Origin of the sequence: Mycobacterium sp. 852002-53434_SCH5985345 (assembly GCF_001667155.1) — a bacterium.
GTDB lineage: Bacteria > Actinomycetota > Actinomycetes > Mycobacteriales > Mycobacteriaceae > Mycobacterium.
In genome coordinates, this window is sequence record NZ_LZIE01000002.1 from 1 (window position 1) to 56,744 (window position 56,744).

General features: G+C 64.9%; 57 protein-coding genes (1 of these 57 running past the window's edge). 20 read left to right on the forward strand and 37 right to left on the reverse strand.

The window, feature by feature from the left end:
- The 4 genes from A5756_RS00010 to sigI all read right to left on the reverse strand — a co-directional run.
- Positions 1-726, reverse strand: a 726-nt coding sequence (locus A5756_RS00010) for an alpha/beta fold hydrolase (protein WP_066944814.1), incomplete at its 3' end; no start/stop codon positions are given.
- A gap of 58 nt (positions 727-784) precedes the next feature.
- On the reverse strand, positions 785-1,657 hold the full coding sequence (locus tag A5756_RS00015; RefSeq protein WP_066944820.1) for an alpha/beta fold hydrolase: 873 nt from the start codon (positions 1,655-1,657) through the stop codon (positions 785-787).
- Between the two features lie 13 nt (positions 1,658-1,670).
- Complete coding sequence (locus A5756_RS00020) at positions 1,671-2,063, reverse strand: nitroreductase family deazaflavin-dependent oxidoreductase (protein ID WP_197505344.1); 393 nt, start codon at positions 2,061-2,063, stop codon at positions 1,671-1,673.
- A 118-nt stretch (positions 2,064-2,181) separates the two neighbouring features.
- Entirely contained in the window at positions 2,182-3,072 is an 891-nt protein-coding gene (gene sigI / locus A5756_RS00025; protein ID WP_066944829.1) for an RNA polymerase sigma factor SigI, read from the reverse strand.
- A gap of 118 nt (positions 3,073-3,190) precedes the next feature.
- Here sigI and A5756_RS00030 point away from each other — a divergent pair, with 118 nt between their 5' ends.
- Positions 3,191-3,733: a carboxymuconolactone decarboxylase family protein gene (locus A5756_RS00030; protein ID WP_066944832.1), complete on the forward strand. Its 543-nt coding sequence runs from the start codon at positions 3,191-3,193 to the stop codon at positions 3,731-3,733.
- Positions 3,730-4,143: a VOC family protein gene (locus A5756_RS00035; RefSeq protein WP_066944835.1), complete on the forward strand. Its 414-nt coding sequence runs from the start codon at positions 3,730-3,732 to the stop codon at positions 4,141-4,143. Before A5756_RS00030 ends, A5756_RS00035 begins: the two co-directional genes overlap by 4 nt.
- A 347-nt stretch (positions 4,144-4,490) precedes the next feature.
- On the opposite strand, the gene A5756_RS00040 is transcribed toward A5756_RS00035, so the two are convergent.
- The 14 genes from A5756_RS00040 to A5756_RS00095 all read right to left on the reverse strand — a co-directional run bounded on the left by A5756_RS00040 (position 4,491) and on the right by A5756_RS00095 (position 17,099).
- Positions 4,491-5,246, reverse strand: a complete 756-nt coding sequence (locus A5756_RS00040; protein WP_066944838.1) for an SDR family oxidoreductase — start codon at positions 5,244-5,246, stop codon at positions 4,491-4,493.
- A 287-nt stretch (positions 5,247-5,533) separates the two neighbouring features.
- A complete protein-coding gene (locus A5756_RS00045) occupies positions 5,534-7,000 on the reverse strand; it encodes an MFS transporter (RefSeq protein WP_231989122.1) in 1,467 nt (488 codons plus the stop codon).
- A gap of 70 nt (positions 7,001-7,070) precedes the next feature.
- Positions 7,071-7,220, reverse strand: a complete 150-nt coding sequence (locus tag A5756_RS25130) for a hypothetical protein (protein WP_231989123.1) — start codon at positions 7,218-7,220, stop codon at positions 7,071-7,073.
- Positions 7,221-7,266: 46 nt separating this feature from the next.
- Positions 7,267-7,656, reverse strand: a complete 390-nt coding sequence (locus tag A5756_RS00050; protein WP_066944843.1) for a Rid family hydrolase — start codon at positions 7,654-7,656, stop codon at positions 7,267-7,269.
- A 51-nt stretch (positions 7,657-7,707) separates the two neighbouring features.
- Positions 7,708-8,637 (reverse strand): NADP-dependent oxidoreductase, encoded by a 930-nt coding sequence (locus A5756_RS00055; protein ID WP_231989135.1) that lies wholly within the window; start codon positions 8,635-8,637, stop codon positions 7,708-7,710.
- A gap of 59 nt (positions 8,638-8,696) precedes the next feature.
- Positions 8,697-10,202 carry an NAD(P)/FAD-dependent oxidoreductase gene (locus tag A5756_RS00060; RefSeq protein WP_066944850.1) on the reverse strand — a complete coding sequence of 502 codons (1,506 nt, stop codon included), beginning with the start codon at positions 10,200-10,202 and terminating at the stop codon, positions 8,697-8,699.
- Entirely contained in the window at positions 10,199-10,711 is a 513-nt protein-coding gene (locus tag A5756_RS26325; protein ID WP_231989124.1) for a hypothetical protein, read from the reverse strand. The genes A5756_RS00060 and A5756_RS26325 overlap by 4 nt, the downstream gene beginning before the upstream one ends.
- An 84-nt stretch (positions 10,712-10,795) precedes the next feature.
- Positions 10,796-11,242, reverse strand: a complete 447-nt coding sequence (locus tag A5756_RS25140) for a cupin domain-containing protein (RefSeq protein ID WP_082948371.1) — start codon at positions 11,240-11,242, stop codon at positions 10,796-10,798.
- Positions 11,243-11,501: 259 nt separating this feature from the next.
- On the reverse strand, positions 11,502-12,422 hold the full coding sequence (locus A5756_RS00065; protein ID WP_066944855.1) for an NADP-dependent oxidoreductase: 921 nt from the start codon (positions 12,420-12,422) through the stop codon (positions 11,502-11,504).
- Complete coding sequence (locus tag A5756_RS00070) at positions 12,422-12,667, reverse strand: hypothetical protein (RefSeq protein ID WP_082948372.1); 246 nt, start codon at positions 12,665-12,667, stop codon at positions 12,422-12,424. Before A5756_RS00070 ends, A5756_RS00065 begins: the two co-directional genes overlap by 1 nt.
- Positions 12,668-13,316: 649 nt before the next feature.
- A complete protein-coding gene (locus A5756_RS00080) occupies positions 13,317-13,673 on the reverse strand; it encodes a phosphoenolpyruvate carboxylase (protein ID WP_231989125.1) in 357 nt (118 codons plus the stop codon).
- 556 nt (positions 13,674-14,229) lie between these two features.
- Positions 14,230-14,541 carry a protein UsfY gene (gene usfY, locus A5756_RS00085; RefSeq protein ID WP_156659082.1) on the reverse strand — a complete coding sequence of 104 codons (312 nt, stop codon included), beginning with the start codon at positions 14,539-14,541 and terminating at the stop codon, positions 14,230-14,232.
- Between the two features lie 42 nt (positions 14,542-14,583).
- Positions 14,584-14,964, reverse strand: a complete 381-nt coding sequence (locus tag A5756_RS00090) for a hypothetical protein (RefSeq protein ID WP_066944867.1) — start codon at positions 14,962-14,964, stop codon at positions 14,584-14,586.
- Between the two features lie 437 nt (positions 14,965-15,401).
- Entirely contained in the window at positions 15,402-17,099 is a 1,698-nt protein-coding gene (locus A5756_RS00095) for a sigma-54-dependent Fis family transcriptional regulator (RefSeq protein WP_304441114.1), read from the reverse strand.
- 369 nt (positions 17,100-17,468) lie between these two features.
- On the opposite strand from A5756_RS00095, the gene A5756_RS25145 reads away from it, so the two are divergent.
- From A5756_RS25145 to A5756_RS00135, 9 genes are all read left to right on the forward strand, one after another.
- Positions 17,469-17,684, forward strand: coding sequence for a hypothetical protein (locus A5756_RS25145; RefSeq protein ID WP_082948373.1), 216 nt, complete (start codon positions 17,469-17,471; stop codon positions 17,682-17,684).
- Positions 17,685-18,159: 475 nt separating this feature from the next.
- The gene (locus A5756_RS00100; RefSeq protein ID WP_066944875.1) at positions 18,160-20,952 is read left to right on the forward strand and encodes a LuxR family transcriptional regulator; all 2,793 of its coding nucleotides are present in this window, start codon (positions 18,160-18,162) and stop codon (positions 20,950-20,952) included.
- A 93-nt stretch (positions 20,953-21,045) separates the two neighbouring features.
- On the forward strand, positions 21,046-23,859 hold the full coding sequence (locus tag A5756_RS00105; protein WP_066944879.1) for a LuxR family transcriptional regulator: 2,814 nt from the start codon (positions 21,046-21,048) through the stop codon (positions 23,857-23,859).
- A 454-nt stretch (positions 23,860-24,313) separates the two neighbouring features.
- Positions 24,314-25,417: an alpha/beta fold hydrolase gene (locus A5756_RS00110; protein ID WP_082959032.1), complete on the forward strand. Its 1,104-nt coding sequence runs from the start codon at positions 24,314-24,316 to the stop codon at positions 25,415-25,417.
- Between the two features lie 1,032 nt (positions 25,418-26,449).
- Positions 26,450-28,726: a LuxR C-terminal-related transcriptional regulator gene (locus A5756_RS00115; RefSeq protein WP_066944887.1), complete on the forward strand. Its 2,277-nt coding sequence runs from the start codon at positions 26,450-26,452 to the stop codon at positions 28,724-28,726.
- Positions 28,727-28,986: 260 nt separating this feature from the next.
- Entirely contained in the window at positions 28,987-30,225 is a 1,239-nt protein-coding gene (locus A5756_RS00120; RefSeq protein ID WP_066944893.1) for a thiolase family protein, read from the forward strand.
- Between the two features lie 810 nt (positions 30,226-31,035).
- On the forward strand, positions 31,036-31,590 hold the full coding sequence (locus A5756_RS00125) for a DUF417 family protein (protein WP_082948376.1): 555 nt from the start codon (positions 31,036-31,038) through the stop codon (positions 31,588-31,590).
- A 56-nt stretch (positions 31,591-31,646) separates the two neighbouring features.
- Positions 31,647-33,044, forward strand: coding sequence for a dihydrolipoyl dehydrogenase (gene lpdA, locus A5756_RS00130; RefSeq protein WP_156659091.1), 1,398 nt, complete (start codon positions 31,647-31,649; stop codon positions 33,042-33,044).
- The gene (locus A5756_RS00135; protein ID WP_231989127.1) at positions 33,041-34,018 is read left to right on the forward strand and encodes an NAD(P)/FAD-dependent oxidoreductase; all 978 of its coding nucleotides are present in this window, start codon (positions 33,041-33,043) and stop codon (positions 34,016-34,018) included. Before lpdA ends, A5756_RS00135 begins: the two co-directional genes overlap by 4 nt.
- A gap of 15 nt (positions 34,019-34,033) precedes the next feature.
- Here A5756_RS00135 and A5756_RS25150 read toward each other — a convergent pair whose 3' ends face one another.
- Complete coding sequence (locus A5756_RS25150) at positions 34,034-34,498, reverse strand: ATP-binding protein (RefSeq protein WP_231989128.1); 465 nt, start codon at positions 34,496-34,498, stop codon at positions 34,034-34,036.
- Positions 34,499-34,661: 163 nt separating this feature from the next.
- Between A5756_RS25150 and A5756_RS00145 the strand changes: the two genes are divergently transcribed.
- Positions 34,662-35,264: a maleylpyruvate isomerase family mycothiol-dependent enzyme gene (locus tag A5756_RS00145; RefSeq protein WP_231989129.1), complete on the forward strand. Its 603-nt coding sequence runs from the start codon at positions 34,662-34,664 to the stop codon at positions 35,262-35,264.
- A gap of 54 nt (positions 35,265-35,318) precedes the next feature.
- Here the strand turns inward: A5756_RS00145 and A5756_RS00150 are convergent, their stop codons facing one another.
- From A5756_RS00150 to A5756_RS00200, 11 genes are all read right to left on the reverse strand, one after another.
- On the reverse strand, positions 35,319-35,861 hold the full coding sequence (locus A5756_RS00150; RefSeq protein ID WP_066944913.1) for a DUF421 domain-containing protein: 543 nt from the start codon (positions 35,859-35,861) through the stop codon (positions 35,319-35,321).
- A gap of 86 nt (positions 35,862-35,947) precedes the next feature.
- Positions 35,948-36,376 (reverse strand): Rid family hydrolase, encoded by a 429-nt coding sequence (locus tag A5756_RS00155; protein ID WP_082959033.1) that lies wholly within the window; start codon positions 36,374-36,376, stop codon positions 35,948-35,950.
- 243 nt (positions 36,377-36,619) lie between these two features.
- A complete protein-coding gene (locus A5756_RS00160) occupies positions 36,620-37,270 on the reverse strand; it encodes an RraA family protein (protein ID WP_066944919.1) in 651 nt (216 codons plus the stop codon).
- Positions 37,270-37,539 carry a DUF6510 family protein gene (locus tag A5756_RS00165; protein WP_066944920.1) on the reverse strand — a complete coding sequence of 90 codons (270 nt, stop codon included), beginning with the start codon at positions 37,537-37,539 and terminating at the stop codon, positions 37,270-37,272. Before A5756_RS00165 ends, A5756_RS00160 begins: the two co-directional genes overlap by 1 nt.
- Positions 37,536-38,306 carry a ferredoxin reductase gene (locus A5756_RS00170; RefSeq protein WP_066944923.1) on the reverse strand — a complete coding sequence of 257 codons (771 nt, stop codon included), beginning with the start codon at positions 38,304-38,306 and terminating at the stop codon, positions 37,536-37,538. The genes A5756_RS00165 and A5756_RS00170 overlap by 4 nt, the downstream gene beginning before the upstream one ends.
- The gene (locus A5756_RS00175) at positions 38,306-38,905 is read right to left on the reverse strand and encodes a sulfite oxidase-like oxidoreductase (RefSeq protein ID WP_066944926.1); all 600 of its coding nucleotides are present in this window, start codon (positions 38,903-38,905) and stop codon (positions 38,306-38,308) included. The genes A5756_RS00170 and A5756_RS00175 overlap by 1 nt, the downstream gene beginning before the upstream one ends.
- Before the next feature lie 196 nt (positions 38,906-39,101).
- Positions 39,102-40,469 (reverse strand): NAD(P)/FAD-dependent oxidoreductase, encoded by a 1,368-nt coding sequence (locus tag A5756_RS00180; RefSeq protein WP_066944931.1) that lies wholly within the window; start codon positions 40,467-40,469, stop codon positions 39,102-39,104.
- Between the two features lie 377 nt (positions 40,470-40,846).
- A complete protein-coding gene (locus tag A5756_RS00185) occupies positions 40,847-41,281 on the reverse strand; it encodes a DM13 domain-containing protein (RefSeq protein WP_197505714.1) in 435 nt (144 codons plus the stop codon).
- Positions 41,282-41,375: 94 nt separating this feature from the next.
- Positions 41,376-42,791, reverse strand: a complete 1,416-nt coding sequence (locus tag A5756_RS00190; RefSeq protein WP_066944938.1) for an NAD(P)H-quinone dehydrogenase — start codon at positions 42,789-42,791, stop codon at positions 41,376-41,378.
- A gap of 33 nt (positions 42,792-42,824) precedes the next feature.
- Positions 42,825-43,280, reverse strand: a complete 456-nt coding sequence (locus A5756_RS00195) for a DUF5709 domain-containing protein (RefSeq protein ID WP_066944941.1) — start codon at positions 43,278-43,280, stop codon at positions 42,825-42,827.
- A gap of 108 nt (positions 43,281-43,388) precedes the next feature.
- Complete coding sequence (locus A5756_RS00200) at positions 43,389-43,778, reverse strand: four-helix bundle copper-binding protein (RefSeq protein WP_197505346.1); 390 nt, start codon at positions 43,776-43,778, stop codon at positions 43,389-43,391.
- Between the two features lie 642 nt (positions 43,779-44,420).
- Between A5756_RS00200 and A5756_RS00205 the strand changes: the two genes are divergently transcribed.
- Positions 44,421-45,074: a sigma-70 family RNA polymerase sigma factor gene (locus A5756_RS00205; RefSeq protein ID WP_232005295.1), complete on the forward strand. Its 654-nt coding sequence runs from the start codon at positions 44,421-44,423 to the stop codon at positions 45,072-45,074.
- 126 nt (positions 45,075-45,200) lie between these two features.
- On the forward strand, positions 45,201-45,437 hold the full coding sequence (locus tag A5756_RS25725; RefSeq protein ID WP_156659087.1) for a hypothetical protein: 237 nt from the start codon (positions 45,201-45,203) through the stop codon (positions 45,435-45,437).
- Between the two features lie 123 nt (positions 45,438-45,560).
- Here the strand turns inward: A5756_RS25725 and tal are convergent, their stop codons facing one another.
- From tal to A5756_RS00225, 4 genes are all read right to left on the reverse strand, one after another.
- Positions 45,561-46,649: a transaldolase gene (tal, locus tag A5756_RS00210; RefSeq protein ID WP_066944949.1), complete on the reverse strand. Its 1,089-nt coding sequence runs from the start codon at positions 46,647-46,649 to the stop codon at positions 45,561-45,563.
- Between the two features lie 156 nt (positions 46,650-46,805).
- Complete coding sequence (msrA, locus tag A5756_RS00215) at positions 46,806-47,366, reverse strand: peptide-methionine (S)-S-oxide reductase MsrA (RefSeq protein WP_066944952.1); 561 nt, start codon at positions 47,364-47,366, stop codon at positions 46,806-46,808.
- Positions 47,363-47,845, reverse strand: coding sequence for a peptide-methionine (R)-S-oxide reductase MsrB (gene msrB, locus A5756_RS00220; protein ID WP_066944956.1), 483 nt, complete (start codon positions 47,843-47,845; stop codon positions 47,363-47,365). Before msrB ends, msrA begins: the two co-directional genes overlap by 4 nt.
- A gap of 70 nt (positions 47,846-47,915) precedes the next feature.
- Positions 47,916-48,686, reverse strand: coding sequence for an SDR family NAD(P)-dependent oxidoreductase (locus tag A5756_RS00225; protein ID WP_066944959.1), 771 nt, complete (start codon positions 48,684-48,686; stop codon positions 47,916-47,918).
- Between the two features lie 494 nt (positions 48,687-49,180).
- On the opposite strand from A5756_RS00225, the gene A5756_RS00230 reads away from it, so the two are divergent.
- Positions 49,181-49,492, forward strand: a complete 312-nt coding sequence (locus A5756_RS00230; protein WP_066944963.1) for a putative quinol monooxygenase — start codon at positions 49,181-49,183, stop codon at positions 49,490-49,492.
- A gap of 248 nt (positions 49,493-49,740) precedes the next feature.
- On the opposite strand, the gene A5756_RS00235 is transcribed toward A5756_RS00230, so the two are convergent.
- From A5756_RS00235 to A5756_RS00245, 3 genes are all read right to left on the reverse strand, one after another.
- A complete protein-coding gene (locus A5756_RS00235) occupies positions 49,741-50,352 on the reverse strand; it encodes a GNAT family N-acetyltransferase (RefSeq protein ID WP_066944967.1) in 612 nt (203 codons plus the stop codon).
- 123 nt (positions 50,353-50,475) lie between these two features.
- The gene (locus A5756_RS00240) at positions 50,476-52,782 is read right to left on the reverse strand and encodes a CaiB/BaiF CoA-transferase family protein (RefSeq protein WP_066944971.1); all 2,307 of its coding nucleotides are present in this window, start codon (positions 52,780-52,782) and stop codon (positions 50,476-50,478) included.
- Complete coding sequence (locus A5756_RS00245; RefSeq protein WP_066945008.1) at positions 52,779-54,248, reverse strand: aldehyde dehydrogenase family protein; 1,470 nt, start codon at positions 54,246-54,248, stop codon at positions 52,779-52,781. The genes A5756_RS00240 and A5756_RS00245 overlap by 4 nt, the downstream gene beginning before the upstream one ends.
- A 171-nt stretch (positions 54,249-54,419) precedes the next feature.
- Here A5756_RS00245 and A5756_RS25155 point away from each other — a divergent pair, with 171 nt between their 5' ends.
- The 5 genes from A5756_RS25155 to A5756_RS00265 all read left to right on the forward strand — a co-directional run.
- Positions 54,420-54,650 (forward strand): hypothetical protein, encoded by a 231-nt coding sequence (locus A5756_RS25155; RefSeq protein ID WP_197505349.1) that lies wholly within the window; start codon positions 54,420-54,422, stop codon positions 54,648-54,650.
- Positions 54,651-54,664: 14 nt separating this feature from the next.
- A complete protein-coding gene (locus tag A5756_RS00250) occupies positions 54,665-55,210 on the forward strand; it encodes a MaoC family dehydratase N-terminal domain-containing protein (protein ID WP_066944975.1) in 546 nt (181 codons plus the stop codon).
- A complete protein-coding gene (locus A5756_RS00255; protein ID WP_066944980.1) occupies positions 55,210-55,608 on the forward strand; it encodes a Zn-ribbon domain-containing OB-fold protein in 399 nt (132 codons plus the stop codon). Before A5756_RS00250 ends, A5756_RS00255 begins: the two co-directional genes overlap by 1 nt.
- An 89-nt stretch (positions 55,609-55,697) precedes the next feature.
- Positions 55,698-56,165, forward strand: coding sequence for a MaoC family dehydratase (locus tag A5756_RS00260; protein ID WP_066944985.1), 468 nt, complete (start codon positions 55,698-55,700; stop codon positions 56,163-56,165).
- On the forward strand, positions 56,162-56,744 hold the start of the coding sequence (locus A5756_RS00265) for a lipid-transfer protein (RefSeq protein ID WP_066944989.1). 587 nt of this gene lie beyond the right edge of the window; only the first 583 of its 1,170 coding nucleotides appear in the window; it begins with the start codon at positions 56,162-56,164; its stop codon lies off the right edge, out of view. Before A5756_RS00260 ends, A5756_RS00265 begins: the two co-directional genes overlap by 4 nt.

Consider the following 56,744-nt stretch of genomic DNA (forward strand, 5'->3'; position numbering starts at 1 on the left):
GACCTTGACCTCGTCGAGCCGGAATCCCCAGTCCTGGGTGAACAGGATGACGTCGTTGAACGGGGCCGCCAGCTGCTTGCGGCTGCCGTTGAGCAGGTCGTCGAGGAACATCGCGCCGAACTCGGGCCGGGTCAGCAGGCGCCGGTCGCCTTCGGGCGATATCGCCGCGTACAGGTACAGCGCGGGATTGGCGACCGGACGGATTGCCCGGACCACCAGGCTCGCGCCGATCCGCAGCGGGTCACCGCCCAGCCGCAGCAGCGGCGCCACCCGCTTGCCCAGGTTCATCAGGCCGCTGGTGATCCCCTCGTCGCCGAGGAAGGGCGCGACGCCACCGAGCACGCCGGCCGCCACCACCCTTTCGTGCAGCACCGCGGCCGACGCGAGGGCGTACGGGCCGCCCCCGGACAGGCCGATGACGGCCATGTCGTTGATGCCGAGCGTGTTCGCGATCGTCCGCAGGTCGTCGGCGAACGCCCGGATGTTCTCGTAGCGATGGGGCGTCGACGAACCGATGCCGGGCCGGTCCAGGCCGATCAGGCGGATGTTGTGCTGTTCGGCGTAGACCCGGGCCTCGACCGGGATTTGCCGGCGAGCGCCGGGGGTGCCGTGCAGCCAGAACATCGCGCGCCCCTGCGGGTCGCCGAATTCGGCGAAACCGATCTGGCGGTCCTCGCCGACGGCGACGTTTCCCTCGAGCTTGGGGCGGGCGATCTCGATGACCATGCCAGCAGCCTCGCATGTGACGAGCCGTTTACCAAAGGCTCACGGGGGCGAGGGCAGGCTAAGACTGCGGTCGCTCAACAAATGACGTCAGGGCCGCGGCCACCACGTCGGGGTCGTCGCACATCGGAAAATGGTTGCCCCGGCGAACCTTCAACTGGCGTGCTGCGGGGAACAACGCCTTCCAACGCGGTTGAAACCTCAGCGGATCGTTGAATTGGCCGAAGACCGTCAGCACCGGCCGGTCGGCAAGGGCACCCCGCAAAGCGGTCTCGACTTCTGCGTAGAGCGCCGGCGCGCCGCGCGCGTCTCGGAAGTAGGCGTGCCAGGCGCGGCGCGCCGATGCGTCGATGCCTTTCCGGAAGACCGCGCGATCCGCGCGGCCCCAGTGTCGGCCAACCCCGAAGCTGGTCGACGTCAAGCGAGGGAGCGCGCCCGTGGCGGCGTCCAGTTCGCGGACGGGGGCACTCCCCATCGCGGCGAGCATGCCTCGGAAGGCCGGGCCCGTCGGCGTCCACGCGAAGCAGTTGACGGCGGCCAGCGCCGTGACTCGGTCGGCGCAGCGCGCCGCGGCCAGGATTCCGGCCGGCCCGCCCAGGTCGTGGGCAACCAGCGTGACGTCACGCAATTGCAGCGCGTCGATGACGGCGGCGACCGCTTCGCCCGCTTGGGCAAGCGTCGGGGATGGCAGCCGGTCGCTGAGCCCGCAACCGGGTGCATCAACAGCGACGCAGCGAAAGTCGTTTTGCAGGCGCAGCAATACATCACGCCAAACGAAGCTCCAGCTTCCGACGTGAACGAACAACAGGGTCGGGCCGCCGCCGATGTCGGTGACAGCAATGCGACCTCGGTCATGACTCAGCGCGTACGTCTCCCATGGCCACGCCGACGACGGCAGCCAGCTTGGGCGATCAAGTATGGCAAGCGTTTTCATGAGGAAGCCTCCTTCATAGGGTGGTTTGAATGCGCAGCAGCAAGAACTGCCTGACGCCCAGCAGCTTGAATCCGAATCGTTCGAAGGCGTTGAAGGCCTGGCGCACCGGCTGCTTTGCTTCCACCGTGTCGACGAACCGGGGTCGCACTGCGTGATAGCGCCTGCCGCGTAGCTGCACAACGCAGTGCCCGGCGGCCCGTACATTGCGCGCCCAATCCGATCGATTGCCGAACGACAACGGAACCACGATCGTGTCGCCCGCCACGGCGGCGCTCGTCGGAGTGACGTAAAGCCTGCGGGACCGACGCCCGACGTGCTGGACCCGGGCCATCATCGGCAGGAAGCGTCGTCCGGCAACCGTGCCGACGAGCGGGTTGAGCGCTTTGGTCAATGGCCTGATGACCAACCGAACGGTCCTCGAAGGACCTACGGCAACGAATTGTCCGTTGCGTGTTTCCGAATCTGGTTGTCGTGCTGGCGTACTCATGCATAAGAGGACGAGAAGACCGGCGATTTTGTGACGCCTACCGGGCCGCACCGAGTTCGGCGCGTAACGGACCTAGTGCCGAATCCCGAACGAGAACATGGATTTTCACTACCCTGCCGTCCTCGATCGTCAGCGCCAGCAGACCGGCAAGGCGACGGTTGACGAACGCCAGGATCGCGGGTTGACCGCACACCGGTTGCGCCACCAGGACGGTGTCGGGCCGGCCCCAGTAACGCAGAATGTTTAGGCCGACTTGGTGGGCGCCGATGACGACAACACCACCGCGCGCATCGATTTCGCCGGAAACATCGCGATGCAACAGAGTCATCAGCGCGTCGAAGTCACCCGTCGAACATGCTTCGATGAACGCCCTGGTGATCAGGCGGTGCTGGGCCGGTTCCACCAGGCCGGAGCCCGCCGAGCTTCCCGGTTGATACCCGTTGATCTTGCGCCGGGCCCGATGCGCCAATTGCCGGCATGCGGGCGCGTGGCTTCCGACCGTGGCGGCGATGGTGTCAAAGGGCACTTGAAAGACGTCGTGCAATACAAACACCACTCGCTCTGCGGGACTGAGGCGTTCGAGCATGATGAGCAGGGCCAGCCGAACCTCCTCGTCGAGCGTCACTCGATCGGCGGGATCGATGGCTGACAAGTCGCGGTCGCGTTGTTGTTCGGCGATGTCTTGCGGGCGTTCGCGACGCGCCGACGCCGCCTTCATGTGATCAAGGCAGAGCCGGCTGGTCACCACGATCAGCCAGCCCCGCTCGTCGTTGATGTCGCCGACCGGCACCTTCAGCAGCCGAAAGAATGCCTCCTGCACCATATCTTCGGCCGCCCCGACGTCGCCCAGCATCCGGAAAGCGAGGTCGACCAGATATGCGCGATTCGCCTTCCACGCAGCACTGATCCGGTCGTCTTGAGCATCCATGAAGTTAAGGACGGGATGGGCCGGCCGAATGTGACATCGCGGCCCCGGCAGTCACATTTCAGGGCGCTGCACCGTCCTTCCAGTCACCCATCCAAACCGATCAGACGAGGTTAGAAAGATGAGCCGGATACCCACACACACCGTTGGCGACGCCCCGCAAGCCTGCCGCGGCCTGCTGGAACACGTGATCCAATTTTCGCCGACCGGGCGCCCGATGAATCTGCATGCTCAGATGGCGCATTCACCGGCGGTGTTCGTCGCATACACATCGCTTCGCGCAGCAACCGCTGAGCACGGCACGCTCGGCCCGCAGTTGTCTGCCGCCCTGATGCTCGCGGCGGGCGGCGCCGTCGCCAACGACTATGTCGCCGGAATCACCAGTCGGCTGGCACAGCTGGCGGGATGGACGGACGAACAGGTCGCGGCATTGCGCGTCGGAAGCGCCACTGGCGACGACAAGATCGACGCAATCGCCGGACTGGTCAGGGAAGCGGCTGCCAACCGTGGGAAGGTCGCCGACACCACGTGGAGCCAGGCACTCGATGCCGGCTGGAATGACGAACAGCTGGCGGAGGCCTTCGCGTATCTGGGTCTGGCCGTGTTCACCGCCTATTTCCTGAACTATGCGGAAACCGATCTCGACGTTCCGGTTGCGGTATGACGACTGCGCCGCGGCTCGAACTGGCGCAGGTGCGCTTCGTCTCGGCAGCGATCGAACCGATCGCCGCGTTCTATGCGGCTCTGTTGGGCGTCTCGGTGCCGTTCAATGGTCATTACCTCGAAATGCCGGCGGGTCCGGCGTCGGTCGGATTCTCCCGAGTCGGATTCACCGAGGACCGTGCGCCGCGTGCGGCAGGCAAGATGGCCCTGGCGGCACAGGAAGGCGAGATGATTCTCGACTTCACAGCCGCCGATGTTGACGGCGAATATACGCGCATCAACACCCTGGGCGCGGCCTGGTTGATGGCGCCCACGACGCAACCCTGGGGCAGAAGGTCGATGCTATTGCGCGACCCCTACGGCCACCTCATCAATGTTTCGTCCTCCACCACAGAAGATTTCAGGCGTTGAGCAGCCGCTCGCCGATGACCCGCTCTGCCCGCAGGGTCGCCAACTCGTCCGCGGACTGGGTAACCAGGGGTGCCCGGTGGATGGTTGACGAGAACGGTCAGCACATGGGCATCGTCAGGAATCGACGGTGGCCGTACTTCCTGCACCACGGTTATTGTTGATTTCGATTCGGAGTCAGTCGTATTCTGCAACATTTGTTATCCCCCTTGTGGTTGCGAAAACGGAAGCACAGCCGGGCCTCCGTCGACGTTAAACGCAGGCTAACGCTCCGAGACAATGCAAACTGCCTGCTACGCGGGCAAGCGCGGGGCGGTCGATTGGGATCACTTGAGTTCCACTCAATTTCGCTAAACGCGGCTGGAGTACGCGTCGATCCAGTCGGAGTATCGAGTCGTGAAGATGGTGGCGTCCTCGTCGGGTGCGAGGGTGTGATCGTCGATCACCGCACCGAAGTATGGCGCCAGGGCGTCAGTCACGACCTGACGTTGATCACCAATGGCGGCAAGGCCCGTGCGGACGAAGTCGTCCATTCCCATTGCTTCGGGTCCAGCGATCTCCGTTACTCCGTTGATGGGATGCCCGACCGCCGCGCGGGCCACGGCGGTGGCGACATCGTCGGCCGCGATAGGACGGAACAACGCGTGGGGCAACCTGACAATGTCTCCGTCTGTCGCGGAATCGGCCAAGCCAACCGCGAATTCGTAGAACGGAGTTGCCCGCACGATCGAATAGGGCCGGCCCGAGTCCTTGATCAGGTCTTCCTGAGCTGCTTTCGCGGTGTTGTAACCGCTATCTGGCATGGTCTGCGCGCCCACTACGGACAACGCGACATGGTGCTTGACTCCTGCTTCCCGTTCAGCAGAAAGAAGATTCGTGGTCGTGGTTGTGAAGAAATGCATCACAGGTCCGTCGTCGAACAGTGGTGAATCGGCCACGTCGACCAGGACATCCGCGCCGGCGACGGCGTTGGCGAGGCCTTCACCGGTGAGTGAATCGACACCTGATCGGCGTGAGGCGGGGATCACGTCGTGCCCCTGCACGCTGAGTTTGGACACTACTTTCGAGCCGATCAGCCCGCGCCCGCCCATGACTACGATCTTCATGATGAACCTTTCAGAGTTGCGTTTGATTGGTCACTTCGGTTTCGTGCCTTCCGCCGCCGTTCGAACCGCCGAAAGTCGGTAGTCTCACCGATGGGCTCTTCGTATCGACGCCGCATACGGCCCGTGATCAGGCGCCCCGCAAAGGAAGTGACGATCCCGCCCGGGTCTGGTCGTACTGAGCATGAAGCGAGGCGGGGTGAGTTGTCATCACCCCAACCACCTATTCACCCGGGGTGAGTAGTACGCCGCCGTGAACCGAAGCGTGATTGGGTCGGTCGGGTGAACGATCACTGCGGAGGTGATGGTTCAGTCGCGGCCGAGGGGCTGCTGGCCAGGGCGGGTTGCACACCGGGCCGGTCGCGGCATAGCGCCGCGATGTCGCAGGGCACAGGTTCACACGCAGGGAGATTGGTTATCAACAGCGCGGCGCATAATGCGCCAAGGCCGAAGAGTGCCGCGCTCAGCTCTAACACGTGGGCGAATCCGATGGCGCTCGCCGTATCAGTGCTGATCAGGCCCAGGGACCCGATCGATACCAGCGCGGCCAAACGCGAGACGCCGTTGTTGATCGCCGACGCCACCCCGCTGTTCTCGGTCGGCACCGACGCCAGTGTCACCGACGTCAGCGGTGTGATCGTCACGACCAGCCCGATGGCCAGCACGGTCATCCCGGGAACCAGGTCGGTGATCGCTTGGAAACCACTAGGTTTCGGGCGGATCAGCAGCAACCCGATTCCCGCCAAAGCGGGGCCGACAATCAGGAACGCACGTGGTCCCAGCCGCGCGGCAATGCGGCCGACATGGCGGGCAAATAGGAACGACAGCGCCGGGATCGGCAGGGTGGCCAGTCCGACCGCGGTGGCTGAGTATCCGCCAACTTCTTGGGTGTAGAGGGCGATGGCCAGCGATCCCAGCGTCAACCCGCCGTAGACGAACGCGGTGACGAGGTTGGCGGCAGCGAAGTTGCGAAAGGTGAACAGCGGCAACGGAAGCATCGGAGACCTGCTGCGGTGCTGCCAACTCACGAAGCCGGCCAGTGCGGCGATCCCGATCACCGCTGGTGTGAAGACCGTCGGGACGGTCCAGCCGTCGCGTTGCGATTCGATTAACGCGTATACGGTCGCGGCCAGCCCTACCGCCGATAAGCCCACCCCGGCCGTATCGACACGGGCGCCTTCGACGCGCCCCGACATCGGACAGAGCCAGAACGTGAGTGCATACGCGACCGCCATGGGGATCGATGACAACACGAAAATCCAACGCCAGCCCAAGAAATCGACGCACATCCCGCCCAGCAGGGGGCCCAACGCGAAGGCGGTTCCCGTCCACCCGGTCCAGACGCCGATCGCCGCGGACTGGCGTGCCTTGTCGAACACCGTGTTGATCAGTGCCAGCGAACCCGGCACGAGGAAAGCCGCACCCAGCCCCTGGACGAGGCGCGCGGTGACCAGCGTCGCCGGTGAGGTGGCAGCCGCCGCCAGAACCGAGCCCGCCCCAAACGTCAACAGCCCGAACCTCATTACCGGAACGCGTCCGAACAAGTCCGAAATGGACCCGCCGGGAAGAATCGCGGCCGCCGTTGCCAGCAGGTAGCCATCGATGATCCATTGCTGCAACGCCAGGCCGCCGCCGAGGTCGTGCTCGATGGCCGGCAAAGCCAGGTTGATGACGGTGGAGTCGAGGAACGCGACCATTGACACCATCACCGCAACCACCATCGCACGGTTGGTCGGTGCCGCGTCGCGCAACGTCACTGCCGCCACCGTTCGGCGAGTGGCGATGACCGAGCGTCAGAACCGTTGTGTGCATTATTCATTGGCTTGCTCACCACCGGTCGAAATGCCCCACGTCGTCGAGCGGAATCCGTCGAGCACGGCGGAAGGTCGTCCCGGTGTAGTAGGCGGCGGGAATGGTCGTCGCGTGATTGACGTTCTCGCGCAGGCCGAGGATGGCCCGCATCTCGTCGTCGGCCATTACGGTCACCCCGGTCCACGTGGTTCCCAAGCCCCGAGGTACTCGCTCATGCCGGCAGGATGGCCGTGACTTCGACTTCCACGCGGATGTTTGGCCACACCAGCCCGTCGATGATGCTGAACATTGCGGCGGGTTCGTGGCGGATGATCTCTTTGCTCACCGCCAGGTAGGCGGACGCGTTGTCACGGCTGGTGACCCATTGGCGCATGTAGACAATGTCGGTGAGCTTGGCGCCGGCCTTGGCGAGCGCCTTTTCGACATTGGCCCAGCACTGCCGGGCTTCGTCGGCGAAGTCCTCAGGCAGGGTGCCGTCTTCGCGCACGCCGGGCGTTCCGGAGACGAAAATCTCTGTGCCGCCGCCGGATACGGCGACAGCGTCGGCGTATTGGCCGATGTGATCGGCCACTCCGGTGCGGATCCGGGTAATGGTGGTCATCTCGAGACTCCTTGGTAGTGTGAGGTTTTTCGGTGTGTGATGGCATCTTCGTCAGGTGTCTGTCTTGATGACCACTCCGCTGGGCTCGTGGCCTGCGACGACTTGTGCGAGGGTGTAGGCGGCCTGATCCAGGCTGCAGGAACGCGGGGTTGGCATGCTCAGCCGCTGAGAGGCGAGTAGCGCGGTCAGGCGGTCGAGTTGAGCGCCGTCGGAACGGACGTAGACCGCGGTCACGGTGATGCCGCGGGTGGATGCGGGCGGGTCGGGAGTGATGGTGGCCAGCCGGCCGCCGTCGGCAAGCGCGGTCATCGCCGCAGCGGCACCGCTGGGGGCTGCGTTAGCGACGGTGTTGATGGGGTTCTTCGCCAATCCCCTTGCCTGTTGTGGCCACATCCGATCGCGGTAGTCGATTACTTCGCGCGCGCCATACCCCCGGACTCGGTCGGCGCTCCGCGGGCTGGCGGTGGCGAGCACGTCGACGCCGCGTAGGGCGGCCAGCTGGACAATGAGCCCGCCGGTGATTCCGCCCGCGCCGTGAACGAGCAACGTTCCTCCAGCGTGAAGGGCCAACGCCTCGCCGGCCACCTGCTCGGCGGTCAACGCCGGCACCGGAAAGATCGCTGCGGTCTCCCACGAAATCCCTTGCGGTTTACGGGCTAGCGATCCCACGGCTGCGATCAAAAAGGGCGCCCACGCGCCTTGGTCGCGCAGCGGCACCGGGTGACACAGCACGTCATCACCCACACTGAATCCGTTCGGGTGGGCACCCACGGCCCTGATGACCCCGGCGGCCTCGACGCCGAGCGCCAGTGGAGGGCTGATGCCGACGTCCCAGCCGCCGGTGCGAATGATGTCGTCCCAGTTACCAACTCCGGCACTGCGAACCTCGATGAGGACCTCGTCGGCCGCCAATGGCCGCGGTTCGTTTACTTCGATCGTCTCCACTTCGCCGCCGAAAGCTCGGACCCCCGCTGCGAGCATGGTCACGGTGAGACGACCAGCCAGGCGTAAGTCATTGTGGTCCTCTCAAGGGTCGTTCTCTAACCGGTCTGATAAACAAGGTGATTCGCTTGACCGCTGTCGTCCTGTGTTCTCTGCCTCCCGTTTTCCGGTAACGGGGTGAGTTCGGACTCTTGGTCGAGTAGCAGATCCCAGACCTGATTGACCGTCGGATGTGGCGCGACGGCATGGCGCAGGAGACTGACTGGAATCTTCGCGACAATAGCCAGGGTGGCTGCTTGCACTAGTTCGGAGAACTCCGGGCCGACAAATGTCGCCCCGAGCAGTGTGTTCGTCTCGGCGTCGATGACCAACTTCGCCCATCCCTGGAAACCATCCCGGAAAAGGGCCAGAAATGACAGTGTGCCGGGGTAACGGGCCGTTCGCGTCCGCACCACGAATCCTTCTGCTAGAGCTTGACTTTCCGACCGCCCTGCTCTGACGACTTGAGGCTCGGTGAAGATAACCTGTGCAAGGCTGCCCGCATCACGGGCGGCCAATTCGTTCTCCCTGAGTTCTCGCCCCGCGGCCCGCGCCGCGATGATGTCGGCCACGAGATGGCCGTGGTAGGTGGAGATATGCGACAACCGAGCACGCCCGGTGGTATCGCCCAAGGCGTACAGCCAGTCGCCTATGACGCCGACCGCCTGAAGATGGTCGTTAACAGAAACGAACCCGCCGCTTGGCAGGCCAAGGGTTTCCAGTCCGATGTCGTCGGTGTTGGTGCGCCGTCCGGCGGCCAGGACGACCTCGTCTACCTCGATGGTCTGGCCGTCGAAAGTTGCGGTGACGGGCCCGCCCGCCACGGGGCGGGCTACCGCCGACAACTCCGTGTCAAAGTGGATCGTGAGGCCTTTGCTTCGCAGTGACTGCGCGACCAGGTCGCGGGCTTCGGGTTCGCAGCCGGGAAGCAGAGCGTTCCCGCGTACCAGAAGTGTTACCGCCGAGCCCAAACCGGTGAGGATTGTCGCGAACTCCACACCGACGGGGCCGCCACCCACCACCAGCGCGCGAGGTGGCACTGCCGTCATGGTCGTCAAGTCCCGATTGGTCCACGGGCGTGCTTGCGCCAACCCAGGTATCTCCGGCACGTTAGGACGTGTGCCGGTGGCCACCACGACCGCGTGGCGTGCCTCCAAAACGGCTTGGGTGTTATCGGCACACGTCACCCGCACTGTTCGCTCGCCGCTCAACCGGCCGAGCCCATGAAACACTGCTACACCCGCTTGCCGCAGTGATGCTGTTCGGTCTTGGTCCGAGAGGTGCTCGATGATCGCGTCGCGTTTGGCGAAGACGGCCGCAATGTCCAATCCTTCGTCCGAAATGGTTTCTCGCACGCCAGGAACGGCCTTCGCTAGATTGAACACCTCGATCGGACGAAGCAGTGTTTTGCTCGGGTTGCAGCCCCAGTAATGGCACTCCCCAGCTACCAGACGATCCTCGATGAGCGCTACCGAGAGACCTGCCGACGCGAGCTTTCGTACGGCGGCCACGCCGCCGACCCCGCCGCCCACGACGACCACGTCGAAGTCTTTGCCGGCCTTCATCTACCGTCACTCCCGATGGCCGCTACGGGCGGCTGTATTGGCTTGCGACGGTTGCGAGTGTCCGGACTGGACGAGGTGCCAGGTGTGTGTGGTGTGGGCGGCGGCGTTGTGCCAAGTATCGCGTAGGCCGCGGCTGCGCTTGCTGCGGAGAAGACACTATAGCTAAGCGGTGACTCTATCCCGAGGGATACAGCCATCGCGGTTCCAAATATTATGAGCACCAAGCAAGTCGCCACGCCGACGAGTTTTGGCCGCCAGCCGGCCAGGAGCAAGACCGCCAGGGTCGCTTCGGTCACGGTGGCGGCCCAGACAATGACGGTCAATAGCCATCCGGAAGCAAACGGAACAAGCCTGTGGACATAGCCGGCGAAAGCTCCCATGCTCCCCCAGCTACCCTGCCCAAACGGCTTCCACCAACCGAATCGGTCGGCAACAGCGGACAGAAAGGCCGCCGCGAGCGACAACCGTAGGGCTATCTGGACAACCTGGCTCGAATCATGCGTGCGCATGGACTGCTCCCGCTGTGTCGTATTGCGGCGATGGATGATTGTCGTCAAATTCGTTCATGTCGAGCAATCCAAACTTCTGGATCGCTAACGCGTCGGCTCAGTTCTCGCGTTGTCGGCCGTGGTGAGCGGGGCGTCGCCCGTATCGAGTAGGAAGACGGCGAGAAGTTCAGCAGGTTCGGTGGCGCTGGCATTTTCACTGATCGTGTGGTGTGCGCCGGGGGCTTCACTCCAAGTCTCACCGGCGTGATAGATGCGTGCAGGCTCACCTTCGACTTGGCTGCGGATCGCTCCGGAGATCACGTAGGCCATGATGAACGCCGATTTCGCGTGGTGGTGAGCTCCGCTTCTTGCTCCGGGCGGATAGCTCACGGTCACCGCTTCAAATGATTTGCCCGGAACGTTGGTCGGTTGATTGAAAACTGTTCGGACAACCGGGTTTTGATCAGAGTTCTCTGGCGCCGGTTCGGCATGGGCCGCGGGCGCGAGCAACACCGCAATAGTGAGAGCGGCGAGTGGTATTTTTAAGACCATTTTTGACTTGCCTTCGCTTCGGATGTCTTGACGACTAGCTGAGGTGATTGCACGATCTGGGCTGACCCGCGCACGCCCGGAGACGGATCGCACCCCGTAACCGGCACCGGTAGCTGGCAGCGACGGCGCGCGGTCGCTTGTTTCTGTTGTACCCCAAAGGGTTCGGTGGACCGACGTGGGGGTAAGACGCCTCCCAGTAACACGCGAGCAAACGAGTGTATGCACGCGTGCACGCACTCCAATCACGAAAGGTTCCATTTCAATCTTCTGCGACGCGCAGGATCGTCTTGCCAGGGACGCGCTTGCCGTTAGCGAATGCGGTGACAGCTTCGGCCAATGGCAGCACGGCACCCACCACCGGTTTGAGGCGTCCATCGCGTACTCGCACGGCGAGCTCGGCCAGCTGGGCGCGATCGGCTTCGACAAGGAAGAAAACTGCCCGCCCGTCGCGCGGCTGGGTCTTTGGCGGCTCGGCGATGGTGACGAGCGTTCCGCCGGCCCGCACCAAAGCAGCCGATCGGTCGAGGACCTCTCCGCCTATCACGTCAAACACCACGTCGACTTCGCCGGCGTCCTCTAGCTTTTCGGTCTCCAGATCGACGAAGGTGTGGACGCCGACCTCCCGCGCCCGGTCTCGGTCTGCGGTCCGGCCGGTACCGATGACGCGCGCACCGACCTCGCGAGCCAGCTGCACCGCTATCGACCCAACCCCACCCGCGGCACCGTGGATCAGAACCGTTTGTCCGGGTACGAGGCGGCCGTGGTCGAACAGGCCCTGCCAGGCGGCTAATCCAGAGATCGGCAGCGCCGCCGCCACAACATGGTCGATGTCCATCGGCAGCGGTGCCAGATTGCGGGCTTCCACAGCGGTGTACTCCGCAAGCGAGCCGTTGCGGGCCCAATCGGCGAGCCCGAACACCCGCTGACCGATGCTTAAAAGTGTTGTGCCGTAGCCCAACTCAACCACGACGCCCGAAAGCTCGTGGCCGGGCACACTCGGCATCCGGTCATGGCCTGCGCGGTCGATCCAGGTGTGCGGCCAGTCAAGCTCCCCGCGTGTGAAACCCGCGGCGTGTACCCGCACGACGACATCGTTGTCGGCGGCCTGGGGATAAGGCAGGTCGGTCAGCGACAGGCCAGCGACACCGGCGTCCCGATCTGAAACAGTGATGGCTTGCATTACACGTCCTTCCTGATGTTGGGTGTTGTCGCCGGGTCAGCCGTGGGTTGCGGTTGTACGCTGACGAGCTCAAGGCCCAGATCACGGACCCGGTCCAGGAGCCCGTAAAGCTGTGACTGGTCGCGGATTTCACCGGTGAATTCGGTTCCGGCCGGACCGGCCTGCAGGCTCATCCCTTCTAGCGCGGACCCGAGCCGCTCGCTCAGGCTGCCCCGAATGCAGATCCGGTACATCGTCGGCTGCACTTGATCCTCCGCTCGCCAGCTGATGATTCAGCGTTCACCGACGCGGGGTGAGTCGTCATCACCCGGCGAGCTAATTCACCCGGGTGAATGCATAGGCATCACTGGGCGGATCGGCGAGCATCAGGCCGGCGACAGGAGGACTCTGGGTTCACATCTCAAGCGCTGCTGCCCTTACCCAAGACGGCGAGGTTCAGCGTTCCACCGCAGCCAGCGCGGTGTCAGCGCCAGTCGCCGCCATCTCGCGGCCGCGGTGTCACAGTCATGGTGCACTGGCGCCGAGCCAGGCCCCGGGCTCATTGTGCCAGCTCTGGTTTGACGGCCGACGCGCATGCCCGGCATAAGCGCGCACTCTGGCGGTCGGCGAATCTTGGTGATGCACTCAGTCTTTGACATGCACCTCCGCACACCGGGCACTCTTGGCCGGCGGCAGCCGCCTGATGGTCACGGCGCTCCCAGACGGCCGCTCGTCCCCGCCCCAACGCCTTGCGGCGTCGCCTACCCCCGCAGGCGATCATCCCGGCCGCAACCAAGGATCCCGCACAAACGGCGGCGGCGACGCCGAAATCGACCAGCTGACCATTGATCAACACGAGGACCGCATAATCACCGGCCGCCACAGCCACAAACAGGGAGGCAATGCGTAATCGCGTCATGGCGCCAGCCCGTCGAGCCCGATCGAGCGGACGGCAAAGATGCTGCGCAGGTATCCAGTGGGACGCCCGCATGTGGCGCACATCGGATGTGTGCCGCATCGGGACGCCACCTCGCGTTTATCGCCGACGTAGGTCGCCATCGCCCACTGCACGGTAGCCAGACAGGGTTGACAGAGCGTCTCGATGAGGTCGCCGTCTGGGGTTAGCCCCATCTGGTCACATCCGTCGACGGCGTGTATCTCGGCGACCGCGACCGCCGGCGCACCGCACGCAATGCCGGTCGACACGCCCTGGGCACTACAGATGGGCTGCAGCGCGTGTAGTTGATCTTCGATCGTCGGCACGGTCTCCATGACGGCATCTCCTTTCCGATGGGCCCAACGCCGGGCAGACGCGGCGGCGTCCCGGATTCGATGCGGCAGCCATGGTGTTCGCGCGGCGCCGGATGCGCATTCAGCAGCCGGTCGTTGAAATTGGCGACGCCTCATCTGATTTCTCCAATTTGTGGCGATGGTTTCTGCGGTGGCTAACGCAGCAAGGTGTCCACCACCACCGCGACCCGTTGCTCACTTATGCGGCTCCGAACGCAGACCGGGTACAAGGTTCGGTTCCACGTATCCTCGGCTGCGATCTGTTAAGCCAGCATTCAGTGAGGTGGGATGAGTGGACATCACCCCGCAAACTGATTCACCCGGGCGATTTGGCGAGTATCGCTAGCGGTAAGGCAGTAATCGGTTTGCGATTGCGGCAATGGCGATCACGGAAGAAGCGCCTGGAAACGGGGCGGGGGCGATTCACTCACAAGCAGAAATACGAAATATGTTGGAGTGCAACATCATAATAGGTGCGCAGGCGTTACGGCTTGCACGTCCGTGAACGTCATTGTCGACGGGGCGCTCCGCTGTGTGATCAGCGAGTGCGCGGGTGCGTCCGACTGCCTGGGTGTGCGGCGTCCCACTGCGCATCGATGCGGGTCACACGGTGGTTCTCGATGATGAGCCAGAGCGCTCCGGCGACCGCGCCGAGGACGGCGATGAGCACCGTGGTGGAAAGCCATTCGTAATGTCGATAGGCAGCGGCTGCCGCCGTGCTGATCAGGCCGAACATCGCCACGACCAGCAGGATCAGCCCTGGCCAGAAGAAGTTATCCTTCATCGCAATACCCGCGTGCGGTTGCGTGGTCCGGGCGTGATCCGTCGGATCGTCATGGGTGTCTCCCATCACGGCTCCCTCCGTCGTCGGATGAGATATCAAAATATTTGGTCAAGCGGAGCCGGCCCCGTCGCGGATGAGCAACTCGGGCAGCGTAATCGCCCCAATCGTTGTCACCAGCCACACCACAACCGTCGTGGCCAGCCAGGATGGCACGCCGTCAATAGTTAGCCCGTGCGTCAAGACCGACGCGAGGATCAACGCGACGATCGTCAATGCCAAACCGGTGCCCCCAAGAAACAGCGACGCGTACGGATGGGGCAACTTCAAGATCCACAATGACAGGACCGCCTGCGCTGCCGCGAACACCACTACGGCGACGACGAACCCCGATGCCGACAACGAAACCGCAGGAACGATCCAGGCCGCAATCAGTAGTCCGATCGCCCACGATGCCAGCAGCACAACTGCCCACAAGACGACTTGTCTCATGGCAATGTCGCCAACGCGTCCGCGAGTTCGATCTCGGGCAACGCATCCAGTGCATCGAGTCGTCGAGTTGGTTCAGATACGGGAGCGCGTCGTTGACGAACCGCGCAGGTCAGCTCTGGGTCGCGCGAAGCCAACCGCGAGCCGATGGCTGCCGGGTGGTCAACCGTTGTTGCCATGGGCACATCCTGGGCCTAGTCGGGGTCAGTTGTCATCGTCCGAGTCGCCGATTCACCCGGGTGATTCTCCGAATTCCCGGCAACCGGGGTTCACCACCGAGCGCGGGGTGAATCAAAGCTGAGCGCGTCATTTTAAGACGCCGCGGTGCGCTGCAGTCCTCTGCTTTGGCTATCCGGAGGCAGCGACAGCAAATGACGGGGGCCGCGGCGCTACGCGGGATGACTGTGGGCCAATGCTTTTGGGCCGACAAGCGTCGGGGATTACGCGATGCCGTAGTCGTTTATCTTGCGGTAGATGGTCGCCCGCGACATTCCCAGGGCGCGCGCCGCCTCTTGCTTGTTGCCACGGTTGTCTTGGAGGCTACGGACGATCGCGTCGCGCTCGAGGGCTTCCATTTGGGTCAGCTTCCGCCGCGTGATGGAGCGGCACTCCGGTGGCAACTTGTCGGCGCTGATGGTTCCCGATCGTTGGCGGGCAACGGTTTCGGTCAGAACGCGCCGCAGCTGCGAGACGTTGCCCGGCCACGGCAGCCTGCTGAGTTGGCGCATGGCATCGGGTGCAAGCTTCACATCAGCACCCCGGGTGATCTCACGCAGCAACAGAGGCACCAATTCCTCGAGGTCGTCAATCCTGTGTCGCAGCGCCGGCACTGTGACGGTATGGGTGAACAGCGGCAGCAGCTGCTTGATCGGTGCTGAAGGAGGCCCGGAACTCCTGGTCGCCGCGATCCATCCCCGGCCTGCGCGCGTGGCCAGCATCGAGGTGATCGATTCGAGTGTGTCCTTGTCGATGTCATCCACGTCGCCGATCACCACCGCGAAGTCCTCATCGCCGGACGCAGCCGCCAGCTCGGCAACGAGACGCGTCGCGTTGGGGAAGGTCTCGGCGCGCATCACCCGGACAGTTCGGCCCGGTTTCACGTCCCGCCCCACCGCCTGGGCCAACCGTGCCCGGCCGGATCCTTTCTCTCCTTCGAGCATTACCCAGTCTCGGTCGCGGCAGCACTGCCGCACCTGCTGGCAGCAGCGCAACCACGCGCTGTTGCGACCTGCCAGACCAGGGATTTGGGTGTACGACGAGTGGCCGACTGGCGCCGAGCGCGAGCTCGTCTCGGCGGAAAGATCAACGTGGAAAACGACATTGGTCCGGCCGCTGCGTATCGTCGAGCGGTCGGCGGCAGTGATTTTGGCGATGCGCCCGCTTGGCAGAACAGCCAGCGCCGTGCCCGACAGCTTGGAGCTGAGCAGATCCGAGGCGTGTTCGAGCAGCGCGGTCTGCTCGTTGCCGTCCAGTGCCCGACGCAGATAGGGGTTGATCAACACCACATCGCCACCAATCGCGAGCACACCGCTCGAAGACCGCCGTGCCTGCTGCAGATACGCCTCCAACAGCGCAGTCTCACCCTGATGGGCCACCGCCCGCATGCGATCCTCAATTTGACGACCGGCGCTGGTAGCCAGCGCGAGCAACAGTGGGTCGGATTCGTCGGCCAGACAACTCAGATTGACGGTGCCGATTACCCTGCGCGTTATCGGATCCCGGATCGGCGAACCCGCGCACGCGAAACCGGTGAACATAGCGACGAAATGCTCGCCGCCGCAAATGAACGCGGGCCGCCCGGTCTCGAGCGCGGTGCCAATCCCGTTGGTGCCCGCCACCTCTTCAGCCAAGCTATAGCCCGGTATGAGGCTCACCCTGTCCAACGCGTTGAGGATGGACACTTCTGCGGCGGTCCGTTCAACCACCACCGCGTCGGTTGATGTCAGGATGACGCTGACAGCTTGCGCAGCCAGGTCATCGGTGACGCACCGCAGCACCGGCGCGGCCGCACGCGCCAACCGCGAACCCATATTTGGTTCACGCACATACGGCAGCTCGACCCGGTCCGGGTGAACGTGCAGGGCCTCGGACCGACGCCAGGAATCCAGCACGCTTGGGGGCAAGGTCTCCGCCTCCAAGGACCCCTCGCACAAGAACCGTTCCCTCACCCGGCGAACATCGGTTTGGACGCCGGCCCGCAAGATCATCGACGCATGGACCTCGCTCCCGACAGAGCGGTGCAGCCGCCCCCCAATACTGGCGTCTCAGATTGAGACGGCCAACCCTGCTCAGATTGAGACGTTCAGTGTACGCCCGCGGCGGTGTCATGGGTCATGTCAGCTAACACATCGGACGGATCGGAAGAGTGATGGTGAGGCCGCGGCGGATGCAGCGCCGAAACGCAACGGCGGCTTGGCCGCCGGGCGATCCAAGGCCGGCCATCCCCGCTCGAGTCACCCGATGCAGCGCGACAACCACAGCGGTGATGCAGCGAAAGGCGTGGAGAAATGACCATCTATCAGCTGACCGATCGCCTACACGACGGCCGCACCGTACGCGTCCAAGCAGATCAAATCGCGGCGACAGTGGCGTCATGGCTGGCCGAGCTGGGCGCCTGCAGTCCATTAGTAGAGCTGCTCAGCCGAGCGGTGCGCGATGGTGACTGGCCTGCAACGCACGAGATAGCGGACTATCTGTCGGTCGAAGTCCAGGTGGCAGCATGACGTCGCGGGGGGAGTCGGAACCGCTTTTTGAGGCAGGCTCGATCCCCTCACCGACGAGGCCGCTGTTTCAGACCGCCTTCGACAACTTTGATCGCCGGTCACCCACCGCGGTGGACATCCAGAATCCCGATCGCCGCCATTCGCTCGCGATCGAGGGTCGCCGGAGCCAGTCTGGCGACTTCGCGTTGCGGTGGTGGGCCAGCGAGGCTAACGCCCCCGCACCGTGTAGGGGCGGGCTCCGATGACGGTCAGGCCACCAACTTCTGCCCCTTGTGTTCCCGTGGATCGTCAGCGCCCACCCGAGCGCGTGAATGTGCCAGGTGCGTCGCAACAAATGGTCGAAGCCGTTTCACAGGAGGTGGGGCGCGGTAACACGCCTACACTGGCTACCAGCGCTAATGGTCGCGACAACTGTGGACGATACAACGGGGAGGCCTTCCGCCCACCTGCTTCACGTCGGGGGGCGGCTGTTCGCGTGAGCACCGCCAGGACGTCGGGGAACGTGCGCATACCGCCGATTCGTGGGCGAACGGGCGAGCTGAAGGTGATCGACGCGCTGGTCGCGGCGCTGGCTCAGGGGCGCGGGGGCGTCCTGGTCATCGAGGGGCCGCCGGGCATCGGGAAGAGCCGCTTGTTGACCGAGGTCTTGGCGCGCGCCGAGGAAGCCGGTGTTCGGACACTATTCGGCGAGGCGTTCGAGTACCAGCAGACGGTGCCGTTTTTCTCGCTCTTCATGGCAACCCTGCGCGCGGATCCCCCTGTCGGCGATGCGGAAGCGTTGCGCCGCCTAGGCGGCTCGGCCGATCTGCGTTACTGGGTGGTACACGATCTGGCCGACGCGATTCATGCGGCAGCTGCGGAAATCCCGCTGGCGATTGTGCTGGAGGACATCCACTGGGCCGATACCGGCACGGCGTTGGCGCTGCGGTCGCTCGCCACAATGCGCCCGGATGTGCCTGTTTTGTGGGTGCTGACCGCCCGCGCCGGGGCTGGCGGGCCTGCGGTGCAGGAGACCTTGTCGGTGCTGGACCGCGCGAACGCCACGTTCGTGCGATTGGCCGCCATGGCGCCGGACGCCGTCGCCGACATGGTCTGCGACGCCGTGCGGGCGAGGGCAGATGCATCGCTATTGGATCTGGCCGCCAAGGCGCACGGCAATCCGTTTTTGGTCACCGAGCTGATCGGGGGTCTGGGCGAGGAAGGCCGGCTCAATCTCTCCGGGGGCCGTGCGATGGTCACCGGAGACGGGTTGCCGCGGCGCCTGGGCGCAACGATGCATCAGCGGCTCGACCTGCTCTCCGAGGGTGCTTCCGAGGTGGTGCGGGTGGCCGCGGTGCTGCCCGACCGGTTTTCGGCGGGCTTGCTGGCCGCGATGCTGGAACGGTCGCCCGCGTCGTTGCTCTCGGCGCTCGAGGAGGCGGTGCGCGCGGATCTGCTCGTGGAAGATGGTGAGCGGCTGAGGTTTCGGCATGACTTGCTGCGTGAGGCCACCCGGCAGTCGTTACCCCAGTCGCTGCGGCGAGCGATGGAGCGCCAGTCGGCCTCGGTCATGCTGGGCATGGGCGCGGCCCCGGCCGAGGTCGCCACCCAGCTGGCCCGAAGCGCGGAGCCCGGGGACAGGGAGGCGGTCGGTGCCCTGCGGCAGGCCGCTCAGTCGGTGGGCCGCGGCGATGCGAGTGCGGCCGCGGACTTGTGCAAGCGTGCGTTGGATTTGTTGCCCGACGATGACGCTGAGCACGGCTCACTGGTAGCTGAAACGGTGGAGTTGCTCAACCGGGCCAGCCGCTACGGCGAGGCCGAAGAATTGGCGGTCACCGCGCTCTCGGAGGCGGCGTCGCCGGAGGAGGAGGCGGAGATTCGCCTCCGGTTCCCGACGATCAATATGCACAGTGCCCAGCGGCGGGTCGAGGAGAATCGCCGAGCGCTGCAGTTGGGCGGCGTCAGCGAGGTCACCCGGGCGCGGCATCTGGCCTTGCTGGCCTACAACCTGCTCTACGACCAGCGTGGGCAAGAGCGCGCGGCGGCCGACGAGGCCGCTGCGGCTGCGGCAGCGACCGGCGATATCGAGTCCAAGATCGTGGCCGATGTCGCCCTCGCTTGTCTCGACTGTGCGGACGGCTATGCGGGCCGCGCCCTTCGCCGCCTCGAGGAGGCCGGCGCGCTCGCCCGCGCGAGTGATCCGACACCGGCCCATGACTTGCTTGCGGCGCACCACGCGAACCTGCTGGCGGTGGTCGGCCGGTTGGACGACGCCGCAGCCCAGATCGCCAACGGAATGGAGCAAGCCCGCCGGGAACGCAACGCGATGGCCCTTGATATCTGGGCCGACATCGACGCCTGGGTTCATCTCGCCGCGGGCCGGTTGTCCGCAGCTCGCGCCGAGGTTGAATCCCTGCCACGCCCGCGGCGGACAGGCGCGACCGACCTGGACGTGATCCGCATGGCGCTTCTGGCCAAAGTGGCGGCGCACACCGATGACCGAAACTTGCTGCAGCAGACGGCCAATGACGCTCGTAACGCGTACCCCACCGGCGCATCTACCGTACGTCGGGCAGCGGCACACGTGCTCGCGCTGGCAGCGTGGCAGCGCGACAACGTCCATGACGCGATGCGCTGGCTCGGCGACATCACCCTACTCGGGACACCACTCACGCCTGAGGTCTTGGATCTGGTTGCCTTGGGTGCGCGGGTGGCCTCGGCCGGCGGCGATGCCGGTTTACGCGCACGTGTCCTGCAGGCCACCGAGGCACTGGAGCGTGAGCGGTCACCGGTGCCGCTGTTCTCGGGGGTGGCCGGATATGCCCGCGGAATCCTCGAACGCGACGTCGACGCATTGGTGGCGGCCGCGGAGTTGCTTCACTCGTCGGCGCGGCCGCTCCTTTACGCAAGCGCGGCCGAGGATGCCGGCGGCGAGCTGAGCCATGAACAACGCAACGCTGAGGCGCTCGACCATCTCAACGCGGCATTCGACACCTACGTCGAGCACGAAGCGATTTCCGATGCCCGCCGGGTCGGCCGCGCGCTGCGCCGACAAGGCGTGGAACGGCGCATCGTCACCCACCAGCGCGCAGCAACCGGCTGGGACAGCCTCACCGACTCCGAACTCAAGGTCATCAACCTCATCGCACAAGGCGCGACCAACCGCGACGTCGCCACTGCACTGCACCTCTCGCCCCACACCGTCAAGACCCACGTCCACAACGCATTCGCCAAACTCGGCATCACATCCCGCGCCCAATTGACGCAGCTCATGCGGCCTTCGGATTGACCGACAGCAAATCTGGTCGATGCAGTGCACGGCCTACAATGACGTGCACTGCAATGCACAGTGCGGTGGACAATCCGCTAGACAGGACACCCGATGGGGTCTTCGACCGGCCTATTCGACGTCGGCGGCCAGCGCCTGGTCACTCCGCCGATTCGCGGGCGGGCAGACGAGCTGAAGGTGATCGGCGCGCTGCTCGCTGCGGTCGCCCAGGGGCACGGGGGCGTACTGGTCATCGAGGGGCCACCGGGAATCGGGAAGAGCCGCTTGCTGACCGAGGTTTTGGCACGCGCCGAGAAAGCCGGTGTTCGGGCACTATTCGGCGAGGCCTTCGAGTATCAGCAAACGGTGCCGTTCTTCTCGCTGTTCATGGCGACGCTGCGCGCCGATCCCCCGGTTGGAGACGCCGAGGCACTGCGCGAACTGGGCGGCTCGGCGGATCTGGGCTATTGGGTGGTCAACGATCTGCACAATGCGATCAATGCCGCGGCGGCGGAAACTCCGCTGGTGATCGTGTTGGAGGACCTTCACTGGGCCGATACGGGCACGCTGTTGGCACTGCGGTCGCTGGCCGCCGCAGGCCCGGATGCAGCGGTTTTGTGGGTCTTGACTGCCCGCACCGGGGCCGGTGGGCCGGCGGTGCAGGAAACCTTGTCGGTGCTGCACCGCGCGAACGCCACATTCGTACGATTGGGGGCCATGGCGCCGGATGCGGTCGCCGACATGGTTCAAGACGCGGTGCGGGCGACGGCGGATGAGTCTCTATTGACGCTGGCCGCCAAAGCGCACGGCAATCCATTCCTTGTCAGCGAGCTTGTGCAGGGTTTGGGCGAGGAGAACCGCCTGAACGTCAGCGGCGGACGGGCGATGGCCACCGGAGATGCGCTGCCGCGCCGGCTGGGCGTCGGTATGCAGCAGCGACTGGACCTGCTCTCCGAGGGTGCTTCGGAGGTGGTGCGGGTGGCCGCAGTGCTGCCCGACCGGTTCTCGGCGGGCTTGCTGGCCGCGATGCTGGACCGTCGGCCGGTCGCGTTGTTGTCGGCGCTCGAGGAGGCGGTGCGCGCGGACCTGTTCGTCGAAGACGGTGAGCAGTTGAGGTTTCGGCACGACCTGCTGCGTGAGGCCACCCGCCAGTGCTTGCCGCAGTCGCTGCGGCGGGCGATGGAACGCCAGTCGGCGTCGGTCATGCTGAGTATCGGCGCAGCCCCGGCCGAGGTGGCCACCCAGCTGGCGCGTAGCGCCGAGCCGGGGGACCGGGAGGCGATCGACGCGCTACGGCAAGCCGCCCAATCGGTTGGCCGCGGCGATGCGAGTGGGGCCGCGGACTTAAGCAGGCGCGCGTTGGAGCTGTTGCCAGCCGACGACGCTGAGCATGGATCGCTGGTCGCCGAAACGGTGGAGTGGCTCAATAGGGCCGGCCGCCACGGTGAGGCCGAAGAAATAGCAGTCGTGGCGCTCTCAGGGGTGGTCTCGCCCGAAGTCGAGGCCGAGATCCGCCTCCGGCTCCCGGCGCACACCAAGCACACCACCCAATGGCGGGCGGAGGAGAATCGCCGAGCGCTCGAGTTGAGCGACATCAGCGAGGTCACCCGCGCGCGGCACCTGGCGTGGCTGGCATACAACCTTGTGTTGCAGGACAAAAGGGGGCAACAGCGCACGGCAGCCGACGAGGCTGCCGCCGCCGCGGCAGCCACCGATGATCTCGAGGCCACGATCATGGCCGAGGTCACCCTCGCTTTGCTCGACATTGGTGAGGGGCACAGGGTCCGCGCCCTAGGCCGTCTCGAACAGCTTTGTTCGCTGGGCTACACGAATGATGCGGCCTTGGCGCATCACTATGCCGCAATGTACTTCGCAATCCTGCTGGCAGTGGTCGGCCGGTTGGACGACGCGACGACCCGGATCGCCGACGGCGCAGTGCAGGCCCGCCGGGAAGGCAACGCGATGGTCCTCAATATGTGGACTGTCATTGGTGGGATTGTTCACCTCGCTGCGGGCCGGTTGTCGGCCGCACGCGACGCGGCTGAGCCCCTGCCGTCCCCACAGCCGACAGGCGTGAGTGAGCCGGACCTGCTGCGCATCGTGATTATGGCTTCGGTGGCGGTGCGCACGGATGACCGAAACATGTTGCAGCAGATGACTAATGACGCACATGATGCCTACTCGAGCGGCTCACCTGCCATCCGTCGAGGAGCAGCGTATGTGCTCGCGCTGGCGGCTTGGCAGCGCGACGACGTTCATGAAGCGGTGCGCTGGCTCGGCGGCGACATCGCCCTACTCGGAACGCCACTGCAGGTCTATGCCTTGGATCGGCTGATCTTGAGTGCGCGGGTGGCCTCGGCCGCCGGTGATGCCGGCTTGCGCGCACGGGTCCTGCAGGCCACCGAGATGCTGGAGTGCGAGCGGCCCGCCGTGCCCGTGTTCTCTGGGGTCGCCGGATATGCCCGCGGGATACTCGAGCGTGATGCCGACGCATTGGTGGCTGCCGCGCAGTTGCTTCACTCGTCTTCGCGGCCGCTTCTGTACGCGGGCGCTGCCGAGGACGCCGGCGCCGAGCTGAGTCGCGCACAGCGCAATGCCGAAGCGCTCGACCAGCTGAACGCAGCATTCGACGCCTACATCGAGTGCGAAGCCATCGCCGATGCTCGCCGGGTCGGCCGCGCGCTGCGCCCACTAGGTGTGGAGCGCCGCATCGTCAGCCAACAGCGGGCTAAAACGGGCTGGGACAGCCTCACCGACTCCGAACTCAAGGTCATCAATCTCATCGCACAGGGCGCGACCAACCGCTCCGTCGCACAGCAACTCCATCTGTCCCCCCACACGGTGAAGACCCACGTGCACAACGCATTTGCCAAACTGGGCATTGCCTCCCGCGCCCAATTGGCGCGGCTGATGCGCGGCGCTGATTGACCAACACGTCAAATACGGGCGCCGCCTGGTACTAGACCCATCCGGCCCTAAACATCAATCCTCGGGCGATGGTTTTGCGCGGCCCGCACGACGACCGTGGTAGCCGACAACTGATCACGTTTTCACCCAAACCGACGGCCTGCTGGGCCACGCCCCGTGCGGGTGAGCACACAAGGGAATGAGCGAACAATGTTGAACGCGGTGCTTGGAATGCTGGCGATGGTGCCAGTGGCTTTCGGTCTTGCTGGGTACGCGATGGTGTCCCGATGACCGCCGGTCACGCCAGCTCGCCGAACCAGCAAGCAGGACCGTACATCTCGATGCGCACCCGTGCCGGGCTAGCTGAGCGGCAATGACGATGCCTGGCTGGATTCCTCGCCCGCGAAAAACTGCCATGCCCGGTAACGAAGCGATGACGCCCCAGACGCCGCCAACGCGATGCGGCCGTAGGCGAATGCGGACACGCCGATCGCTGGCCCGCGACCGCACAGTTACCACGAGCGATGGCGTCTCGCTGTCGGTTCGTGACTGGGGATCTGACACCGCCGGCCATACAGTCGTACTTCTCCACGGCTTTTGCTTGAACAAACAGTCTTGGAACATCCAGATGAGCCAGCTGATCGGTCGCTGGGGCAACAGCATCCGAATCATCAGCTACGACCACCGTGGTCACGGCGACTCCGGGAATGCGTCAATGCACACCTACCGGATCGACCGACTCGCCGACGACCTCGCCGAGTTGCTTGTCGCACTTGGTGTTACGGGCCCGGCCACCCTGGTCGGGCACTCGATGGGAGGCATGGCGGCCTTGGCCTATCTTCGCCGGCCGGCCAGCAAGCGTCCCGTTGAGCCGGAGAACCTTGTTCTCGTCGCGACCGCTGCGGGAAACCTCTGCTCGCATGGGCTGGGCCGGCTGCTGAGCACCCCCGCGACAAGCATGCTCTACCACCTCGTACACCGCATGCCCCGCGGGGGTACCGATGAGGTAGTCCAATTCCTCGCCCGGCCAGTCTGCGCGGCACTGACCCGATATGGCGGATACGGTGAAGCCGCGCCAAAATCGTTGGTCGCGATGTCCGCTGCCGCCATCAACGCCACCCCGTCAACTACCAAAGTCGGCTTCCTGCGCGGTCTGAAAGAGTACGACTGCACTCAAACCCTGAGCTCTGTCACGGCCAAAACAACCATCATCAGTGGAGGAGCGGACAGACTCACGCCGATGTGGCACGCCCGCGAGCTGGCCGACGCTATCCCCGGGGCGACGCTCATCCACCGGCCCACCGCAGGGCATACGCTTTTGCATGAAGTCCCACAAGTGGTCACCGGAGCCATCAGCTCCGCCATCGCCGCCGGCAGTCCGGCGCTCGCGGCCGGGAGCCAGGTAAGTCGGTTGGCACAGTCCGACGCCGTTACCCGGGGCATCGACCATGGTCGTTCTGGAGCGTGTGACCCCGCCGCGACCGCGGCGTCGGAAAGCCCGCCAGGCGACTTCCGCATCGACCATAGCGATTCGGCAGCCATGGCCTCGCCCGTTGACATTGAGGAGCGAGCGTCATGACCCGGCTAGGCACGGCCTCCGCCCTACTCGGAGTCTTCGCAGGCGATTACACGTCGGCAGCATGACCGTTCGGCGGGCTGGGGCTGCGTGAGCGCGTTCCAGCCCGCCGAATTCCATGTGCAAGGACTCAGTGCGAAGACCGCTTCTTTCGCCGCTCAGACGAGAGTTCCTGGCCGGCAATGACTCTGATCGCGTCACCCGCTTGCGATCTTTCTGAGAACTGCACTCCCCCTACACGCTGGCGACCCACGTGCACAATGCGTCGCCGAGCTCGACATCCGATCCGCGCGCCCAATTGGCGCAACTCATGCGCCGCTCGGATTGACCAGTCGGTCAATTATCAAGGTCACTAGCTATACACCGACCCGGTCCTAAAGATCACCCGCTGGGTGATGGTGACGGGCTGTCCGCGCTGCGAACGTAGTCATTGAGCTCTGGATCGCCGCGACCGCCGCCGCTCGACCAGGAACCGGCGCCGGAGAGCAATGACACAGAGGAATTGAGTAACGACGATGAGCGCGGTGTTGGGAATGTTGATGATTGATCCCAGTGGTGGTCGGCGTCGGGGGGTACGTGTTGGAGAACCGACGACCGTGAGCATGCGACGACGCCGAAGGGCAGACCCTCCGGCGCTACCACGGCGTCTCACTTTGAGACGTCCGATCACCTCATGTTGAGACGCTCACCATCCGCGCACCGCGGTGTCATCAGTTGCAGGAGTCATCCCATCGATGGGAAAAGAGGGGAAATACGGTGAGCGGGCACAGCGTGAGCGCGGCGCACAAGAAAATCCTCGAGCCGTTGGCGGCACTTGGGCCCGCCAGCCGGAACGGGCACCGCGGGCGTGCGGCGGAGGTAATCGAAGACAACAGGTCTGATTCAATAGGTTCACCGCGATTGCCGGGCAGAACGAGCCCGCCCGACCCTGCAGAGAACAATTGGGATGCCGAGACGCCAGCGCCCACCCAAGACGCGTCAACGCCTAGGCTTCCCGCCCGGCCGCTGGGGCCAACGAATTCGCGGAGTTCGGACATGACCGGCTCAGCCGGACGCAACGACAAACGCGCCGGAGAAGCCGCCGCGCGAGCAGTTCTGCTCGCGACGAAACTGAACGTCCCGGCCATCGGGGCCCAGCTCGTTCACCGGCCCGCCCTGCTCGACATACTGTCGGCGGGTCGCCGGCGCAAGCTGACCCTATTGAGTGCGCCGGCGGGCTGGGGCAAGACGACCGTGCTGGCGCAGTGGGCCCTGGCCGCGAGCGAGGACCAGCAGTTTGGCTGGCTGTCGCTTGATCCCTCCGATAACGACCCGGTGTGGTTTTGGATGTACGTGATCGCCGCGCTGCAGAAGATCAGTCCCGGGGTGGGGATTCGTGCGGTCGAACTCCTCGCGATGGGCGCCGACCCGGTGCAGGTCGTACTGCCTACCCTGCTCAATGATCTGGACACGATCGCCAGCCCGATGGTGCTCATCCTGGATGACTACCACCTGGTCATAAATCGAGCAGTTCATGAGCAGCTGGGATTTTTCATCAGCCGGTTGCCGGCGAACCTTCACATGGTCTTAGCAACGCGATCGGATCCTTTACTGCCGTTAGCGCGGCTGAGGGCCAGCGGCGACCTTGCCGAAGTGCGAACCGACGATTTACGTTTCGGGGCCGGTGAGGCGGAGCATCTGCTGAAGGATGTGCTCGGGTTGCACCTGGCTCAGGCGGATATTGAACTTTTGCATCGGCGCACCGAGGGGTGGGCGGCCGGGCTCTACCTCGCCGCCCTCTCGCTGGCCGGGCGTGCTGACACCGCCGCGTTCATCAAAACGTTCGCGGGGGACAACCGTCATATCGTCGACTACTTGATGGCCGAGGTGCTCGATGGTCAGCCGCCGCACCTGCGCAGCTTTTTGCTACGTACCTCGGTCTTGGGACGGCTCAGCGGTGCGCTCTGCGACGCCACGCTGCAAACCTCCGGCTCGGCCTCGGTCTTGGAGAAGACCGAACGCGAAAACCTGTTTGTGGCGCCGCTGGACACATCGCGTCACTGGTACCGATATCACCAGCTGTTCGGAGAGTTGCTGCGCACCGAGCTGCGTCGCACCGAGCCGGAGCTCGTCGCTGATCTGCACCGACGAGCCGCGACCTGGTTCGAGGCCGAGGGCCTCATCGACGAGGCGGTGCGCCACCTGGTCGCCGGCGGTGACATCGCCCGCAGTGCTGATCTGATCGCCGCGGACTGGGCCGACGAATTCAACGGGGGCGGCGTGTCGACCGTCTCCGGTTTGCTTGATCTGCTTCCCGAGGAGACCGTTCTACAGGATCCGCGGCTCAGCGTAGCCCGCGCCTGGATCGCCCTAAGCGTCGGTGAACTCGATGACGCTGCCGAGTGGATCGAGGCAGTCGAGACCCGAGCCGCGGACGACACCGAAGATGGCGGCACCATCAGCGCTCAAGTCGTCGTGTTGCGCGCGGTTCACTCGTTCAAGACGGCTGACGTCGCCACGGCGCTTGAGACAGCTCGCCGGGCGATCACCCTCGATCTCGGCGAAGTGCCGCTGGGCCGATCGAGCGCCTACTGCATTTATGGATCCGCGCTGTACTTTTCGGGCAGCACCCACGAGGCACAAGCCGCCTTCGAGCGAGCCGTAAAGCTGGCCGAGAAGGGGGGCGCTCGTCGCGCCCGAATCTATGCGTTGGGCCATCTGGCACTGATTTCGGCCGAACATGGCCAGCTCGATGACGCCGAACGTCAGATCCGCCGGGCGTCCGGCAGTTCACGGGACCTGGCGGATGCGGAACACCTCGTGGACGTGATGGTGTCGCTCGCCACGGCCGAGATCCTCCGTATGCGCGGTGACGCGGCTGCAGCAGTGGCCGCCGCCGACATGGCCGTCGTGGCGGCCCGCCAAGGTGGAGCAATCCTGGAGGTGGCCAAGGCGCTGTCGGCCAGAGCGGAGATCTTCAAGGATCACGGCGACCACCACACCGCGAAAGCCATCCTCGAAGAGGTCGGCACCCTGGTGCGCGATTGCGCGGACGCTGGCATCTGCTCAACGTTGCTCGCATCGGCCGGGCGAAGTGCCGGCGCCACAGTGCCTTCGCGAAACGAGGGATACGCGTTCCATGAGGAACTGACCCCCAAGGAGCTTGAGGTTCTTCGCCTGCTCGCCACCCGGTTATCGCGACGTGAGATCGGTGCGCGGCTTTACGTCTCGCTCAATACCGTGAAGACCCACCAGCGCGCGCTGTACCGCAAGCTCCGCGTCGAGCACCGCAGCGCGGCGGTCAGCCGAGCGCGAGAACTCGGCCTCTTGTAGTTCGTCCGCCGGCGCCCCCCAGATGCGGCCGGTCACGAATCGTCGTGTCTGAGAACGCCTCGCGTTATTCACCCGGGCGAACAGACGGTTGGGGTGACGACGGTTCACCCCACGCGGGCGCAGCCTCATAGAAGAGCGACGGCCCAGCCGCAGACAGGGGAACCGGGAAGGGAGCCGGGACATGCTTACGGGCTTCGAGACCAAAAAGGTCGGCGATGCCGCCATGAGGCCGCAGGCCCGGGCAAGGTTGTTGAGCCGCGATGACTGAGGCATATGTGTTGGGCGGTGTACGAACCCCGTTCACCCGCTATGGCGGCACGCTGTCGGGCATTCGCGCCGATGACTTGCTGGGTATGACGATGAAGGGCGCCTGCGACCGGCTGGGTGTGCCGCTCGATGCCGTGGAAGACATCGTGGCAGGCTGCGTGAACCCTGCTCACGAGGGCATGGGCGATGTCGCCCGTTGGGCGGCGTTGGCTGCCGGATTTCCCGACACCGCGGCCGGATCCACCGTGAACAGATTTTGTGGATCATCACTAGGCGCAGCGGTGACCATCAGCCACGCGATCAAGGCCGGCGACCTCGGGTTAGGTATCGCGTGTGGAGTCGAGTCGATGTCTCGATCGGGGTGGGCGCTGATGAAGGGCGACGCCGCGTTCAGTCCCCGAGGTCCGGTTCTCATGCTTGACACCATGTGGAGCGGCGCTGGAGGACCGCCCAACCCGGTGCTGCTGGCCCGCAACGCCTACATCAGCATGATCGAGACCGCGCAGAACATCGCCGACCGCTACTCCCTGAACCGCAACGAGATCGACGCCTTCGCAGTGCGATCCCAGCAACATGCGAAGGCTGCTCGCGATCGAGGTCGGCTGGCCAAAGAGATTATGCCCGTGCCGATCCCGGCGACGAAAAAGATACCTGCCCGGCTGGCAGAGCATGATGAGTTCATCCGCGATGACACGACTGCCGAGGCGCTGGCAGCTTTGCCGGCCCAGCCCGGCACGACCCAAATGACGGCGGCGAACTCCTCGCCTCTAAGTGATGGCGCCAGTGCCGTAGTCATCGCTTCCGGGGAGCGAGCCAACGAACTCGGCATCGAGCCGTTAGCCCGAGTGGTATCCAGTGCGGTCTACGGCATCGACCCCCTCATCATGGGCGTGGCACCCGCATGGGCGATCCCGGCCGCGATCCGCCGGGCAGGGCTATCTCCCGAGCAGATCGACGTGTGGGAGGTGCACGAGGCGTTCAGCGCCCAGGCGCTCGGCGTACTGCGGGAGTTGCCAAACCAGCTGAATGGTTTCGCGGTTCCCGACGACAAGCTGACACCCAATGGCGGCGCCGTTGCGATCGGACATCCCTTCGGGGCTACGGGAACTCGCTATTTGTTGACGCTGGCGACCGAATTGCGTGAGACAGGCGCCCGTTATGGGGTGATTGGTATCTGTATCGGCTCGGGCCAGGCGGTAGCAGTGGTTCTGGAAAATGTTGGCGCAGAATAAAAGATGTATTGCGCGTAGCCGGCCGAACCTGCAAGAGCGAGTACACCCCGAACCACGCTAGACCGCACTGCTGGCGCTATGCGTCGAGCCGACCTGGCCTCCCCGCGCCGACACTGACAACACCCCCGTCATCTCCGTGAGAGATTTCTGGGCCACCCATATCGCGAGAGCCGGACATTCGGTAGGCAGCAACCGAGTTGTGGCACGAAGCCGCCCCTCGGCGCCGACCCCCGGTGGTCTTCACCCGGGTGAATCGGTTTCGAGGGTGATCCCATCTCACCCGGCCCGGCAGCAAGCTCGTAGTCGCCAAAGCGTTGCGGATCCTTGCCGCGCACGCACCCCCCTCCGGCAGAGCTGCTGTTCTCGCCGGCGGGGTCGCAGGACACCGTAGCCGAACCACGACGACGTCGGACAACCAAGAAGGGGCTCCAGTCGGTGAACCCGAGAACAGCACGGCGGCTTTGCGGAGGACAGTTGCCGCGCCGGCGGCTTACGAGTCGGGTTGCCCTTCACGTCGACAACGCCACCCCGAACCGGCGCTGCGGACACTGGCTGGTGATCTGATGGCGGCGGCATCGAACGTGGTTGTCGTCGGTGGCGCTGATGTCCCCGGTTCAACCTATATGCCCAGCCGCACAGGCCGCCTCAGCGCTGAAGTCGGTCGGAATGTCGTGCTCACCGAGCACTTCGTGACGGCGTTGGCCAGCTGAGTGGGACGCACACCTCAGGCCGCGGCGATGTGCGTGCGCGTGCGGAACCGCCGATTGTGGCGTATGGCCCAGTAATTGCTAACGAAGGGAGACGGATCTGATGGCTGTGAGCGAGACCAATGAGGCCAGTCGACGGACAAATCGTGTGTTACGAGTCGGAGCCGCACCACTCATCGCGCGGTACGGGCTGGTCGTCGTCATATCCTGGTTCGGCGCAATGAAATTCACCTACTACGAGTCCCACGGCGTTTCACCCTTCGTGGCCCACAGCCCATTTTTAGGCTGGGTCTATCACATCATGTCGATCAGCGCGTTCGGCCGAGTGTTGGGGACGGCAGAGTTGGTGACGGCAGCGTTGCTTGCGTTGAGGCCGTGGCATCCGAAGGCTTCGGTGATCGGCGCTGTGTTGGCAACGGCGTTCTTCCTCGGCACGCTCAGTTTTATGGTCAGCACCCCCGGGATTGGTGAACCTACCGCGGGTGGCTTCCCCGTCCTGTCGGCCAATGGTGAATTCCTCATGAAAGACATCGCGCTGCTGGGCTTGGCCCTGTGGCTGTTGGCGGACTCCATCGCCGCAACTCGACAACGTCGGCCTGACTCTCGGCCCGCGACCACAGCGGGCACCGGCGCCGGCGCCCCCGCTGTCGAGAGATGAACCGCGCAGCCGCTCTACTCATCACCACAGGAAGGCGCCGAGCGATGAGCACACCAATCCCCCGCCATTATGACCTGGTGGTCGTGGGGGCCGGCTCGGGCGGATACGTCGCCGGCATTCGCGCGGCCCAACTCGGTATGACCGTCGCGATCATCGAAGAACGCTACTGGGGCGGGGTTTGCCTCAACACCGGGTGTGTACCGTCAAAAGCCCTGCTGCGCAATGCCGAGATCGCCTCCATCCTGACCCATCAGGCAGACGAGTTCGGTATCCGCGGCGACATCCAACTCGACTACGCCCGTGCCGTGTCACGCAGCCGCGAAGTCAGCGAGGCCCGGGTCCGGGGCGTGCACTTCCTGATGCGCAAAAACAAGATCACCGAAATCGACGGTCGTGGCCACTTCAGCAGCTCGCACACGCTCGACGTACAGCTATGTGACGGCGGCACCACCAGCGTCCGCTTCGACAACGCCATCATCGCCACAGGCTCACGGGTGCGGATGCTGCCGGGGGTCACCCTCAGCGACAACATCGTGACCTACGAGCAGCAGATCCTCGACGCAACAACACCCGAGTCCATCATCATCATCGGCGCCGGTGGAATAGGCATGGAGTTTGCCTACATCCTCAACAGCTATGGCGTTGACGTCCAAATTCTCGAGTACGCCGATCGCGCACTCCCCAACGAAGACGCCGACGTGTCAAAGGAATTGACCCGTCAGTACCGACGGCGCGGAATCCCCATCCGTACGAACACCCGGGTGGGCTCGGTGATCGACCACGGCAACCACGTCACCGTTACCCACCATGACCGCAACGGCCACACCACCTCAGTCGACGCCGCCCGCGCGTTCATCTGTATCGGATTTTGTCCTAACGTCGAAAATCTTGGCCTCGACAAGCTCGGTGTACGACTCACGACAGGTGGGGCGATCGACATCGACGACCGCATGCGCACCTCGGCTCGCCATATCTTCGCGATCGGCGATGTCACCGCCAAAGTTCAACTCGCCCATGTCGCCTCGGCCCAAGGAGTCATCGCTGCCGAAACCATCGCCGGCGCCCCGACCATGCCCTTGGACTACCGCATGATGCCGCGCGTGACGTTCTGTCAACCCCAAGTCGCCAGCTTCGGCTACACCGAAGACCAGGCCCGCGCCAGCGGTTACGACATACGGGTAGCCACTTTCCCCATGCAGGCCAGCGCCAAAGCACACGGACTAGGCGAGCGCGCAGGCTTTATCAAAATCATCGCCGATACCGCGCACGGCGAGCTACTTGGGGCCCACCTCGTCGGCGCCGAAGTCAGCGAGCTACTCCCCGAGCTCACCGCCGCCCAACTCTGGGACCTGACCGCGGCCGAGCTGGCCCGCAATGTGCACACCCACCCCACGCTGGGCGAGGGACTACAGGAATGCTTTCACGCTCTGACCGGCCATGCCATCAACCTGTGACGCCGACAGCGAGCCGGGTTCGTGATGTCATCATCGTCGGGTCGGGACCAGCCGGGTACACGGCGGCGATCTACACGGCTCGGGCCGGGCTGGACACCCTTGTCATCGAAGGACACGAGCCCGGCGGTGCCCTGCTGGCCGCCGGGCCGGTAGACAACTACCCCGGTGTGGGCCCATTCGTCTCGGGTCCGGCGCTGGCTGACGCGATGCGGCGACAAGCACAGCACTTCGGCGCAGAGTTACGCCCGGGCTACGTCGACAGATTCGCTCTCGGCGACGAGCCCAAGACGGTCAGCATGAGCGATGACCGGCACCACGGCCGTGCCCTGATTCTTGCCATGGGCTCGGCCCCCCGGTCCCTCAAAGTGCCGGGCGAACGCGGGCTCATCGGCGTAAGCACCAGCGCGAAACGCGACGGCGCACAGTTCACCGGACGTGACGTCGCCGTCATCGGCGGGGGCGACGGTGCCGTTGAAGAGGCGCTCTTCCTTGCGCCGCTGGCCCGCCACGTCACCCTCATCCACCATCGCCCCCGACTCCGGGCATCAGCCATCGCCGTCGCTCGTCTGCGGGATCATCCCAACGTCGCGATCCTGACATCCATTGAGGTAGTGGCCCTACTCGGTGGCCCACACGTCAGCGGGGTGCGCATCCGCAGCACGCGCCACGCCGGCGATTCCACCATCGCGGCCGCGGCCGTCTTCGTCGCTGTCGGCCAGACGCCGTGCTCAGATCTCCTGATCGGACTCGTCGACCTCGATGCCGGCGGCCACATCCTGACCAAAGGCGCTACGACATGTACCTCCGCGGAGGGCGTATTCGCTGCCGGCGACCTGATCGACCGCCGCTACCGCCAAGCAGTCACCGCCGCCGCCAGCGGCTGCGCGGCTGCACTCGATGCCCAGCGCTGGCTGAGTCACCCGCATTGTCTCCCATCGGATTCCATCGCCAGGAAGGGAAAGATCCCTTCATGATCGGACCGCGGCCCATCACCGTGACCGATTACCACGGCATCTGCCGGCCCATCCGTGCCTTACCCGCAATGTCGGTCTGCGGCCTAGCCGACCCGTTTGCCTCGGGTGGTGGTTCTGCTGGTGCGTAGTCGGTAGGACTTGGTGCCGGTGTCGATGATGTGGGCGTTGAATGTGACGCGGTCGACGATGGCGGCGACCAGGCGCGGGTCGGAAGACGGTGCCCCATTCGCTGAAGGGCAGGTTGGTAACGATCGAGACCCAGGCGCGATCTTCGCGTTCGGTGATGATCTGGAAGAGCAATTCCGCTCCGCGAGAGTCGATTTGGACGTATCCGATCTCGTCGAGGCAGAGCAGATCCAGGCGTCCGTAGCCAGCCACGACGCGCGACAGGATCCGTTCGTCGGCGGCTTCGACGAGTTCGGTGACCAGTTGCGCGGTGGTGATGTAGCGGGCCCCGCGGCCTTGTTCGCAGGCCGCCAACCCCAGCCCGATGAGCAGGCTCGTTGATGAAGTAGGAGCGGAACACCCGCTCGCCAGCCTGATCGGTCAAGGCGGCGCTGCCCTCATGGACACAGGGCGCGCGCAAGTGACAGACTGCTGTCCACCGACGGGCTTAGGAAGTGATGCCGTGGATGGTCTTGAGATGGCCACCGCCGAACGCACGGACCTAGCTGATCTTCTGGAGACTCTGACGCCCGGGCAGTGGGAGGCGCCGTCGCTTTGTGAGGGCTGGCGGGTACGGGACGTGGTCGCTCACGTCATGAGCTTCGACGGGGTCAGTCTTCTCGGCATGTTTCGCCGCGCCATCCGGGGTCGGATCCTCCACATCAACCAGGTGGTTGTTGACGAACTCGCATCCCTCACTACCGAACAGCTCCTCCACAGGCTGCGGGCTCATCTGAAGCCACAGGGGCTGGCCACTATTCTCGGGGGCCGACTCGCCCTGCTCGACGTCACCATCCATCATCAGGACATCCGCCGTCCGCTGGGTATGCCTCGCCAGATCCCGGCTGAACGGCTGCGGTGGGTCCTGGGGGCCAGCTTGTGCAGCCCCGAACTGCCGGCGTGGCGCCTCGCCCGCGGTATACGCCTGACCCCGACCGACCTGGACTGGACTCACGGCTCGGGACCGGAAGTCACAGGACCGGCAGAAGCCGTGCTGATGGCGATCACCGGCCGGCGAAGTGCCATCGGGGAGCTGGCGGGCCCAGGGCAGCCGGTGCTGGCCGGTCGGCTCGCCCGCTGAGCCCAGTCGAGGTGGCAAGCGCACGTGGGGGGAATCGCGGGCCGGCCCTGTGTGTCATTCGCACCCTCTTCCCACCAGCGCATCCGGGGCGGCGGCGTTGGGATCCGTGACCCTCTCATCCTTGAACAGAATGGAGATCGCGCCTTTGGCTTCGAAGATCGCGAGGTGAATACGATCCGAGCTTTCGTGTCCGTGCTGTCGTAGCACAGCCTCGAGATCGGCAGTGGTTAGTCCGCATCGACGCAGGTTGCGTCGGTCGACGTGTCCGTTGCGGATCAGCACTTTCAGGGGCGGATCGATGAAACGTCGAATCGCCGGAATGAAGCGCAATCTCGCTAGTACCGCGTGGGCGGCAAGAAGGCTAATGAGCGCCGCGGTTGCGTTGAGCCACGAGGTATCGCTGGCAGTAGCAGCCCGACCGACGACGGCTCCGGCGGCCACTGCAGCGATCCAGTCGAATGGCGCGAATTCGGCGAGGGTGCGGCGCTCCATGAACCGAAACAGGATCGCAGCCGTGAGGAACAGCGCTGCGGCTTTGATCGCGGCATCGACGGCACCGAGCTGGTCACCGATCAGGGCTTGGAGTATTCGGTCCACGCCTGCCTCCGTTTCAGGGGTGAGTCATCGACTTTTGCCGCCTTATGCGCCGGCCTGTCCGGCGCTTCGCGACCTGGTGCCGACGTCTACTTGCCGCCGGATCCGACGATGGCGACGACCTCGATCTCGACGCGCTGGTTGGGCAGTGCGAGCGCCTCGACGCCCACCGCGGTCCACAACGGGAGCCTTTCGCCGAACCGCTTGCCGAACTGGTCCACCATCACTGACATGTGCTCATCACCGATGGATTCATCGGCCGTGGGGACATGGTAGGAGTGAATGTTCACGACGTCGCTCCAGCGGGCACCCGCCTCAGCGAGGGTCCTTTCAACGTTTTCGCACGCCTTGACGATCTCGTCCTCCAGGGATGTGGGCGACAAGGTGAAGTCTGCGTCCCAGCCGCCTTGGCCGGAGATCTCGATGCGATCGCCGATGCGTAGAGCTTGGCTGTAGTGGTTGCGGGTACGGGCGATCTCGCCGTATCCAGGGGTGTCGAAGAATTCGGGCGTGGCCATGCGGGGGTTTCCTCTCATCATTGATTCTTGGAGCCATGGTTGTTGCGATTGATGTGCTGTCGGGGAAGCGTCGTCGGTCCGGCCGTTGGGTGGTCATTGCCCAGATCAACGACCACTGTCGGTGCGCATCGGGTGAGATGTCCTCATCCGGCTGTGCAATTCACCCGGGTGGACGCCGGCGAGAAGACGGATCTGCGGTTGAAGCGCCCAGGACACTGCAATGGTTCCCCGACCGAAGACCGCTCAATTCTCATTGCCTCCCAGCGTGGTTGAGGTTTCGTCTCTGATGCTGGCGATCGCCGCCGCGTCCTCCACCGCGACCTGGTTGGCGGCCCGTAGGACAGCGCGCACATCGCCGGCGGGTATGACCGCGGCGCCGGAGCCATCGGCGAAGACGTAGTCGCCGGGACGGACCGCCACCCCGGCGATCACGACTGGACGGTTCACCTCATAGGGAGTGACGGTGTCGCCGCCCCACCGCGTTGTTTCGCCTCGGCAATAGATGGCCAGGTCGAAGCGTTCGAGCTCGGCGAAGTCGCGTAGCCGCCCGTCGGTCAGAATGCCGGCGAGCCGGTGGTTTCTGACACGGGATAGCTTTGTCCCGCCGCCCAGTGACGCATCGGTGTAGCCGTTGCTGGCCAGAACCAGCACGCGCCCGTCGGCGCCGCCTTCGATCGCGTCGTAGAACAACCTCTTGAAGTTGTAGCGCTCGGGCGGGAGAGCGGCGCGGCACGCGGGAAAGAAGGAGATGGTCACGGCGGGGCCGAAGAGCCGGCGTCCGGGAGTGGGACTCACCAGGTCCAGGAGATGACACCGATGTCGGTGCAGCCGCCCCATGGCGTCCACGATGTCGGCAGTGCGCACCCGACCGGCGAGTGCGTCGAGGGACTCCATCAGCTCTGGATCGGGACACGCCAGGACTGGGCGCCGCGGAAGTCGAGCCACACACCGGTGGGCGTTTGCACAAGCCGGGCCAGGACGGTTCCGCAGCACGGGCAGCGCACCACGATGCCGGGCCCGCGGTGATAGACGTGACTTTCGGCGAAGACCCTGGCGCGACAACATTTCCCGCATGTCAACGTCACGGTGGTGACATCGAATCCCAGCACTTCTGCGAAGGCGCCCGCGGCCGCGTTACCGTCGACGTGTGTTGGTTCGGTCATGACTTATCGTTCCTTCGTTCGTTGCTCGGGCCGAACCGCTCGGTCCGGATGGCGGACGGCTGATGCCCCTGCTCGATCAACGTCGCGGTGACCGATTCCACAAATCCGGTTGGACCGCAGACGTAGACGTGCCCACCGTCGGCGGGCACCCACTCCTTCGGCGCGAGGTCAGCGGGGCGGACCCGGCCGGCCGGCCGGATGGTCTGCGGCGCAGCCACCCTGGTGTAGACCAGCGCGATCTGCAGCCAGTCACATTCGCGCTCGAGCCGCTCCAGCTCTTGGGCGTAGTACACGTCGTCCGGACTGCGAACCGAATAGACCAACCGAAAGTCGGCGCTGCCCACCACTACCCGCTGTCGCAGCATCGCCATCAATGGCACGATTCCCGATCCGCCGCCGACGAGCAGGACCCGAACGTCCTCGTCAGGCCGCCAGGCGAACCAGCCGCCGATGGGTCCGCGGAGTTCGATCTCGTCTCCGGCAACAAGCCCGGTGAGGTAGGGCGAGACTTCCCCGTCGTCAATCCGCTGCACAGTGAGCTCGATGCGCTCACCGTCGGCCGGTCTGCTGAGTGAATAGCTGCGTTGCGCGCTGTACCCGTCCTCAGCGGTCAGCTTGAGATCAATGTGCTGGCCGGACAAGTGGCCGCCCCAGCCCGGCACGGCCAGCCCGATCGTTTGCGCCGACCCGGTCTCGGGCTTAGAGTGCACCACACGCGCGACCCGCCAGCGCAACTTCGGTTCCGCGTGGGAGTCCACAGCCGTCATCAATCCCCGGCGTAGCGTTGTTCGCGCCACGGGTCGCCGTAGCTGTGGTAGCCCAAACACTCCCAGAATCCAGGTGCGTCGCTGTCGCGCAGCTCAATGGATCTAACCCACTTAGCCGACTTCCAGAAATACAGGTGTGGCACCAACAGTCGCGCCGGACCTCCGTGTATCGCGCTAAGCGGTGCGCCCTGGTACGCGTAAACGATCCAAGCCCTCCCGCCACGAAGATCGCGCAGCGGGAGGTTGGTGGTGTAGCCGCCGTAGGAGCCGACCAGTGCGAATCCTGCAGTGGTGTCGATTGATTCGAAAAGTGTGTCCAGAGAAACGCCTTCCCATTCGGTGTCAAGCTTGGACCAGGTGGTGACGCAGTGGATGTCCACGCTGAGCCGCTCGCTGCGCAGGAGCTTGAGCTGTGCCCAAGTCCACGACTGTTCGGCGCCGAGCTCGTTGCGAATGGTGAATCGCCAGTCATCGAGATCGATCCGCGGAGTCGGTCCTGCTTGCAGGACAGGGAAGTCCGCGGTCAGATGTTGCCCGGGTGGCAGCTCGCGGGCGGCCTCACCGCGTCGCCCGCGAAAGCCCTTGTTGACGACGCTCATTGGTGCTCCGTTTCGTGGTGGTGATCATCCCAAATAGAGCCGGCGTTGGATCTGTCGTTGATTAGGACCGCTGGGATCACATACGGTGCCGCCGTATTGCTCCCGGCCGGCAGCGCCGTGGGAAGCCGCAATCTGTTCGCTGGCGCGGAGCAGGCCGTGCGTCGGCCGCCACAAACAGGAGTGGTGTCGTTGAATCTCATTGTGCTCCGACGGCCTTCGGTATCCGGACGACTTCGTTGGCCGCGAATTGGGCGTCGGGACCGGAAACGAACCCCATTGACAACACGGTGCGAGGAAAGAAGACGTCGGTGAGATATGCGAGTGCGACCGCCCAGCGGTTGACGAGACGGGGAAGTGCGTAGAGGTGGTAGGCGCGGGCGACAATCTTGGCGGGATAGCCCGATAGGTGCACGCCTAGCGGGTTGGCGACGGCGTAGCGCGGGCCCAAGTCGACGACCATGCCCTTGTCGCTGTGGCGGTAGTCCTTCCGCTCTCCGTACCCAAGGCTTGCGGCGACGTTGCGGGCCAACGTTTTACCCTGTCGGGTCGCGTGCTGGGCGGTGGGCGGGGCGTTCTTGCCGGGCTGGGTCAGGTCCGGAACGGCGGCGGCGTCGCCCGCGGCGAACACATCGGGGTGACCTGGCACCTGCAAATCGGTCTGTACCTTGAGCCGGCCCCGCTCGGTTTCCAAGCCCAGCGTGGCGATCAGCGGTGACGGGATCACGCCAGCCACCCACGCTACCGTGTAAGTGTCGATGCGCGAATCATCGGTAAGGACAACATGATCGGCGTGAACCTCCTTGAGGGTCGTGCCCAACCGCACGTCGATTCCACGCGAGCGCAGTACACCCATCGCCGCGTCGCCGAGCTTCCGCCCCAGCTCGGGCATGACGTGGCTGGCCAAGTCCAGCAACACAAACCGCACCGAGGCCCGGTCGAAGCCTATCTGCTTCGCCGCTGCGTCGGCGAGTGCGCGCAGCTGCGCGGTCAATTCGGAACCGGAATACGAAGCACCGACAACGACAATCGTGCGCCGCGCGGCCGCGCGCGCCTCGTTTTCCTCAACGTGAGCGAGTTCCAACTGCTCGATCACATGATCACGCAGATACAGCGCCTCGGCCGTCGACTTCAGCCCGTGCGCGTGGGTGGCCAAGCCGGGCGTATCGAACAGCCGCGTCACCGATCCTGGTGTCAAGACCAGCCGATCCCACGATAACGTCCTCACCCGGCCCTCAGGATCGGTCAACGAGAGCATATGCCGATCGAAGTCAACGCCGTCGACCCGCCCGCGCACCGCCCGCACGCCCCTGAGTGTTCCCGCCAGCGGAATACAGACAAACCGCGGGTCGACCAGCCCACCGGCCACATCCGCCAGCAATGGCGTGTACTGCAGGTAATCGACTGGCGAGACGATGGTTATCCTCACATCTGAGGCGCGCGCCCTGTCTAACCGTCGGACCAGGCCACGTGCACACTCGAAAGCGGCGAACCCGCTGCCGACGATCACAACCGAGGTGGAGGGTTCCGCCTTCTCCGGTTGGCGGTGAAGTGGGACCGCGTTCATATCTCTTCTCCTGGTTGGTATTCGGGTATTCAGATGGGATTGGGGGTCGATCGCACGGAGGCCTTGGTGTTCCTTGGTGGCCACGGCGTCCCGGACTGCGCCGTGGTAAACGGCATTGGCGCATGAGTCGCGTGGTCGAAGCTGCACAGGTTCGTCGGTAGTGAGCGTCGCCCGACCCTGGTCTATCTGTCATCACCCCTCAGCACGATTCACCCGGGTGATAACGCTCTTGCGGCCACCGCTACATCGGATCGGCTGCCCGGGCGCCGAGCGGCGCACTCTTCAGGAACGCGTCAGCGCCGCGCTGCCGCGCGCGCAATCATGGGTCGCGGCGCAGGGCGCGCGACTTCAACGGCTTCCGCGACGGGCGGAGGGACTCATTGGGTCGCGGGTCGCAGTTGCGCCGCGCCGAAGGACACACCGAAGCGCTCGCACCACAGGATTACGGCGCCGAGCGCGCCGGTGTCGGCAGCGTCGGGCACGGCGTAATCGGCGTTGCCGCGGTTGGCGCGTAGGCTCCCGAGGTCTATGTGTTTGCAACGCCCAAGGTTTCGCAAGGGGAACCTGGCATGGTCGACCGGTGCATCGCTGAGCCACACGCGTAGTCGTGGTCCCAAAATGGTATGCAGATTTTCCAGCCGCAGAATCTGCGCCCCGTCGCCCACGGTTAGCAGGCGCGCAACCCCGCTGGTTCGGTGGATGTGGCCGGTGAACTCGCCGCAGCGGGTCGTCTGCGCTCCAGGCGGCAGCCTGTCATCGGCGGTGGTCCTGATCAACAACAACTTCCACGGTTGCAGCCACCACAGGGCCACAGGCAGTCCCACCATCGCAATCGCCAGTCGAGCGACCCGATCTGGCATCAACCCGGAACCACAGAGCACTCGCCGGCCCAATTACGTTCGGGCATCAGTTCAGATCATCGCGGGCTATGAGCCGGCGCGCCGCCTCGGTGATCGAGCCGGACAGCGAAGGATAGATCGCAAGCGTCTGCGCTAGATCGTCAACGGTGATTCGGTTTTGAACAGCCATCGCGATCGGCAGTATCAATTCCGAAGCGATCGGCGCGACGACCACGCCACCAATTACCACGCCGCTGTCCTGCCGGCAAAATAGCTTTACGAAGCCCTGACGCAGCTCCGACATTTTCGCCCGCGCGTTGGTTTTCAACGGCAGCATGATGATGCGGGCCCGAATAGAACCATCGTCGATCGCGGCCTGCGAGATGCCGACCGTCGCGACCTCGGGGTGGGTGAACACCGTCGCGGCGACGGTGCGCAACCGGAGCGGACTAACGGCTTCACCGAGCGCGTGATACATCGCGATCCGGCCCTGCATCGCGGCAACCGAGGCTAACGGCAGTACATCAGTGCAGTCCCCCGCAGCGTAAATGCCCGCGACCGAGGTCCGCGACACCCGGTCGACCGCAATATGGTTGCCGGGCCCGGTTTCGATGCCCACGCGCTCTAAACCCAGCCTGCCGGTGTTGGGCACCGACCCAAGTGTCATCAATGCGTGGCTGCCCTCAACGGCGCGGCCGTCGGTCATCCTCACCCGCACCCCGTCGTCGGTGCGCCTTACGGTCTGCGCGCGAGCGTTCTTGATCAATTTGACGCCGCGCTGGGCGAATGATTCCTCGAGGACCTGCGCGGCGTCGGCGTCCTCGTACGGCAACACCCGCTCGCGGCTGGCCACCAGTGTCACCGTTACACCGAGTTCGGTGTAGGCGTTGGCGAATTCGATGCCGGTAGCCCCGCAACCCACCACGATGAGGTGGTCGGGCAACGAGTCCAGGTCGTAGAGCTGGCGCCAGGTCAGGATGCGCTCGCCGTCGGGGGGCGCCGACGGCAGGATCCGGGGGCTCGCGCCGGTGGCGATCAACACCACATCGGCATCGCGGATCGTGGTGCTGCCGTCGCGCTGGGTCACCTTGACGCGGTGACGCGCCAGACCGGGAGCCGCGTCGACCAGCTCGCCGCGCCCCGCGAGCAACTCGACGCCCACGCTCAGCAGCTGGGCGGTGATGTCCGCCGATTGTTCGGTAGCGAGCGTCTTGATCCGCTGGTGGATTTCTGCCAAGCGGATCTCGGCGTCGTCGATGTGGATGTCGAAACCCAGGCGGGTTGCCTTTCGCAGTTCGGTGCGCAGCCCTGTGGATGCGATAAAGGTCTTCGATGGCACGCAGTCGCAGAGCACCGCGGCGCCCCCGACCCCGTCGGAATCGACGACGGTCACGCGGGCTACGGCGGGACCTCGTGCAGCCGCAACCAATGCCGCCTCATAGCCGGCCGGGCCGCCACCCAGGATCAGAATGCGGGTCACCACAGCTGGAATTTCACCGGGTGGCCGGACGACAGGTCATCGAAGGCGCCATCCCTCGACGTCGCCGGCGTCTTCGTCGACGACGATATGCATGGCGGCTTCCTCAGCCGAGGCAGCGCCGCCGTCAATGCCAACGTCGTGGGCTAGGTACTCCGCACCCGGGTCCGTCGCATCGAAGGCGAAGGCGACGAGCCGACCTGCCCGCATGTCGCCAACCTGATCGTCGATTGGTTCACCATCGCTGTCGGCGCTGTCACCGATTCCGTCGCCATCCCACTGATCGGTCACGTCGGGCACCTCCCGGGCGAGCCGGCGTGACAGACTTTCATGGGTCCGCGCTTCCCTCGTGGTGAGACCCCAGGCCCGCAGTTCACGCGGGCGTTCCGGGGGCGAGTAGCCCTCGTCGAGGTCGATGCCGGTCTGTTCTGAGTCCAGGCTTTCTTCTGGTTCAAGCAGATGGGCCTGCACGTCGTCGAATTCAGATATCCCCATCAGCGCTGGCTCCGTCCCGTATCTCCAAGCTCGCATTCGCACAGCGAAGTTCGGCAAGAGATTGACATCATGCGGTCTCGGACAGTCGACGCCCGCTCGGCGGTGGTCTCATCCGAGCGCCTCAACAAGATCGCGGCAGGCGCGTTCACAGCGACGGCACACCTCGGCGCACACGCGGCAATGCTCGTGCTTCGGCGCATGCTTGTCGCACTCGTCCGCGCTTGTCTTACAGGCGGCGGCGCACGTTTCGAGCACCGTCTTGGTCAAGTTCGCGTCGTAGTCCGTGTGCCGGGATAGAACGCGACCGGTTGTCGCGCAGACATCCGAGCAGTCAAGGCACGTACGGATGCATTTGGTCAAGTGATAGACGTCCTCTTCACTGAGGCAGGCGTCTGCACACGCTGTGCAAGCTTGGTCGCATTCGAAACAGGCGTCGATACATGCGATTAGCTTGGCGATGTCTATCCGGCCCAGATCTCGTGGATAGGTCTCCAGCATTCTCTTGGCGGCGCTCACCATGTCCTCCTTGCTCCGGGCGATGGTTGTCTCTTCGGTGCGGGCCTTCCCCGTCCAGGGCACCGCGGGTGCGCGAGTCCGTTGCTGTGCTTCTTACAAGAACACGGCTGTGCGGGGGTAGACGTTGAGAGCATCGCGCGAAGGGGGGTGAACTGTCGTCGCCCACCTTCGTCATTCACCCGGGTGATAGTTGGAGGTGTGGATGGCGTCCGCCGATGTGCGGCCACGGCAATGACCGCCAACTTGATGTCGTAGGTGGCGCGGGCGCTCACCCGGATGAATTACCTCAGCGGATGATGACCACTCACCCCGCGGCGCTGGATGCTGGCACCAGATCGGTAACAGGAGGTGCTGTGGAGACGACGAGATACCCTACCTACGGCCATGCCCGCATCGGGCGGGGATCGGCCCTGAAAGCAACGCGCTTGAACGCCGGCGCAACCAAGACGACACCAGTTGCCGAAATGCGCGCCACACGCGACGTCACCGGTTCCTCGAGACGCTGGTGCGTCGATCAGGGTAGGACTTCCCTCTCGCACGTTCGCTACCCGACTCGGGCAAGCGGTGCCCGAGCTCCACGCGTGCCGATACTTTTCGCGATGGCAGGACCGTAGCGTGGGCCGCGTGAGCGCGGAATGCGCAATGACTCCGGATGTTCCGTTGAGCGTCGCATTTGAAAGCGCCGTCATCCCTCTCCTTCAGCCTCTGTTCCGGCAGGCTCTTCGGATGACCTCGAATCGATTGGATGCGGAGGATCTGGTGCAGGAAACATTGCTCAACGCTTATGTCGGTCTCCAGGCATTCGAACCGGGAACGAACCTCAGAGCATGGCTGCGCCGGATCATGACCAACACCCATATCAACAGCTATCGGAAGCAAAAGCGCCGTCCCACACAACATCCAACTGGTGAGATCACCGATCGGCAGCTGATGGCCGGTACGCCACGCACGCATGAGGTCCTACGGTCGGCCGAAGACCAGGCGCTCGAACTGCTGCCAGATCCTTACCTCAAGGCGGCAATGATGCTCTTGCCCGAGCCGTTTCGCACCGTCGTGTATTTTGCCGACATCGCGGGATACTCCTACAAGGAGATCGCCGCCATGACGGACACCCGGCAGGGCACCGTCAGTTCGAGGCTCAACCGCGGGCGAAAGCAATTGCGCGAACTACTATTCGACTCGTCGGTCGACCGCGAGCGCAGGACGATCGACAAGACCTCGACCAGATCAATCCAACAGCTTGCAATGGTCAACGGCGGCGAACCCAGCCGAAGGTGAGAGGAACGCCGACGTTGCGTATCCCGCTACACGGCGCCATCTCGGGGGCTGACAACCGCCCCGGCCCGCGTCGAAAAGCTCCGCGCACGAGTGTCGAAAATTATGCCTGGGAGATCAGGAGACGTTATGAACAAAGCGAGAGCCCGGCGCGCGGGTATAATTTCCCCGTCGTCGCGTTGGAATGTCGGCCTGATGCTACCGGCACCGGAACATCTGGCGTTCTATGCCGGCGTAGGTGCGATGGCCGTGTTCGGGCTCATGGAATGGCCCGTGGTCGCCGCCTTGTTGGTGGGCCACACGCTTGTCAACGCGCAGCACAACAAGGTCCTACAGTCACTTGGCGAGGCGTTGGAAGAGGCCTAGCTGCAACGGAAAATCTCGCGGCCGCTCGGATCAAGACAGCGACCGCGCTGGGATTGGACCCCAAACAATTGATGAAGGCCGAGCGCGATCGGCACGGGATTGAAGGCGGTAACCGCGCAGTCTTCACCGTTGCAGTGTCCGCGACCAGGACGCTGCGAACTTGGATACCCCGTCGTGTTCGAGCACATCGAATACATCCGGCAGATCGATACCGACCGAGGTCAGCCGGTCGAACACTTCCTGCGCATGCAACGCCTTGCCCGCCACGGTTTCACCGGCGATGATGCCGTGATCGGCCACCGCCTCCAGGGTCTCCTCAGGAATGGTGCTGACCGTGTTCGGCGCCACCAGTTCCGTGACGTACATGGTGTCGGGGTAAGCGGCGTTCTTGACACCGGTGGAGGCCCATAACGGCCGTTGCACGCGGGCGCCGGCGGCGCGCAGCGCGGCATAGCGCGGATCGGCCTCGAAGACCTGCTGGTAGCCCGCGTAGGCCAATCGCGCGTTGGCGACGCCGGCCTGCCCACGCAGTCTGAGCGCCTCATCGGTGCCGATCGCCTCCAGTCGCTTGTCGACTTCGGTGTCGATCCGGGACACGAAAAGAGATGCCACAGAGTGGATTTGCGATATGTCCAACTCGGCCTGCCGGGCGGCTTCGATACCGGCCAGATAGGCGTCCATCACCGATCGATGTCGCTGGACAGAAAAGATCAGCGTGACGTTGACCGAGACACCTTTGGCCAACGCCGCGGTGATCGCGGGCAGTCCGGCTGCGGTCGCCGGAATTTTGATGAAAACGTTGGGCCGGTCGACGACCTTCGCCAGCTCGACGGCCTGCATGACTGTCGCATCGGTGTTGTGCGCCAGCGAGGGGTCAACCTCGATGGAGACTCTTCCGTCGATGCCGTCCGAGGCCTTCCACTGCGGGTGCAGCACATCGCAGGCCATCCGCACGTCGTCGGTGATCGCCGTGCGGACCGCAGTATCGATAGCGGTTCCGCGGCCCGTCAGCTCGGCAATCTGTCCATCGTAGGCGCGGCCGTTTGTCAGTGCGCGCTCAAAGGTGGACGGGTTAGTTGTCACGCCGACAACGCTTCTAGTGTCGATGAGCTCCCGCAGCTTGCCGGACTGCAACAGGTTGCGCGACAAGTCATCCAGCCAGACCGATACCCCCGCCGCTGATAGGGCAGCCAAATTCGGGTTCTGGGTCATCCCGTCACCACCGCTACCCGGTCGCCGGGTAGCGCTGAAACCCACGCCTCAGCACAAACCGTGCCATAGAGCACCAATGGCGCGTATGCGCTCAACAGCACCCGCCAATCAGCTGGAATTGCCAGGTCCTTGTCTTCTGTTATCGAGCCCATGTCGTTATTGAGCCGACCCGGTCTGTTCGGCCGTGGCTGCTCGCGGGTCGGCCGCACCGTCGCCGCGGTTGGATAGCACCCACTCGGGACGGATGTAGTGGCAGGTGTAGCCGGACGGGTAGCGTTGCAGGTAGTTCTGGTGCTCGGCTTCGGCTACCCAAAACTCGCCGGCCGGGTTGACCTCGGTGACGACTGCGCCGGGCCAGCGGTCCGACCCTTCGACGTCGGCGATGGTCTGTGCGGCAATTTGCCTTTGCTCGTCGTCCAGATAGAAAATCGCTGACCGATAACTGGTTCCGACATCGTTGCCTTGCCGGTTCTTTGTGGTCGGGTCGTGGATCTGGAAAAAGAATTCCAGCAGTGTCCGATAGTCGGTCTCGTCCGGGTCGTATGTGATTTCGAGCGCCTCGGCGTGGCCGGGGTGATTGCGGTAGGTGGGATGTGTGTTGCTGCCACCGGTATAGCCGACCCGCGTGGACACCACACCGGGCAGCTCGCGGAACAGGTCCTCCATGCCCCAGAAGCATCCGCCGGCGAGGACGGCGATCTTGTTGTGGTCAGTCATGACTTCTGCTCACCGACGCTCTGGTGTTGGTCCGACACATCGAACAAGGGCAGATATTGCCCGTAACCCTGGGCTTCCAGGTCATCGCGGTGAATGAATCGCAGCGACGCCGAGTTGACGCAGTAGCGCAACCCGCCGGCCTCCCTGGGGCCGTCCGGGAATACGTGGCCCAGATGGCTGTCGGCGTGGGCTGATCGCACCTCGACCCGATCCATGAAATGGCTGCGGTCACGCCTCTCAACAACGAAGTCCGCGTCGATGGGCCGGGTGAAGCTGGGCCAGCCGCTTCCGCTGTCGAACTTGTTGACAGAGGCGAAAAGCGGTTCGCCAGAAACAATGTCAACGTAGATGCCGGGTTCATGGTTGTCGCAGTACTTTCCAGTGAACGGCGGCTCCGTGCCGCTCTCCTGGGTGACGCGGTATTCCTCGGGGCTTAGCGCGTCGACCGCGGCAGGGTTCTTGCTGTATTGGTGTGACACCTGATCTCCTTCATCCGCACAACCGTTATAAGTGCTGCGCTTGGTATTTCGAATCGTCCCGCGTCGTTGCTCAGTTGCGGCCGGCCATGATGCCGCCATCGACGTTGAGAATCGCGCCGGTGACCCAACTGGCCTCATCAGAGAGCAGGAACGTCACGGCGTTGGCCACGTCGGCCGGGGTGCCGACCCGTCCCAATGGGTGAAGCGGCGCGAACGTGGCCAAGGTGGCGTCGATCTCGTCCTTCGGGATGAAGCCTTCGTAGAGCGGCGTTTTGACGACGGCCGGCGCCACCGCGTTGACGCGGATCTTGTGCTCGGCGAGCTCGATGGCGAGGTTATGGGTGAGTGCATGCAGGCCGGCCTTCTGCATCGAGTACACCGACGACGGGGTCAGGCCGATCGCCTGATGTGCCCACATGCTGCCGATGTTGACGATGGAACCGCCCTCACCGCGGGCGATCATGCCCTCAACGACGGTCTGCGTCAGAAAGAACAGGGCATAGTTGAGCTCCATGTACGAGTCATATGTCAGAGCGTCGTACTCTAGAAACGGTTTGGGGACGAAGAATCCGGCCGCGTTTACGAGCAGCGTCGCGTCGCCGTGATCCTCGGAAAGCGCGCGCTGCACATCGGCGACCGCGGCACGATCGGTCAACTCCGCAGTGATCCCCCAGGCTTGGCCACCTTCGCCGGTCAACTCCGTCACGGTGTCATCGACCCGATCTTTCGACCGGCCGATGATCACCGCGCTGCCGCCGTGGCGCACGATATCAACGGCCGCTTGCCGGCCCATACCGGCACTGCCTCCGACGACGATGACCTTCTTGGAATCAAAGTGCATGGTGGGACCTTTCTGCTGCTCACTCTCGGTGGATCCTGCTGGACCTTTGTCTAGCAAGAACAGTTGTCGCCCTGGCGATTACATCCGGTGCCATGCGTACCAACCTCGAACTGATATCAATCTCCTGCCCGGCGGGGTGAGCTGTCATCACCCCGGCCTTGTTTCACCCGGGTGAGTTCTGGTGTGCCGCCATGGCCAACTGCTCAAACCCGATATTTGGCGGTATACCCAGCCAGGAAAGTGGGTTAGAGTACCCAGAACAAGCGGACGAGAACAAAGCGGTCGCAAATATCGCGCACCCAGCCAACGGGCTTCAACGTCTACTGCAGGCGACCCAGCCATCAGACTGCCATTGCAGCTCAGTCAGAACGCTCGTCCGCTGTCCAGGACAATAAGCATGTGCCGACGTGTACATGAAATAGCAAGGCCTGCAAGGGACTTACGGATTATCGCGATTGCCCGCGGCCTTCGGCGACGGTGAAGGAGTGTCAACCATGTACAGCCCAGATGAAGAAGTGGTGCTGATCACCGATGCCACGGCGTTGCCGGGCAAAGGAGACGACCTGCGGCGTGCGCTTGTCGAGTTGATCCCTCAGTCGCTGGCCGAGGCCGACGTCAGCACCTTCCGCCTCCACGAAGACCGTGATCGTCCGGGGCATTTCACGCTTTACCAGCGGTTCCGGAATCAGCACGCCGTCGACCTTCACGTTCAAACCAATCATTTTGCGCTCAGCGTAGAAGCCTTGGCCGAGTTCGCCGAGGGCGGCAAGCCCCAGGTCACCTTCTATCGTGTACTGAGTCGCTAAGCAGCTGTGATCCACTGACCGAGGCGGCTTCGCGTAACCGATCCTGACTTACCGCGGAAACCCCTCCGTCACCAGCAATTCCGCGGCACAGCTGAGGATGCGGTCACGCGTCGCTCGTCCGCGACTCGTCGCTGGCAGCTGGTCGCCAGCCGGGGAGCATGCCATCAGATTACGGGTTGATTGCCGACCTGGGGTCCACGCCCCACTACGGTTCGGGCGGGCGCGTGGGGGCAACACAGCTGTGGTGTTCAGGACTGTTGCGATCCTGGCGCCGGCGCGCAGGCCGGCTCTGGCAGGTCCAGATCAGCTTTGCTCAGACGGTAGACCTCAAGGGTCAGGTTGTAGTACTTGTCGGTCTCACCGACCCATTCCATTCCCACTCGCCGCGCCGTGGCCACCCCGCGACGATTGCCTGGCCGCACGACGGCGAATACCTCACTGACACCGACGTTTGTGAATGCTTGATGGGCCACTGCATGACCGGCTTCCGCACCGTAACCGTGACCCCACCGCGTGGGTGCCACCTGCCAGCCGATCTCGAGATCGGTGCGGCCGGGCGGCAGGGGGAGTAGCGCCACTCCGCCGATCAAGTCGCCAGAGTGTCTATCGGTAATCGCCCATCGGCCGAGGGGGAGGCCGGTCGCGTCGCTTTCGGCGATCCATGTGCCCAAGAGTTGGCGCATCGTAGCGTCGTCGGTGATCACTGGCAGCGCCGGACACAGCCAACGCGAAACCTCCGGCGCGCTGTATATCCCAAAGGCGGCGATGTCGTCGTCGAGCTGCCATGGGCGCAATAGGAGCCGGTTGGTCAGGATGCGTCTCGTGTCAGGATCCCATTCGACGTGGCGATGCTCATGCATTTGAAACTCCTGGGCTCTTTGGACGCATACTGGGGAAAGTCACCCAATTCTACCAATTTCGGCAAAGTAGGACCGACGTCCTCAGGCCCGTTGGGCCGCCCCCACTGCTGCGTGACATCCTGCTCAGGCGCCCAGCGGCCGCTCCCCGATGACCCGCCCGGCCCGCAGGCTCGCGACCTCGGCCACCGACAGGCCCAGACCGGCCAGTACTTCGCCGTTGTGCTGGCCCAGCGTCGGCGGGGCGGCATTGTGGTGGCGGGCCGGTCCGGGGGTGATGCGAAACGGCCAGCCGGGATAGCGGTGCGGTCCGGTGATCGGGTGCAGGAGTTCCTCGTAGTAGCCGCGCGCGTCGAGCTGGGCGCCAATAAGGACGCCGTCGTACATCCGGTCGCCGGTGATCACCCGCTCGGCCGGGATACCTTGTGTCTGAAGGGCTTCCACGACCGCTGATGCGGTCTGTGTGCGCGTCCACGCGGCGACCATCTCGTCGAACACTTCGTGGCCGAGCCGCCCGTCGTTGGGCAGCGACAGCGCGACCCATACGCCGTCCTCCGCGGTCGGGTAAACGCCTTGCAGGTAGCCGCGCTGCCGGTCGCCCCGGCGCGGGGACACGACGCCGGTCATCGAATACTCGATCACCGGTTCCGCGGTCACGCAGGCCGCGACCTCGATCTGAGCGATCTCGATCAGCTGGCCCTCCCCCGTTCGGCGTCGGTGCTCGAGGGCGGCAAGCAGTGCCACCCCCGCGTGCACGCCGACGATGGGATCGGCGGGGCCCTGCGGGTTGCACGGCGGACCGTCGGGGTAGCCGGTCACGGCCGACATCCCCGAGGTCTGCTCGAAGTTCAGCGCCCACCCGACGTAGTCGCGCCACGGGCCTCGCAGGCCGTATCCCGGCATCCGCACAACGATCACGTCGGGGTTCAGTGCCACCAGCGCGTCGTAGTCCAGGCCGAACTGCTCGACCACCCGGGGCGAGAAGTTCTCCACGACCACGTCGGCCTCCGCGGCGAGCCGCCGGGCGATGTCGAGGCCCCGCTCGGAGGTCAGGTCGAGGGTGAGGTCGCGCTTGTTGAGGTTGGTACCCTGCCAGATTGGGCTGCGTTCGTACCAGTCGTCGCCCTCGTAGGCGAAAGCGCCGGAGTAGCGGTGCCCGTCAGGCCGCTGGATCGACTCGACCTTGACGATGTCGGCGCCGAACGCGCCCAGGTAGCACGTCAGGTAGGCGCCGGCCCAGAACGTGGTCAGGTCGAGGACGCGCACGCCGGAAAAGGGCAGCGGCCCTTCGGTCGTGTTGAGCGAGCGGGCCTTGGTGGCCCACGGTTCGGGGCCCGTGCCCAGGTTCGGCGCCGGACGGGGTTGGGGCACCGGGGTTTTCGCGAAGCGGAACGGCGGCCCGGGTCGCTGGAACGACCACCCGGGCCCACCGGATTGCACGAAGAAACCGCGCTCGGCGTACTGCGGGCAGGTCGACACGGTGGCCCCGTCGTTGACCGGGGCGGCCGGGATGCGCAGGGCCTGAGCGAGTTCCACGATCTCTGCGACAGTCTGCTGGGCGAGCAACGGCTCCGCCTTGCGGAAGAATTCGTCGCGCTCCGGGCCGCCCATCATGATCGAGAGCTGATGCTCGCCGTACTCGGGCAGGCCGAGCATGGCACACACATCCAGCCAGTGCTGGCCGGTCAGGCAGTTGATGCCCACCCAGCCGTCGGCGCCCCGGACGACACCCAGCATGGGTGCCGACCGCAGGTTCGCGGGCAAGCCGAGGCTTTTCATGCGCTGTGCCATCAGCATCGGATAGGGCAGCGTCGACAGCAGCGCTTCGAGCTGGGAGACGTCCACCTCTCTGACCCCGCCGGCGGCCGGCAACCGCAACGCGGTCAGCGCGCCCAGCGCGCCGTAAACACCTGCGACGTACTCGGAGATGCGGGCGCCGACCTGCACAGGTGGGCGGTCCGGATCCCGGGCGCTGATCCATCCCGACGCCGCCTGCGCGGTCAGGGGTGTGGCTTGCCGCTGACGCCAGGGCCCGCACTGACCGAATCCAGAGATGCGCAGCAGCACCAGGTTTGGGTTCAGCCGGCTCAAGGCGTCCGGGCCCAGCCCCCGGCGTTCCAATATTCCCGGACCGAAGTCCTCGATGAGCACGTGCGCCTGCGTGATGAGCTCCCGGATCGCCGCCAGATCGCCCGGCTCGGCCAGATCGAGGGTGACGCCGCACTTTCCGGCGTTGAGGTACTCGAACAGTCCGGAGCGCTGTGGGTCGCAGACTCCCCCGGGGAACGGACCCCAGCGGCGCAACGAATCCCCGGCGGGCGGCTCTATTTTGGTGACCTCGGCACCGAGGTCGACGAAAAGCTTTGCGGCGTAAGGACCTGAGATCTCGTTGGCGAGTTCGACGACATGGAGCCCGGCAAGGGGACCCGTCATGCCGGGATCCCGATGGCCTTCACCTCCATGTACTGGTGCAGTCCGCTGATTCCGCCACTCTCCCGGCCGAACCCGCTCAGCTTGTAGCCGCCGAACGGCGCATCGCCCGGCCCGACGCCGTTGACCGCGACCTGACCGGTGCGCATGCGCCGGGCCACCGCGACGGCCCGGTCCACGTCGGTGCCCCACACGGCGCCGGAAAGCCCGTAGCACGAGTTGTTCGCGATCGCGACGGCGTCGTCGTCGTCGCGGTAGCGCAGCACCGACAGCACGGGCCCGAACACTTCCTCCTGTGCGATCGTCGAATTCGGTTGCACACCAGTGAGAATCGTCGGTTCGAAGTAGAAGCCGGTATCCAGGTCGGCCGGGCGGCCGCCGCCGGTCGCCAGCTTCGCTCCCTCGTTGACCGCGCCGTCGACGTGCGCCTGCACACGCTCGCGTTGCGCCGCGCTGATGAGCGGCCCCATCTCCACCGTCGGGTCCCTGGGGTCGCCGACCTTGACGTCGCGGGCGAGCTCGACGAGCCGGTCCACGACGTCGTCGTGCAACGAATCGGGAAGCAGCAGCCGGCTGTGCAGGATGCAGGCCTGCCCGGCGTGCAACGAGCAGCAATCGAAGAGCATCTGACGCAGCATCTCGTCGGTCAGCTGCGTGTCGTCGAGGATGATGCTCGCCGATTTCCCGCCGCACTCCAGCAACAGCCGCTTCATGGCGTCGCCCGCGGCCCGCATGACCTCGCAACCGACGGCGGAGCTCCCGGTGAAGCTGATCATGTCGATGCGAGGATCCGTCGTGAGCGATTTGGCGGCTTCGAGCCCCGAGGGCGTGACCACATTGACCACGCCCGGCGGAATGTCGGTCTCTTCGTCGATGATGCGCGCCAGCGCAAGGCCCGCGAGCGGCGTCAGCGGCGAGGGCTTGAGCACGACGGTGTTGCCCGCGGCCAGGGCGTTGTTCACCTTCATCACGTTGAGACAGTGCGGGAAGTTCCACGGCGTCAGGATCGACACGACTCCGAGCGGCTCGCGGCGCAGCAACGTCGTCCCGGCACCGATCCCGGTGACCGGCTCGTCGACCAACTTCGTCGCGAGCTGGGCCGCATGCATGGACATGTAGCCGGCGCCGTCGATTTGCATCATGCGCTCGACCCCGACGCAGCCCCACTCGACCTGGGACAGCGCGAAGATCTCGTCGGCGTGCTTGAGCAAGGCCGCACCCAGCTGGTTGAGGCAGCCGGCCCTCTCGTCGGGGCTCATCCGGCCCCACGGCCCGCTGTCGAAGGCCGCCCGCGCGGCGGCGATCGCCGCGCCGACCTGGGCGACACTGGCGTCGGGTGCGGTGCCGATGGATTCTTCGGTGGCCGGGTTGATGTCGTCGTAGCGACCGTCCTCCGGCTCGACCCATCTGCCGTCGATGTAGAGCTGATAGGTGTCGACAAGAGATCCCGGAGTTTGCAGCTCGGTCATGCGGTTCCTCACCCGAACGTCGGTCATCTAACCACTTGGTGTACACCCATGGCCGGGCGTCGTCAATCACTAACCACGCGAGTTACACACCATTTCCCCAGTGCCGCGTCGGTATTGACACCAGCAGGCGGCGCGCGGTAGACACAAGGCCGCAAGACACATCGTGCTAATATGTCTGATCTTCTGGCCAGGGAGGCCGCCGTGCGGACCACTTTGCCCGCTTCTTGGTTGCACTCCCCCGACTTCGAGGACGGCGATCCGCACCCGGCGTACCGCGAGCTGCGCGCGACCGCGCCGGTGTGCTGGAGCGGCGGCGCCTACGCAATTCAGCGTGACATCATCTCCATGGCCGGATTGGGCATGCCGAGCGCCCCGCGTGACCTTCGCGCCACCACAACCTAGGAGGACAGCAGCCAGTGACCGACTCAGAAACCGTCAGCGCCAAGGTGCGGGCCCTCGTCGGCCAGCCGACCGGCGGCACCGGAAAACCGTCGGTGGCGCCGGATCCGGTCAACCAGCCGATGATCCGGCACTGGGCGTACGCGATGGCCGACATGAACCCCGTCTACCTCGACCCCGGGTTCGCCGGGAAATCACGGTTCGGCGGCATCGTGTCACCGCCGGTGATGCTGCAGACCTGGACCATGCCGTCGCCGATCCTGGAAGGCATCGGCGAGCGCGGGGGCGCTCCCATCGAAATCAAGGGCAACCCAACGGCTTTCCTCGACGAGGCCGGCTACACCAGCACGGTGGCCACCAACTCGGAGTTCGAGATCGAGCGCTACCCACGCCTGGGCGACGTCATCAGCGCGACGACAGTGTACGAATCGGTCTCCGACGAAAAGAAGACGGCGCTGGGCACCGGCTTCTTTCTGACCTGGCTGACGACCTACACCGACCAGAACGGAGAAGTTCTGGGGCGCCAGCGGTTCCGTGTGCTGCGATTCCGGCCGGAGGGCTGATGGCCACCAGACTGGCGCCCGCCATCACCAAGGACACCGAGTTCTTCTGGAACGGGTTGCGGGACAACAAGCTTCTGATCCAACGCTGCGGCGGATGCGGACAGCTGCGCCACCCACCCCGCCCGATGTGCCCCCATTGCCGTTCCCTGGACTGGGACGCCGTCGAGTCGTCGGGCCGCGGCACCGTCTACAGCCACGTGATGCCGCACGAACCGAAGTTCCCGTTCTTCGAATACCCCTATGTCGTCGTGCTGGTGGAACTCGAGGAGGGTGTGCGGCTGGTATCGAACCTGACCGGTGTCGACCCGCCGGACGTGAGGACGGGGATGCCGGTCGAGGTCTACTACCAGAGTTTCGATAACGACCTGGTACTGCACCAGTTTCGGCCGGCCACGTAGGCGGGGGCCATGGACTTCACGTTCACCGAAGAGCAGGAAACAACCTGCAAGCTGGCCCACCGCGGCGCGACCTATTCGGAAGGACTACCATGACGACCACCGCGAGCCGCACCAGCACCCTGCGCTGGGCGGACATCTCCGTCGGCGACGAGGTCACCCCGCTTGACGTCCCGATCACCACGACGATGATCGTCGCCGGGGCGATCGCCACCCGCGACTTCATGCCCGTGCACCACGACCGCGACTACGCCAACAAGCAGGGGTCGCCCAACCTGTTCATGAACATCCTGACCACCAACGGCTACTGCGTGCGGTTCCTCACCGACTGGGCCGGGCCCGAAGCGATGGTCAAGAAGCTGTCGATTCGCCTTGGCGTGCCGTGCTTTCCGGACGACCCGCTGCGCTTCACCGGCAGCGTCACCGGAAAGACCGAGGGCGCCGGGGGTGAGAACTTCGTCGAGGTGACGCTCAAGGGCTCCAACAGCTTGGGCGATCACGTCTCGGGCACCGCGATCCTCAGCCTGCTCGACGGGGCGCCCGAAACGAGTCAAGCGTGAGCGGCTCGCTGCCCGGTGCGGCCGCCATCGTCGGGATCGGCCAGACCGAGTTCTCCAAGGAATCCGGCCGCAGCGAACTGCAATTGGCGTGCGAGGCGGTCAGTGCCGCCCTCGACGACGCCGGCCTGGCGCCCGGTGACGTCGACGGCATGGTCACGTTCACCATGGACTCCAGCGACGAGATCGACATCGCGCGCAACGTGGGGATCGGCGACCTGAGCTTCTTCTCCCGCGTCCACCACGGCGGGGGTGCCGCCGCCGGCACCGTGGTGCACGCCGCGATGGCCGTCGCCACGGGCGTCGCCGACGTCGTGGTGTGCTGGCGCGCCTTCAACGAGCGGTCCGGTTTCCGGTTCGGCGGCAGCGGACGCAGCATGGCGGAAACACCGTTGTTCATGGCGCACTACGCGCCGTTCGGATTGCTGACTCCCGCAGCGTGGGTCGCCATGCACGCACAGCGTTACATGTCGACGTACGGGGTCACCAACGAGGACTTCGGCCGCATCGCGGTGGTCGACCGCGCGCACGCGGCGCGCAATCCCGATGCCTGGTTCTACCAGCGCCCGATCACGCTGGAAG

What these genes read in the sequence shown, in the direction of transcription:
- A5756_RS00055 (WP_231989135.1), bottom strand. Translation starts at nt 8,637, where the DNA reads ATGCTCGCAGCGGGGGTCCGAGCTTTCGGCGGCGAAGTGGAGACGATC.
- tal (WP_066944949.1), bottom strand. Translation starts at nt 46,649, where the DNA reads ATGACCCAGAACCCGAATTTGGCTGCCCTATCAGCGGCGGGGGTATCG.
- A5756_RS00175 (WP_066944926.1), bottom strand. Translation starts at nt 38,905, where the DNA reads ATGAGCGTCGTCAACAAGGGCTTTCGCGGGCGACGCGGTGAGGCCGCC.
- A5756_RS00035 (WP_066944835.1), top strand. Translation starts at nt 3,730, where the DNA reads ATGACGACTGCGCCGCGGCTCGAACTGGCGCAGGTGCGCTTCGTCTCG.
- A5756_RS00115 (WP_066944887.1), top strand. Translation starts at nt 26,450, where the DNA reads ATGACCGGCTCAGCCGGACGCAACGACAAACGCGCCGGAGAAGCCGCC.
- A5756_RS25140 (WP_082948371.1), bottom strand. Translation starts at nt 11,242, where the DNA reads ATGGTCTTAAAAATACCACTCGCCGCTCTCACTATTGCGGTGTTGCTC.
- A5756_RS00125 (WP_082948376.1), top strand. Translation starts at nt 31,036, where the DNA reads ATGGCTGTGAGCGAGACCAATGAGGCCAGTCGACGGACAAATCGTGTG.
- A5756_RS00200 (WP_197505346.1), bottom strand. Translation starts at nt 43,778, where the DNA reads ATGCTGGAGACCTATCCACGAGATCTGGGCCGGATAGACATCGCCAAG.
- A5756_RS00230 (WP_066944963.1), top strand. Translation starts at nt 49,181, where the DNA reads ATGTACAGCCCAGATGAAGAAGTGGTGCTGATCACCGATGCCACGGCG.
- A5756_RS00245 (WP_066945008.1), bottom strand. Translation starts at nt 54,248, where the DNA reads ATGACCGAGCTGCAAACTCCGGGATCTCTTGTCGACACCTATCAGCTC.
- A5756_RS00040 (WP_066944838.1), bottom strand. Translation starts at nt 5,246, where the DNA reads ATGAAGATCGTAGTCATGGGCGGGCGCGGGCTGATCGGCTCGAAAGTA.
- sigI (WP_066944829.1), bottom strand. Translation starts at nt 3,072, where the DNA reads ATGGATGCTCAAGACGACCGGATCAGTGCTGCGTGGAAGGCGAATCGC.
- A5756_RS00145 (WP_231989129.1), top strand. Translation starts at nt 34,662, where the DNA reads ATGGCCACCGCCGAACGCACGGACCTAGCTGATCTTCTGGAGACTCTG.
- A5756_RS00090 (WP_066944867.1), bottom strand. Translation starts at nt 14,964, where the DNA reads ATGAGACAAGTCGTCTTGTGGGCAGTTGTGCTGCTGGCATCGTGGGCG.
- A5756_RS00240 (WP_066944971.1), bottom strand. Translation starts at nt 52,782, where the DNA reads ATGACGGGTCCCCTTGCCGGGCTCCATGTCGTCGAACTCGCCAACGAG.
- msrA (WP_066944952.1), bottom strand. Translation starts at nt 47,366, where the DNA reads ATGACTGACCACAACAAGATCGCCGTCCTCGCCGGCGGATGCTTCTGG.
- A5756_RS00155 (WP_082959033.1), bottom strand. Translation starts at nt 36,376, where the DNA reads ATGGCCACGCCCGAATTCTTCGACACCCCTGGATACGGCGAGATCGCC.
- A5756_RS00050 (WP_066944843.1), bottom strand. Translation starts at nt 7,656, where the DNA reads ATGACCACCATTACCCGGATCCGCACCGGAGTGGCCGATCACATCGGC.
- A5756_RS25725 (WP_156659087.1), top strand. Translation starts at nt 45,201, where the DNA reads ATGAACAAAGCGAGAGCCCGGCGCGCGGGTATAATTTCCCCGTCGTCG.
- A5756_RS00160 (WP_066944919.1), bottom strand. Translation starts at nt 37,270, where the DNA reads ATGGAGTCCCTCGACGCACTCGCCGGTCGGGTGCGCACTGCCGACATC.
- A5756_RS00180 (WP_066944931.1), bottom strand. Translation starts at nt 40,469, where the DNA reads ATGAACGCGGTCCCACTTCACCGCCAACCGGAGAAGGCGGAACCCTCC.
- A5756_RS00120 (WP_066944893.1), top strand. Translation starts at nt 28,987, where the DNA reads ATGACTGAGGCATATGTGTTGGGCGGTGTACGAACCCCGTTCACCCGC.
- A5756_RS00015 (WP_066944820.1), bottom strand. Translation starts at nt 1,657, where the DNA reads ATGAAAACGCTTGCCATACTTGATCGCCCAAGCTGGCTGCCGTCGTCG.
- A5756_RS00060 (WP_066944850.1), bottom strand. Translation starts at nt 10,202, where the DNA reads ATGAAGGCCGGCAAAGACTTCGACGTGGTCGTCGTGGGCGGCGGGGTC.
- A5756_RS25130 (WP_231989123.1), bottom strand. Translation starts at nt 7,220, where the DNA reads ATGGCCGACGACGAGATGCGGGCCATCCTCGGCCTGCGCGAGAACGTC.
- A5756_RS00255 (WP_066944980.1), top strand. Translation starts at nt 55,210, where the DNA reads ATGGCCACCAGACTGGCGCCCGCCATCACCAAGGACACCGAGTTCTTC.
- usfY (WP_156659082.1), bottom strand. Translation starts at nt 14,541, where the DNA reads ATGGGAGACACCCATGACGATCCGACGGATCACGCCCGGACCACGCAA.
- A5756_RS00165 (WP_066944920.1), bottom strand. Translation starts at nt 37,539, where the DNA reads ATGACCGAACCAACACACGTCGACGGTAACGCGGCCGCGGGCGCCTTC.
- A5756_RS26325 (WP_231989124.1), bottom strand. Translation starts at nt 10,711, where the DNA reads ATGCGCACGCATGATTCGAGCCAGGTTGTCCAGATAGCCCTACGGTTG.
- A5756_RS00080 (WP_231989125.1), bottom strand. Translation starts at nt 13,673, where the DNA reads ATGGAGACCGTGCCGACGATCGAAGATCAACTACACGCGCTGCAGCCC.
- A5756_RS00260 (WP_066944985.1), top strand. Translation starts at nt 55,698, where the DNA reads ATGACGACCACCGCGAGCCGCACCAGCACCCTGCGCTGGGCGGACATC.
- A5756_RS00065 (WP_066944855.1), bottom strand. Translation starts at nt 12,422, where the DNA reads ATGCAAGCCATCACTGTTTCAGATCGGGACGCCGGTGTCGCTGGCCTG.
- A5756_RS00110 (WP_082959032.1), top strand. Translation starts at nt 24,314, where the DNA reads ATGCGGACACGCCGATCGCTGGCCCGCGACCGCACAGTTACCACGAGC.
- A5756_RS00030 (WP_066944832.1), top strand. Translation starts at nt 3,191, where the DNA reads ATGAGCCGGATACCCACACACACCGTTGGCGACGCCCCGCAAGCCTGC.
- A5756_RS25145 (WP_082948373.1), top strand. Translation starts at nt 17,469, where the DNA reads ATGACCATCTATCAGCTGACCGATCGCCTACACGACGGCCGCACCGTA.
- A5756_RS00105 (WP_066944879.1), top strand. Translation starts at nt 21,046, where the DNA reads ATGGGGTCTTCGACCGGCCTATTCGACGTCGGCGGCCAGCGCCTGGTC.
- A5756_RS00235 (WP_066944967.1), bottom strand. Translation starts at nt 50,352, where the DNA reads ATGCATGAGCATCGCCACGTCGAATGGGATCCTGACACGAGACGCATC.
- A5756_RS00225 (WP_066944959.1), bottom strand. Translation starts at nt 48,686, where the DNA reads ATGCACTTTGATTCCAAGAAGGTCATCGTCGTCGGAGGCAGTGCCGGT.
- A5756_RS00170 (WP_066944923.1), bottom strand. Translation starts at nt 38,306, where the DNA reads ATGACGGCTGTGGACTCCCACGCGGAACCGAAGTTGCGCTGGCGGGTC.
- A5756_RS00195 (WP_066944941.1), bottom strand. Translation starts at nt 43,280, where the DNA reads ATGGGGATATCTGAATTCGACGACGTGCAGGCCCATCTGCTTGAACCA.
- A5756_RS25155 (WP_197505349.1), top strand. Translation starts at nt 54,420, where the DNA reads ATGTCTGATCTTCTGGCCAGGGAGGCCGCCGTGCGGACCACTTTGCCC.